Below are 57,671 nucleotides of genomic sequence, written 5' to 3'. Positions count from 1 at the left end.
ATAAGCGGATTGCCACGATACTCTTCTAGCCCCGGATCAATATAATTTGCTGTAACCGCTACATAAGGCGTTTTCAATCTTCGTCTCCATAAATATCATCTGGAATATCAGGGTGAGAGAAATCTTCCTGTCTTTTCATCGGTTGAACATTATTTGGTGGTGTTTTAGGGTCATTATCAGGGTTGCTGCCGACAGCACGTTTCTTGCGCTCTTGAGCTATAGCTTCCTTTTTATTAGTTTTTATAGATTTAATACGAGCACTATTCGACGCAGATTTACTGCCAATTTTGGCATGCTTTTCTGCTGACTCCATGCGCTTTTGAATTTCTTCGTCAGCAGAGAGCTGTTTGTCTTTATTGGCATTGGCAGCCTCACTGTTCGCTAGTTTACTTACTTGCATAGAAAGCTTTGCTTCATAAAACGTCATATCTTTATACGCACGGCTCCGGTCGGTCAACTGCGCGATCCAATACTGAGAAGTCTGCCCCAGTGGGAACACATAAATTTTATTCGTGCTCCTTGGGTCAAATCCTATTTCGACTTTCTGTGGTCTGGTTCGATGCTTGTCTCGAATAAACCATCCTTTTTCGAAAGCCTCTGAACAACTATAAGTCAGAGACTGATACTTTATTCCTTCATTTGAAACCGTTGCGGTATTTCTCGGTAAAGTTAGCACCTTAAACTTTTCCACGTCATATGATTTTAGGGCACCAGACCTATTCGTTATTCCCCATTGCCACAAGTCCTTTGGGGTGTAGGGCAGGTCATCGGGAATTCCTTCATCAGCATCATATTTTTTCATCCCTTTTAAATTATGCTTGTATATAAGTAAGGCAATGATCTCTTCCATTTGTCGCAGAGACAATTTCGCATCTAGGCGATAATCCTTACCCCCTCTTTTTTTAACTGTTTCTGTTGTCACAACGCCGGGGGCATAAGGTTTAAATTCAGCCTGTAAGGTTCTAAATCTCTGTTCAACAATGCCTTTAGCGTCACCTCGGCGAGCTTTTGCGTTTTCTATACGGGTGTTAAACACGTTGATTAAAGAATCTGCTTGGTGGGTAAGAAGGTCTCCTTTATCCGCTAATACTGCCGTCGGAAGACCTAGCGCTGGCCAATCTTCAAACTCGATTGAAATGCCTAAACGCCTACAAACGTCTACTTTATTTTCTAAACAGTTTGCCAATGACATCATGGCTAAAACATAAGATGGTGGTTCAAATGTCAGATAGTAACCTGCCGTTAAACGAGAAAAAACATCGATTACAATGAGAAGCGTGGGGCGACCAATAATTTTTGATGGGTCTTTTTCACTGACCAAATAAAGATCAATGATGGTGGCGTCAAACTCAAACCTATCTCCGGGTCCAAGCACTTGAGCAGTCGCTGTGCTAGTAAGTTGCCTCACGTCCTTTTCGAACGCTATTGCTGTGTTACGCGCTTGTACGGTTTTAATGGCCTTGTATTCCATATTAAACAAGTGTTTTAGCTGCGTAACAGTTGGTGAATCTTGTCGTGTAATAGTGGGATATTGCTTCCTAAATTTAAGTAGCACTAGGTCATGAACTTTTGTCCACGGCATTCTCATGGAATTCAAATAATATTTATTAATTGCCTCCCTAAACAATTGTTTAATCTCATCCGTAATTGGGATGCCTGTGCCAACAGTCGTGATACGCGGTCTGCCTACTTTTTTATTAGCAATGTTTCTTGGTTGCTTTGGCGCTCCCTGCTTATGGAAATCAGGCCTTAGAACATTCTTGTTTTGACCACGCTGTAAAAATTGACGCAGGAGCTTGTAAAAGTGTTTTTTGGAAAACTCAGGATTATTTTGATCGATAACTTTTTCGTAGAGTCGAAGCCATCCATGTTTGAAGAGCCGATAAGGATTATCAGCAACTTTTTGCATAACTGACCAGTTTTCTTCTAACCGTTTTTATGAGCTTCGGTGGGGTGTTTTAGCGATTCATCGATGAATGGATCACTGACGACTTGTGTGTGTTTGCTTTGAATAGCTTCGGTTATTGCGCCTAGGTCAAATTCAATAGGATCAGCAAGTCGTTTGTATATATCAATCCAAATAGCGTGTTCCGGTGTGATGGCTAACACCCTATCAAATTGTCCGTTTCATGCACAACGCTATTAACCAACAGCATATAAATCTCCGCTATCGAACCCGAAGGACACGCTATGGATGTCAGAGCAGATAAGATATTGATAGGGCTTATGGATATCAAACGCCAGCAATCGATAGCTAAAGGCGTTTCGAGCTAATTTTAATGCTTCACCTAACGGTAGGCCATGACGCTTATCATAATCTGAGCATGCTTTAGCGAGCTTAATGTCAGGGAAGCGCTTTATCTCTTCCCAAAGATCATAAACTTGCATTTGAATAGATTCGCCAATGTGAAGGTCTTTTCCTCCCAGTATCCAATCAATATTGGCTTGTTGAACATGAGGTATGTCGAGTTCAGTAATTAACTTCCACTGCATTACTTTGGCCAGACCACTTCGCCTCTCTATTTCGAGCTTAGCAATAACATTTTTATCCATCAGCTCATCATTGTATTTGACCTGAATCGCGATTTGATTGCTCTCTAACCCATCAAAGTCTAATAACAAATCAGTGGTAAATATGTGATATTTATTGCCTTTTTGCGGATGTTTTATGCCCGCTTTGTCGGCTACTTCCAGAATGGTTTCTAGAGCAAACGGATACTGCTCTCGAATGTCATAAATTGACCCATTCCAGTCGTAGAGTGAAAAAGCAAGGTATTCTAGCTTGGAAAGCAAGTGAACTACTCTGCCGGTGCGGTGAGATAAGGCACGATAACTCGTTCCATCACTGGATATTTCTTGAATGTAAATCCACGGCTGATATTCGCTTTTACGGCCCATTCCTCTGCCGCTTGCGAAGCGCTTATCGATTTCTTCTCTTGTCAGCCATTGCAGTTTCGTCATCGCCTACACCCTATGCCATAGAGCATAAACTAATCTACTTTTATTACCTAATTTAATGCTAAATTTTTATTTGTTACCAAATATAATATGCTCTAACAAGCAGCTAACTTTTAAATCTCCTACTTATTCTACCGTTACACTTTTTGCCAAGTTGCGAGGCTGGTCTACGTCGGTGCCCTTAATTAGCGCCACATAATAAGATAATAGCTGCAGAGGTAGAGTATAAATAATAGGCGCAATTACTGCGTGGCAATGGGGTACATCAATCACCCGCATAGACGCATCGCCGGTAAACCGTGCGTCTTTGTCAGCAAACACATACATAATCCCGCCACGAGCACGTACTTCTTCTACGTTCGATTTTAGTTTCTCAAGTAGTTCATTATTAGGCGCTACCACAATAACCGGCATTTCTTCGTCAATGAGGGCCAGCGGACCATGCTTGAGTTCGCCTGAGGCGTAAGCTTCTGCGTGAATGTAAGAGATTTCCTTAAGCTTCAAGGCGCCTTCCATAGCAATAGGGTACTGATCACCGCGCCCCAAAAATAAGCTATGATTCTTATCTGCAAATTCTTCTGCTAAGTCTTCTATACCTTGGGTAATAGTAAGGGTTTCTTCTAGTTTTGCTGGCAAGCTATGCAGCGCTTCGACAATGTCTTTTTTATCTTGCGCAGCCATGTTGTTGTACTCACCAAGTGCAAGCGTAAGCATAAGAAAGGCGGTTAATTGGGTGGTAAATGCTTTGGTAGAAGCAACGCCAATTTCAGCGCCTGCCCGTGTCATAAAAGCAAGGTCTGATTCACGCACTAGTGACGAGCCTGCCACATTACAAATAGCCAAACTGGCCTTGTAACCTTGCGCTTTAGCCAGCCTAAGGGCTGCCAATGTGTCTGCAGTTTCACCCGATTGAGAAATGGTAATAAGCAAACTATTGGGGTGAACCACTGATTTGCGATAGCGAAATTCGGAGGCAATTTCAACATTGCACGATACATTCGCGTACTGTTCTAGCCAATAGCGTGCTGTCATTCCAGCGTGGTAACTGGTGCCACAGGCGACTATCTGTACATGTTTTACCTTAGACAAGATGGCCTCGGCGCCATCGCCAAAAACGTTACTTACTAACGCGTTTTCACCCAGTCTGTCTTTTAGTGTATTGCGCACTACCACAGGTTGTTCATGAATTTCTTTGAGCATGTAATGGCGATACATACCTTTATCGCCAGCATCATGTTCTACATTCGACTCGATGATTTCACGCTCTACCGCTCGCCCGTCTTTATCAAAAATAGATACGCTGCGGCGGGTTATTTCTGCCACATCGCCTTCTTCTAAAAAGATAAAGCGGCGGGTGACAGGCAACAATGCCATTTGGTCTGACGCGATAAAGTTCTCGCCCAACCCAAGCCCAATTACTAAGGGGCTACCTGATCGAGCCACAACCATTTTATGGGGATCTTGGGTGTCCATAACCACAGTGCCATACGCGCCGTGGAAGGTTTTAACCGCCTGTTGCACGGCTGTCAGTAAGCTGGCGCCTTGGTTAATTTTTTGATGTACCGTATGCGCGATTGACTCGGTATCAGTATCGCTAGTAAAGGTATAACCTTGCTCTTTTAGGCTGTCGCGCAAATGCTCGTAGTTTTCAATAATGCCATTGTGAACAACAGCAATACGGTCGGTGGAAAGATGGGGGTGTGCGTTCTCTTCGGTTACTCCGCCGTGGGTGGCCCAACGGGTATGGGCGATACCCGTGCTACCTAACGCTTCCAAATCGGCCACGGCATCAGCAAGTGCTTGTACTTTTCCTGCACGTCGAATTCGTGTAAGGCTGCCATCTTGCTTTAATAACGCCACACCTGCAGAGTCGTACCCTCTGTATTCTAATCGTTTCAACCCTTCTAGCAGAATCTCAATAACGTTACGTTCGGCTATTGCACCTACAATTCCACACATGTTTTACTCTCCACCGAAGGCAGCGACAACTACGCTAACGCCTTGCTGTTCAATTTGAATTTTATCTTGATAACCAATACCACTGTCTGTCACCAAGGTTGATATTTTTTTCCAGCCTAATTCTAAGTTAGGCATTTTATGTTTAAGTTTATTTGACGCTGCCACAACGACCACTTCACTTGCCGCATCTGCCATTGCATTTGTAACACCGGTAAGCTCATTAAACGTAGTGGTGCCCCGGTCCACATCTATTCCAGCTGCTCCGACAATGGCGATGTCGAAACTATACTCGGCTACCATTTTCTCCGCCATTAGCCCTTGGAATGACTGAGAATTAGGATCCCATGTTCCCCCTGTCATTAGCACATTGGGCTTATTCGGCGCTTGGGTAAGAAAATTGCTGGCCTGCAATGAATTCGTCATTACCACAATATGTTGCTTGTCGTGTAAATAGGGCAACAAGGCGGCAGTGGTTGAACCGCAATCGAGTACGACACGACAGCCATCGCCAATACGTTGAGCTGCAGCTTTGCCAATAGCAGCAAGCACAGAACTCGTCTCGGCTTCAAGTTGGGGAGGAAAGTTTTGCATAGGTAAGGGCGCCGCGCCGCCAAACTGCCGGATAAGTTTTCCGGCGTTAGCTAACGCGGTTAAATCTTTGCGAACCGTGACTTGCGACGTATTAAATCGCTCGGCTAACTCATCTACTTGCGTCAAACCGTGGGCACCTACCCATTCAACAATACCTTGACGGCGCTTCTCTACCGAGCGACTTGTTTTCACAGCACTAAATTACCTTCAAAGGGCCAATAGCTGATGAGAGGTCATCAGCACTTTCATATTGAGCAACAGCATTACATCAAAACTTTCGTTTCGAAATACCCAAATAATCATAATGAAACAAAGATAGTTTATATATGAGCATTTCGCAAGTTAATAAGTTGCTGTTTGCTTTTTACCTTCTTTTTAGCTGAAAACAGCCCTTACACGATGGCCCTTTTCGCAGGCAAGTTTTGCTTGTTCGATAATTTCGATTACGGGTACAACCGACGCTGCGTCAGCAGGTAATGTAGCGCCCTCTAAAATGGCACACGCCAATTGATGATAAAAACGAATATATTCGCCTTGCAGGGTTGGGAAGCACTGTGTATTCCCCTCAAGATATAAGGTGCCATGTTGGTCACTTGGGGTTTGTCCCCACTGCGTGCTTGCGAGCGATATGCCCGCTCTTAACTGATCTTCTTGGGGATCTAAATGAAATTTACGATAACTGCCTTTGTCGCCCTGCACATCAAAGCGCAAAGTTGGCCCTGCCTGGAAGGCACTACTACCTAGTTTTACCACCTTGTCTGGGTAGTAAAGCGAGATATCAAAACAATCGTCTGATTGGCCATGTTGGCGCATGGTGGCAATATTCGCGTCTATCGCCTCAGGAAGGCCAAATAGACATAGGCTTTGATCAATAAGGTGAGGCCCTAAATCCCAGCAAATACCACTTCCGGGGCCCTTGTTTTCCCGCCAGCGATCTCGCGGTACTGGGCGAAAGCGATCGAAGCGGCTCTCCACCCTTCGAACATTCCCTAGCGTTCCCTGTTCTATAAGGTTTTTTAACGTTAAAAAATCACCATCAAAACGACGATTTTGGTAAACGCACAGTTTTTTCGACACTAGGTTAGCATAATCAACTAATTTTCTGGCATCAGCACTGGTTAGGGTAAAGGGCTTTTCCACCAGCACGTGGGCGCCGCTTTTAAGCGCAGATTCTGCTTGTTCAGCGTGGAGGTGGTTAGGTGTGGTAATAACCACAAGGTCGAACGATTCTGTATTAAGCGCATCATTTAGCGAAGCATATACCTTAGCCGAAGGAAGTGTTTTAGTAACAACGTTAGGTTGTGAAGACACTACACCTTGCACGTTAAAGCTGGGCAAATAGGTTAAAAAAGGTAAATGAAACGTTTGTGCTGAAAACCCAAAACCTACCAGCAATGTAGATAGCATATGTGCTCCTTAAACTCATAATAAAAAAGGGCAGCCACACAAGGTAACTCCCCTTTGTAATAACAAACCGCTAGCCTGCGGAACAACTAAACGTTAGGTGTTCTTTTTCGTTGGGCGTGGCCAGTTGGCGATATTGCGCTGTTTACCCCGCGCTACTGCTAGCGCACTATCGTCCACATCAGTGGTAATAACCGACCCCGCGCCTACGGTAGCGTTGTCCCCTACCGTTACAGGAGCCACAAGGGAGGTATTAGAACCAACAAATGCATTTTTCCCAATGCGGGTTTTTGACTTATTAACACCGTCATAGTTACAGGTAATAGTACCCGCACCTATGTTCGCATTCGCCCCCACTTCAGCATCGCCTAAATAGGTGAAATGATTCGCTTTTGCCCCTTCGCCTAATACCGCTTTTTTCATTTCTACAAAATTGCCTACTTTAGCCTTCGCATGCATTACAGCGCCCGGGCGCAGGCGGCCGTATGGGCCTACACTGCAGCTTTCGCCTACAATTGCTTCATCTACAATAGAGTTAGGCTCGATTACAGCGTTATCTGCAATTTCGCAGTTTCTTAAAATGCAGTTAGCGCCCACTTTCACGTTATTGCCTAATATAACGTTACCTTCAATAATTACATTCACATCTAGCTGAACGTCTTCACCGGTAGTTAATTGGCCCCGTAAATCGAAGCGTTGAGGGTCGGCAAGGCTAACCCCTTGCATCATTAATGCGTTTGCCTGTCGCAACTGAAAGGCGCGTTCTAGGCGCGCCAACTGTACGCGATTATTAACGCCTTCTACTTCCACGACTTCTTGGGGGTGGGCAGCTGATATACGCTTTCCTTCTTTTGCCGCCATGGCTATAACATCGGTAAGGTAGTATTCACCCTGGGCATTATCGTTACCTAATTCGTTCAACCAGCGCTTAAGGTCGGCGCCTGACATCATCATCATACCCGTGTTAATTTCACGAATACTACGCTGCTGCTCACTTGCATCTTTGTGTTCAACAATGGCGGTAATATTGCCATTTTCTCGCACAATTCGGCCCATACCGGTGGGATCGTCAAGCTCAACGGTTAGCAAGGCTAGATCACACTCTTTTTTTACGGCAATTAACCCTGCAAGGGTTTCTTTTCGTATTAGCGGGGCATCACCCACCAATATCATTACATCTTCGTCATCACTGATATGAGGGGCTGCTTGCTGTACCGCGTGGCCTGTACCTAACTGTTCTTGTTGTAAACACCAGTTGAGATGTTCACCACCAAGGGTCGCTTTTAGCTTATCGCCGCCATGGCCATACACTAAATGTATACGCTGCGCATTAAGGCTTTCTACCGTATTAATGATTCGCTGCACCATTGGCTCGCCTGCCACCTTATGTAACACTTTGGGAAGCGAAGATTTCATGCGGGTGCCTTTGCCTGCCGCCAAAACCACTACTGAAAATGCCATAACTTTCCTTTTTGCAATTTGTCGAAAAACCGTGATTAACCCTAGTGTAACCAAGCTCTGACAATAATTCAGTGCTTCATTTAGTTTCATTGTCCATTAGTTTAATTTGGCTCAAACAAACTAGTAGTTCATTAAACCAGCGGGTATACTCTGCTATTAGTTGTACTGAGTAGGTCGGGCAAAGGAGCATGCGTAGTCAGTGAATACATTTAGAACTCTTCACCGTAGTCTGCTGGTGCTATTTGCAGTGGTTGTCATTGCCATTGTTACCCTTATTCATTTTAGCGTATCTAAAATAGTGGCCGAGCAAAGTCGTGCCCAACAACAGTCTTTATCGCCTGCCATATCCCTTATAGTCGAGCAATTATTAAAGCCACTGCATACCTCAGAAGCATTAGGTCGCTCAACGGAATTGGTCGACCTAATGAGCGGGGATTTCATCGATGAAGATGCCGTGTTTACCTCGCTAGAACGACTAGAAAACGAATTTAATTTATCCTTTTTTATTGCCAGTGAAACGTCAAGAAAGCTCTATAACTCTGACGGCAGCAAACTTGATTTAATTGAAGGTGAAGTAAGCTGGTACTTTAAGTATCGCGACTATCCTGAAGATGCGGTAGCAGACATTGGCAAGTGGGAAGATACGCATTTTTATATCGACATAAAAATTCGTGACGACAACGGCAAGTTTCTCGGTTTTTTTGGTGTCGGTAAAAGCTTAAGCAGTTTCTTGGAGGTATTTGATACCTACAAAAGGGAATACGGCTACGACTTTTTATTCGTGGATGGTATGGGAGATATTATGCTTTCATCCGACCCCTCGCTCATTGCCTCGTATTCAGACTTTACCAATTTGTCAGAATTACCATGGTATGCAAGCTTGCCTCTTAGCGTACAAAGTGAGCAAGCACTTAATAACCGACTGGTTACAATTGATCAAAAAGACTTCTTAATTGCAGAAGTTAAGCTCAATCAATTTGACTGGACTGTCTTCTTACTTAGCCCACTGCAAGACCGCCAAACAGAAATATCCCAAGGGTTTATTTTTAGCGTAGTAACCTTGTTGGTGGTGATTTTTTCTCTCTTCCTACTGATTTATAATTTACTTTATTATTTTCGGAAGGACATGCATCCCGAATTGATCGTGCGCCATACTAACCGTTTGCCCGACAAACCAGAGATTGAGTCTATCTACCAGTCGCTGCTTAGCGAGAAAAAGGCCGTAAGCCTTGTGATGATAAGTATCGACGATTTTTCTGGCATCAGTGACACCTTTGGGCGCAATATCGCTGATGATGCATTAGATAAGATTGTGATGTATTTAGCAGATACCGTGCGCGAACAAGATATTTTGGGTCGCTGGAGCAGTGACGAATTTATTCTTTTGCTACCGAACACTGGCCCCCATGAAGCCTTTGATATAGCGCAGAACTTGCGCCACGGCATAGCCACACTAGCGCCTATGCCGGAAAATACCAAACTGCACATTACAGCATCGTTTGGTATTTCATTTACCGCTTCGACACGTGGTATGAATGAAGTTACCGCCCATGCCGAAGATGCGTTGTATCAGGCCAAACGTGATGGCAGCAATTTAGTGCGTATGCAGTTAATTGAGTAGTACCAGTTAGCTACTAACCGGCCTTGTATAGCGTTTACGCTTCACTGCGCCTATTACACCAGTGGTTAGCGCAACGCCCCCTAGTACCATTACGCCCCCTATAATGGTTTGCAAGGAAAGGTGCTCTTGTAGAAAGAGTACGCCCCATACAATGCCAAAGAGTGGCACCAAATACGCTACTGTAATCGCCCGTGCGGGGCCAACATCTGCAATAAGCTTAAAATACAATATATAGGCTATACCCGTACCGCCAATGGCAAGTGCAACGGCATTTGCCCACGCGTTAGTACTAGGCATAGTTGCAGGTAACGTGGCAATAGCAAAAGGCGCTAGCATAATAGTAGCCATAGCCTGACTCCCGGTGGCGACTACCAGGGGACGCACGCCCTGTAGCCACTTCTTCATCATACTAGCAGCAATGCCATAACAGGTTGTGGCAAGTAACGCGGTAATTATAGGCAGCACACTGACTTCCCCTTCGCCTAGTTTTTGCTGGCTAATTACTGCTACACCTGCAAACCCGACAAGAAGACCAGCAATAGCGCTTTTAGTTAATTTATCGCCTAACCAAAGCCACGCAACTACGGCACCAAACATGGGGGCAGTAGCATTTAAAATAGCATTTACCCCGGCCTCTAAATGTAAGCTACTGTAGTTAAACAGAACGAAGGGCACCGCTGTATTTGCCATACCGACCAACGCAATAGGTAACCAGTATCGGTAAATGTCTTTCACGCCCCCTACTACCATTAAAATAGGTAACAGCACACACGTTGCTAACAGGGTTCTTATAGCCACTAATACGTAAATACCAAATTCGGGGGCCGCCACCCGCATAAAGATAAACGAACCGCCCCAAATGGCCGCCAAAACAAGCAATGCAATAACCTGCCTTATTCCCATAGTACGCCTTGCGCCCCTTCTAAATTAAGTAAGTACTGCTTTTTATCCAATCCCCCGGCGTAGCCGGTAAGGGTTTTATTGCTACCGATAACGCGGTGACAAGGAACAATTATCGCTATCGGGTTTTTACTGTTTGCCATTCCTACCGCTCGCACGGCTTTTGGGTTGTTCAACGCAGTGGCAATGTCTGCATAACTGGCCGTTTCGCCATACTTTATGGATAGCAGGGCTTGCCATACCGCCTTTTGAAACTGTGTACCTTCTGCTGCAAGTGGAAGCGAAAATTCGGTGCGTGTACGTTTGAAGTATTGGCTAAGCTGAGCTTTCGCCTGACACACTATTTCATTCGCATTGGGGGAAAGGCGAGGCGATTGTACAAAGGTTACCGCGCTTACGCCTTCTTTGTTAGCGATAATTTCCAGTAGCCCTTGGGAGGTTGAAAGGTAATCGACAAATTGTACGTTTTCCACACAGGTAGAGACACGTTTCATTGGTTGCTCATTTCCCATAGCTGAAGGGTTAAATAGCTACGCCAGGGCGCCGCTCTCTTAGGGTTAAGCGGGTACTTAGCCGCCATTTTCCTTACGATAAGATCGCCGGCCAAATAAACATCCGGCGCTTTTTTGCCACGCATATTAATGTAATCTAGGGTCCATTGACCAATACCTTTTATTGCCAATATGGCATCATCGTCTAAAGTTTCTGCGCCTTCATTGTTGGCCATAAAAATAGCGAAATTCTTTAGCGTCCGCTTTCTACTCTCAGGCATGCGTAGAAACGACAGATCGCTCTGCGCTACGGTGCGGGCGTTGGGGAAACACACCCTCGTACTATCGGCGTCTGTTTGCTGTTTATGCAGTGTATTAGCCAATAAAGTCGCTTGCCCAATTGCCGCCTTCACACTAACTTGCTGACCCACAATCGCCCGACAACCACTTTCAAACACGTCCCACGTTCCTGGTAGTCTTAGCCCTGCTAACAAAGCATCAGATGGAATACCTGCATTCTGTAAGCTCTGCTCAATAGCATAGGGGTCGGCGTTTAAATCTAGTAAGATTTTAATTTTTTCAAGCGTAGCATAAAGCGAACGTATATCCTGAAGCACTAAGCTTACGTCAAAGCCATGGTCTTTCTCGTTATATGTAGCTGTAAAGCTTCCTTTTTTACCCGCTACTTCTATCACTCTATGGTAACTCTCAGCGGTGACTTTTTCGATACCGTCAATGGCTCGCATGGCAAGAAAATCGCGTACTTGCGGCCAATTATAAGGGCCTATGAACGACAACCTTAGTGCGATAGGCAAGGTGTTAGTACTCGCTGACGTGCGAAGCTGTGACGGTGTTGTTTTACAATACCTTTGTATCGCACGCTGAAGCTGTCTTGCACTGCAATAATCTGCGCTACATGCAACTTCAGTAATACTCATCTGTGTTTGCTGGAGTAGTTTTTTGGCGAATAACACGCGATGAAAGCTTTGATATTCTTTTGCTGAAATACCCATGGATTGCTGCATTAGTTTATTAAGATAACGTTCGCCTATGCCAAGCCTATTGGCTATATTGCCAATAGGCTGCTGCGGAATTTCACTCAATAAAGACAACGCTCGCTTAACCGTGGTTGTTACGCCTTGCCATGCGTACGACTCGGGCGCACTATCAGGGCGACAGCGCAAACAGGGGCGAAACCCATGGTGCAAAGCTTGGGAAGCGTGTTCGTAATACACGACATTTTTTTCTAATGGCAATTTCGCGGGGCAAATAGGACGACAAAAAATTCCGGTTGATGTTACCGCCACAAAAAAGCGCCCATCGAAACGGCGATCACGACTCATTCTTGCCTGAGCATACATCTGTAGTTTCTCTACACGTGAGCTATCCGCTGCTATTTCCATCAAATAATGCACCTAAATCATACGAGAACAGTAACAAAATTAAGTGTATCTTGGTTTTAAACCTAACGTGCGACAAAATCGGAACTGACTATTCATTCAGACAAAGTTGATTAACCCAACATGCAAACGCATAATGTAGAAAAAATAACAAATTCTGCACCCCCATTGGACGTGCCCCAACTGAGCGAAATTCATGCAGCACTCTTTCCGCCAAGGGAATAAACGCCTTTTGAAATATTACCTTAGCCTTCTAATGCTCGTGTTGATGGGTTGCTTTTCGCCTGTAACCTACGCCGAGCAGTGGCTTGACAACTACGCAAGCTACGTTAAAAAGCAAGCAGACAAATATAATGTGCCTGGCTATGCATTTGTTTATTATGAGCAAGGCAAAGAGCCACAGGTGTATGTGTACGGGCGCACGCATAAATCGGGTGAGCGAATTACTAAAGACACGGTATTTCGCTTAGCTTCGGTATCGAAAACGTTTACCGCATTACTGTCAGCCCGTTTGGTAGAGCAGAATCGTCTTCAGTGGGATACCCCTATATCCACGCTGCTTCCAGATATACCTTTTGACAAAAACGGGATGGACGCGCTGCAACTTCAACATATCGTGGGGCAATCCAGCGGCTTTATCCCGAATGCTTACGACAATCTCATTGAAGCAGATTATTCGTTAGAAAGAGTACTTACTTCAATGTCAGAGCTCACCCCGTTGTGTAAGCCTGGCGATTGCTATACCTATCAAAACGCCCTATTTGGGGCACTGGCGTACTATTTTAGTAATAACAACACCTCATATTCGCGGGAGTTACAAACTCAGTTACTCACGCCACTAGGTATGTCTACCGCCAGTGTAGGTAAAGGGGGCCTATTGGCATCCGAATCATGGGCTCACCCGCATATCGCAATAGCACGTAATCGCTGGCGCGAGGGGCGTGTAGAAAGTAATTATTACCGTTTTTCTCCGGCAGCTGGAGTGAACGCCAGTATTGCTGACATGACCATTTATTTGCAGGCTTTATTGGGTGAATTCCCTACTGTTATTTCTGCACAAATGATAAAAGACGTTACTACGCCTAGAGTAAAAACCCAGCGTGAAATAAACCGCCGAGGTTGGCGCGGGCTTCTCGATGATGCTCACTACGGATTAGGCTGGCGAATTTATGACTTTGAGGGAAAGCGTATTAACTACCATGGGGGGTGGGTTAAAGGATACCGCGCAGATGTGTCGTTCGCGCCCGACTATAAAGTAGGTTATGTGATGTTGATGAACGCAGAGTCGAACATGATTAATTCCACCACTGCAGAATTTTGGAAACGTTACTTTAAACAGGCTGAGGCAAAATAGCCCCCGCCTGTTTAAGCCCTCCGTAACGGCTTACCCTATGCGTTACGGTTTGAGATAGGTGTAGCCACTTAAACAGTCTTCATAGAAGTCTGTCCATCGAACCCCTTCACGCGGGTTTATCACTCCGCTGGATACTTTACGATCGATAAAGCGTTTAACATCCGACGCCATAGCACGGGGGTTATACTGCATAATATTTAGCACGTCTTCTACCGAAGAGCCTTTAACCACTTCTTCAATATAAAAGTCTTCAGGGTCATCGTCATAACTAAATATATGCACTTCGTTTAACCGTCCGAACAAGTTATGCATATCGCCCATCACGTCTTGGTATGCCCCTGTTAAAAACAACCCGACATAATAAGACTCGTCTTTACGTAACGGATGCATAGGCAGTACGTCAGTAATTTCTCGCCCTATTGTAAATTGGTCAATTTTGCCATCGCTATCGCACGTAATATCTACAAGTGAACAGTTCACCGACGGCTTTTCGTTTAACCGCGTTAACGGTACCACAGGCAGCAATTGGTCTATAGCCCAGGTGTCGGCGGCCGACTGAAATACTGAGAAGTTACATAAGTATTGCGAAGAAAGGCTGTAATCAAGCTCCTGCAATTCTTCAGGTACATACTCTTCTTGGCGATACCAAACTTGCAATCGCGCCATAATTTCCCAATACAGAGTTTCAATTTTTGCCAGTTCTTCTAGCGTGATCACTCGCAGTTTAAAGGCATCCAACGCTTGCTCTTTATATTGAGAGGCATCGTTATATACCTCATGCATATTCGTTTGACTCTCGAAGGTGTCAGCCAACTCACGCATGTTTTTTAAGAAAAAGTGTTCGCCCTCTTTCTCACTTGTATCGATACTGGCCGAATTAGACTTTATTTCACCGACTATTTCAGTAACCACGCAGCTGTGATGCGCCGTAATTGCACGGCCACTTTCACTAACAAGATTAGGGTGTGGCACACCTTCAAGGTCACACATTTCTTTCATGCCATACACCACGTCTGCCACATATTCTTGCATGCTATAGTTGCGCGACGATTCGTTCGTAGAATTACTGCCATCGTAGTCAATGCCAAGGCCACCACCTACATCGACATAATCTAACGGGAATCCCATCTTATGGAGGTCGGCATAAATGCGCGCTCCTTCAGTCATCGCTTCTTTTACAGCACGAATATCGGTTAGTTGGCTTCCAATATGAAAATGAAGCAGTTTCAAACAATCTGCCATACCTTGCTCTTCAAGGTAGCGCGCTGTTTTGATAATTTCGGTAATAGTAAGCCCAAACTTAGCGCGTTCACCGCCAGAGCTTTCCCACTTGCCGCGCCCTTTAACTGTCATTTTTGCGCGAACGCCGATAATAGGGTCAATGTTAAGTTCTTTCGCCGTTTTTACTAACAGCAGTAATTCACTGTATTTCTCTACCACCACAACAACTTTGCGGCCCAGCTTACGCCCTAATAATGCTAGGCGCATGAATTCGTCGTCTTTATAGCCATTTAAAATGGTTAACGAATCTTCATTGGTGTTCATTGCTAATACAGTGAGCAGCTCTGCTTTCGAACCTGCTTCTAACCCGTAATTAAAGGGTGTGCCTGCATCGACAATTTCTTCCACCACTTCTCGCATCTGGTTCACTTTAACCGGGTACACGCCTTGATACTGCCCGGTATACTGGGCTTCTTCTATAGTGCTTCTAAACGTCTTATTAAGGCTTGCCACCTGCGAACGCAAAATATCATGGAAGCGCACAACCACAGGGAACTGAACGCCTTCTTGGCGGATTTCTTCAATGACTGATTTAAAATCAATACGAATGCTAGGGTCATCGGGCACGGGGGTAGCATGCACATTGCCATTTTCACCTATTTGAAAATAACCGCCGCCCCACTGAGAAACGCCATATACGCGTTCTGCTTCTTCAATGCTCCAATCTGCCAATGTCGTTCACCTTGTTATTTGTGCCGAGACACTGCTCGGCATTAATAGGAAATAGGGGGCGTATTATAGACAACAAAATATACAGTGCGATGTAAAATATCTATTGTCGCGACTAATTTTGTTTATCGATGGTATTGCGTTCTAACCATTCAGCAACCGTTAGTTTATTGTCATGGCCACACACTTGTTCAACCTTTTCTAAAAAGAGGTCGACAGTGCTAATACGGTGCAAAGTGAAATGTTGCTCACCTGAAAATTTATCAGCAATATGCTCAACGTCGGCGCTGCCACTTTGAAGCCATAGTTCGCTCATTTGATTGCGACGGTCTAAATGAATATGGCCTTTTATTCTCTGCGATACCGCAGAAGCCGGTACTACCCACGTACGCATATCTACCAAAAGGTAAAATGAAGAACCTTTTCGGCTATTAAGGGTGTTCGCTAAGCTAGACAGATAGTGAATGTTTGTGGCCATATCCCAATGTCCCCGTAAGGTTACGCAGATACAGTTGTTCAATATTTCTATTCGATAGGGCTGTTGAGACATGTACTTCTTTTCGTTCCACAATTAATGGTGATGAATTAATGGCGGTGATATATGTACATATGGTACGAGTGATAGACACGGAAGTACAACGCATCCCCCGTATTTTTTCGTGGCCTTATCTATTCATAGGTATATATACCTGTTACAAAAAGCCGTGGCATTTGCAATACCGCCATTTAATAAACAAATTTATGGGTAAAAAAGAGCAATAAAAAAGGGCGTGAGACCCTCGGCCCCACGCCCCTAACATATTAAGAAGCAAAATTAATCGTCGCCAAATTCTCTAACGATATTATTAATTGTTTCTTTCGCATCGCCTAATACCATACGCGTATTGTCTTTAAAGAATAGTGGGTTATCCACTCCGGCAAAACCGGCATTGGCCGACCGCTTAAGTACAAACACGGTTTTAGCCCGGTAAGCTTCAATAACAGGCATGCCGTAAATAGGGCTACCCTTCATTTCTTTAGCGGCTGGATTCACTACATCGTTGGCACCAATGACAATAGCCACATCGTAATTTTCCATTCGTGGGTTTACATCATCCATTTCGTATAACTGATCGTAGGGCACATCGGCCTCAGCCAGTAACACGTTCATATGTCCCGGCATACGTCCAGCAACGGCGTGTATAGCGTAGTCTACAGTACAACCATTATCTTCTAATAACGACTGCATTTCGCGCACCGCATGTTGCGCTTGCGCCACTGCCATACCGTAACCAGGGATGACCAATACTGACTGCGCGGCTTCTAACACATAAAACGCATCTTGCGCTGACAGCACTTTAATTTCACCTTCAATTTTTTCCCCTGCTTCAATAGGCTTAGCAAACCCAGAGAGCAACACATTCGCTAACGAACGGTTCATTGCCTTACACATAATATTAGTAAGAATAAGACCCGAAGCACCCACCAAAAGGCCGGTAACGATAAGAATGGTATTGCCCGTTGCAAGCCCAGCGGCGGTTGCAGCTATACCTGAATAGCTGTTTAACAAGGCGATGACGACGGGCATATCAGCACCGCCAATAGATATGGTTGCCCATAAGCCAAAACTTAGCGCCAAGGCAATGATGCAATAGAGCCAAACCGTGTTTTGCGGCTGGGTGGTAAACAAGTACCCCACCACCAGCATGGCGATAATATGCAAAATGCTAAGTTCGCGAAGGCCGGTAAAAATGACCGCTTTTGATGATAATTTACCAGACAACTTCCCCCATGCTACCACCGAGCCTGAGAAGGTTACCCCACCCACTAGCACAGTAAAAAACAGGGTAATGAAGGTAAAAGCGCCTGTAGTCTGAACAACAACAGAATTCATTCCTGCCAGCGTGGCCCAACCTAACAATAAAGAAGCAGCGCCGCCAAAGCCGTTAAATAAGGATACCATTTCTGGCATGGCCGTCATTTCCACGGTTTTTGCTTTCCAAGCACCAAAAGCGCCCCCTATGACAAACCCAAGTAAGATCCACTGGTAACTAATAATTTGCTGGTCGAGTAAGGTTACCACTACCGCAATTAACATACCCACGGCAGAAACGAAGTTGCCCCGCTTCGCACTATCTGGATGACTTAGTAATTTCAAACCTAAAATGAATAGCGCCGCTGCAACAACGTACGCAAGATTAATTATGGTTGCTATATCGTTCACTTGCGCGCCCCTTACTTCTTATCTTTCTTTTTGAACATACTCAACATACGGTCGGTAACTAAGTATCCACCTACTACATTGATGCTCGCTAAGGCTACTGCGGCGGTGCCGAGTATGGTTGTTAATACGCCATTGTCATTGCCCGAGGCAACTAGCGCCCCTACCAACGTAATGCCGGAAATGGCGTTTGAACCTGACATTAACGGAGTATGTAGCGTCGCAGGTACTTTGCGAATAAGCTCAAAACCTAAAAACGCTGCTAACAGAACGATAAATAACAGATAAATAATTTCCACAATTAAGCTCCCTTGTAAGCGTTAGTTAACATCTCGTTGGTCACCTTATTGTCGTGAACGATGACACAGCCTTTTAAAATGTCGTCTTCGAGATCGAGCTTGAAGCGTGTGGTTTCAGAATCTAAAAACTCAGACACCAAGTTGTAAATGTTATTGGCGTACATATCGGTGGCAGCCCTGGCTACGCGCTGACTCCAATGCCCTGAACCAATAACGGTAACACCGTTTACCACAACCGTTTCGCCGGGTACCGAGCCTTCAACATTGCCCCCAGATTGCGCCGCCATATCTACTACCACACTCCCTGGCTTCATTAACGCTAACGTTGACTGACTAATTAGCAAAGGAGGTTTGCGTCCAAACAACTGAGCGGTAGTAATAACAATATCGGAATCGGCAATTGCATCGCGCTGTGCGTCTTGTTGCTTCGCTTTTTGCTCATCGGTTAACTCCTTGGCATAACCATCTTTGGTTTGCCCCGTTTCACCAATATCAATTTTCAAAAATTTCCCACCTAACGATTCAACCTGCTCAGCTACCACAGGACGCGTGTCATACGCCAGTACGTTAGCACCTAAGCGTTTTGCCGTAGCAATAGCCTGCAGCCCGGCTACACCCGCTCCGATAACAAAAACTTTCGCTGGCTTGATAGTACCTGAGGGCGTCATCATCATAGGTAAGATAGACGGTAAATGATTGGCGGCTTGCATCACCATGACGTAACCAGCTAGGCTGGCTTGTGAGCTCAGTGCATCCATTTTCTGTGCGCGGGATGAACGTGGGATCATCTCAACAGAGATAGCAGTGAGCCCTTTATTTGCAATAGACTCAATTAGCGGTTGCTGAAAGAAAGGGTCAAGGTGGCCTACCACAATGGCCCCTTTTTTCATCACCGACAATTGTGCTTCTGTAGGCTTATTAACGGCAACCAACATATCAGCAGTTGATAAAGCATCATTCACGTCATTAATAACAACTGCCCCTGCCTCTTCATACTCTTTATCAAGATAACCTGATAAATTGCCCGCACCCGCCTCAACGGTTACTTCTACACCCTGCTTACACAAACGCTGTGCACTTGCAGGCGTTACCGCACACCGGCTCTCTATGTGAGAGTTCGGATCGGGCGCTTTCGCTTCGTTTAACACAATGATTTTCACACGCTTCTCCTTTGTTCCAGGCAACCTGAGAATGACACTGATCGAAGGCGATCAAGCCATTTTATTCACTTATGCTTACCATTTTTTTGCTAAATCAAAAGTTGTAGATCTATTAATATTTATTATTTTTATGGGTAGTAATAGAATTCACGCCACTAATTAAGGTAGCGATCGCGATTAAACCTACGTTATATGCCTATATATAACTAGTATCTTTTCCTTCCGAGTCATAACTATTGTTTATATGAAATAGAAGGAGGGGGAGTGGTTTTTGTAGAGTAATTGCTGGAAAAAGCGAGAGAATAAAAGGGGTATAGCGTGTATTACAACCGTTTAATAGATGATCGCTTCAGTTACCTTTTACGTTAAATATAGGTCATCCAACCACTGAGAAAGGCCTATGTTTAGCCTGTTTAAGTCTAATCCCAGCAAAAAATTACGCCGCCAATACGACAAATTGCTTGAACGTGCCCTGCATGCTCAGCGCAATGGCGATATTAAGACGTACTCTATGCTAACTGCTGAATCAGATGCGCTTTTAAAGCAAATTGAGACTATCGAAAACAACCAAGGGTAAATAACCAACAAGGGTTTGTTCGCACTTTAGACGCTCAACCTTTACACTAGGATCTCATTTTACGATTGTGCCGCTTTGCGCATGATGTGCTGTTGTGCATTTATAAGGTTTCCTATGGGTTTATCACAAAAGCGTTCGTCTCTATTTCGCCTTACTAGCCTAAGGCGAGTTAATTCCCGGTTTTCGTTTTCTTTTTCTTTAAGTGTGTTGCTTTGCTTATTGTGGTTTATACCTAGTGCCCATGCTATAAAAGCTGGCCAGTATTACTACTTTATATCCCAACAATGTGTGCCTAAAGGCCCCCAGACACCGAAAGAACGAGGCGCAGTTACCCCCGACTTATGGCTTTTTGAGGTAAGTCCCGCTGGGCTTAGCGATTATTTTGTTCATATGAACACAGATGCGCTTAGCAACTATGCTGAGGCGGGTAAAGCCTACCTTAGCGATTTAGAAGAGGAACAGGCGTATACAGCAGGGCAGTCGAGTGACGATAATAAGAAAATACAGCACGATTTCATGCTCCAACGAGAAGCTATCACATTAGATGCGCTCGTAGATGCGCTAAGTGGGTTTTCGCAGCATCAAAAAGAAAAGGGCTATTACTATCGCAAAATTTTATCCTTAGACAAAAGCGATGCCATGTTCAAGGCGGTAACTAAGGTTCAACTTATCGATTTCGGTGTTACGGAAAAATTATTTCTAGCCGATTATTCATCACATTATTATTTGCTGGATGAAAAAGGTAAGCCGTTAGCGACACCCTTCATCTCTGTCGATCACAAAGAAGCGCTATCACAAGATATTCACCCTTACAAAAGCCCGTTTAATCAATATACCCGAAACGGCGTTTGCGGGGAACGCTGGGTGCCGTAAGTAAACACTTACCTACTACGATATAAAGTCTTAATCAAGTGGTAGCCGAAACGGGTCTTAACTGGCCCGTGCACCTTTAACACTTCTTTTTTAAACACCACATCGTCAAATGCTTTTACCATTTGCCCGCGTCGAAACTCGCCCAGATCACCCCCTCTTTTTTTTGAAGGACACGTAGAATGCCGCTTAGCTAAGGTGGCGAAATCTTTGCCTTTGTTTAATTGCGCTAGGATAGACAAGGCTTCTTTTTCAGTTTTCACCAAAATATGAAGCGCAGATGCGGTGGCCATAAAAGTTACCTAAATAGTTAAATACCTGCTTAGTATAGCGCACACCGCATAGGCGGGTTAAGCGATAGAAGCCTATCGCTTAACAAATATGGCCCTATAGGGGTAACGCGCAAGTTTTTGAACGTGGGCCACTACCAAACGTTAAAACGCCATGGCAAACAGCTGCGGCACGCTTTCGTGATAATCCACCGCCATTGCTATCGATAACGCGGTAATATTTAAAATAGAAAAGCCAAATACTTGTCTAGCCCAGCCTTCTAAATTGATATCCCGTCGATACCCTCTAAGTGCCATCATCAGCCACCATAGGCTTGTGGTACAGGCCACCGCCATAAACCCCATACCTGTGTAACCACTAATAGGAAGTAGCATCGCTACCAACGCAAAAACCGCGATATACAAAACAATATGCTGTTTCGCTTTGGCCATGCCTTTAGCCACCGGCAACACTGGAATATTGGAGGCTTCGTAGTCTTTGAAGCGAAAAATAGCAATGGCATAAGAATGCGGCATTTGCCACAAACTAAACATCAACAGCAAGATAGCCGCGGCCGCGTCAAATTGCCCGCTAGCGGCACAATAGCCAACCACTGGCGGCACCGCACCTGATAAGCTGCCTACTAATGTGCCATATACTGAGTTTCGCTTCATATAAAGGCTGTAAGCCCCCACATAAACCACATAACCTAAGGCGGCGAAAAAAGTGGCCGTTGTGTTGGTGTACACTGCTAGCAAAATGAAGCCTATTACGCCTAGTACAACGCCATGGAAAAATGCCGCTTTTAACGACATCTCTCCGGTGACCGTTACCCTGCTCCGGGTACGCTGCATTTTGGTATCGATATCGCTATCAATACAATTATTGATGGCGCATCCTGAGGCCACTACCAACGATAGGCCCAGTAACGTTGCAAACATTATTGACCAATCTATGTTGCCTCGCGCCCCTAGCATAAAACCACCAGTGACCGAAATAAGATTGCCCATAATGATACCGGGCTTAGTTACCGTAAAATAGCGGCGAAATAGAGCGTTCATTTTACTGTTTACCTTATTCATTACCGTAAGTGATGAGGGTACACACTAGTACATCATCATGGCATTTGACTCGTAAATAATCCATACCGACAGCCCTACTACCATTAAAATGATAAGCGCGCTAAATAGGAAGGAAAATGTATTGGCTCTGCCTTCTTCGGTAACAAAGTTTAGGTGCAGAAAATACTTAAGGTGTACCCATATCTGAACCAACCCCAGGGTTACCACGCTGTAAATCGTCGTTACTTTTGAGTATTCACCCCCTATTACCAAAGTAAACGGGATAGCAGTTAGTACGATGGAGAGAACGAAGCCGATGATATAGGATTTTATATCGCCGTGATCGTCGGTATGTGAGTGTTCATTCACATCGCCTGGCGCTATTGTTTTTGAATCATGTAATGCCATTACATTGCCCCCATTAGATAAACCACGGTAAACACACAAATCCATACGATGTCGAGGAAGTGCCAAAACAAGCTAAGGCAACTTAACCGTGTCACCGTTTGATCAGGTAATCCTCGGCGCGAGACTTCTATGAACATAATAGTCATCCAAACTAGGCCGGCGGTAACGTGTAAGCCATGCAACCCCACAAGAGAGAAAAAAGCCGTTAAAAAGGCACTCGTTTGAGGACCATGACCGTGGATGATTAAGTGATGGAACTCGTGCACCTCCATGCCTATGAAGCTTGCGCCGAGCACCCAAGTAACGGCTAACCATGACAAAGCAGCTTTGCGGTTTTGCTTTTGTGCGCCTAGCATGGCTAAACCGAAAGTAATACTACTGACTAATAGCGCTGCGGTTTCAAGGGCGACAAAATTAAGTTCAAAGATATCTTTGCCAGATACCCCCCCAGCCGTGTTCATAAATAACACAGCGTAGGTGGCAAAAAACGAGGCAAATAACAAGCAGTCAGTCATTAGGTACAACCAAAAACCGAATACCGTATTATTTTCGTGATGCTCATGATGTTCATGGGCATCGTCACTTTGCATAGATGCAGCTAAGGTACTCATGAGTTCACTCCTTTTGCATTGGCGGTTAAATGGGCAGTTTCTATTTCACTAATCGCATCTACGGGCACGTAATAATCTACGTCTTTGCTATAGCAGCGCTTAATAAACACGCCAACGCCCGCCACGAAACCTAAAATAGCTAGCCACCAAATGTGCCATATAAGCGCAAACCCCATTATGGTGAATCCCATGCTCATAAACACACCTGCTGAGGTATTTTTAGGCATATGTATAGGGGCATATTTTTGTGGCGTTTGATAAGACTCGCCGCTCTCTTTCATATCGGTCCATGCGTCGATATCTTTGACATGAGGAATATGCGCAAAGTTATAGTACTGAGGTGGTGAAGCAGTGGACCACTCTAACGTATGGCCATTCCATGGGTCTCCGCTACTATCTTTCAGTTGTTGCCTATTTTTAAAGCTAATAAATAGCTGTAATAACTGGAAGAAAATGCCAATGGCAATAACAAATGCCCCCACGGCTGCAATATATAGCCACACATTCCAATCAGGATTATCGGTATGATTTAGGCGGCGCGTCATGCCTAGGAACCCAAGCACATACAGTGGCAAGAAGGCCAATAAGAAACCAATTTGCCAGCACCAAAAGGCGGCTTTACCAGTTTTTTCATCAAGCTTAAAGCCCATTGCTTTTGGAAACCAAAACGCAAAGCCTGCCAAATACCCGAATACTGCGCCACCGATAATGGTGTTATGGAAGTGCGCGATAAGAAATAGGCTATTGTGCAGCACGTAGTCGGCGCCTGGGATAGCCAGAAGCACACCTGTCATACCGCCAATGGTAAAGGTCACCATAAAACCTAAGGTCCACAAAACGGGGACGCTTAATACCAATCGCCCACGATAGATAGTAAATAACCAGTTAAAGAGTTTCACGCCGGTAGGGATGGCGATAACCATGGTCATGATGCCAAAGAACGCATTAACGTTAGCACTTGAACCCATGGTAAAGAAATGGTGCAACCACACGATAAAGCCTAAAATGGCAATCGCTCCCGAGGCATATACCATAGATTTATAGCCAAACAATCGCTTGGCGGTAAACGTAGATATAACCTCTGAAAAAATACCAAAGGCAGGCAATACCAGAATGTATACTTCTGGATGGCCCCATGCCCAAAACAAATTGATATACATCATGGAGTTACCACCTGCTTCTTTAGTGAAGAAGTGAAAATCCATATAGCGGTCTAGGGTTAGCATAGCCAGTACGGCCGTAAGTATAGGGAAAGACGCTGCAATTAAAATATTGGCCCACGTACAGGTCCAGGTAAATATTGGCATTTGCATGAGCTTCATGCCTGGGGCACGCATTTTAAACACCGTGACCAGAAAATTCACTGCCGTTAATAGCGTGCCGAGCCCCGATAGCTGTAGCGCCCATATATAATAGTCTACCCCTACCCCAGGGCTTAGCTCTAACCCCGCTAGTGGCGGGTATGCTACCCAGCCGGTTTTCGCGAATTCACCTAGCCCCAACGACACGTTTATAAGAATAGCGCCGCCAGCGGTAAGCCAAAAACTCAGGTTATTTAAAAAAGGAAAAGCAACATCACGTGCCCCCACTTGCAGTGGCAATATGATGTTCATCAAACCAATCATAAATGGCATCGCCATAAAGATGATCATAATAACGCCATGGGCAGTGAATATTTGGTCGTAATGTTCAGGGGGTAAATAACCTGCAGCGCCATTGGTGGCTACGGCCAATTGGGTACGCATCATGATAGCGTCAGCAAAACCGCGCAGCAGCATCACTAACGCCAGCACGATATACATAACACCTAAACGTTTGTGGTCCACCGAGGTGATCCAATCAAACCATAAGGTGCCCCACTGTTTGTATTTTGTAATAAGACCCGCAATAACAAGCCCTACTACAGCGATTACCGCAAGCGTCACCATGATAATGGGCTCGTGGTAAGGAATAGCATCTATCGACAATTTACCTAGAAAAGACATAGTTATTCATTCACCTCTGCATGGTGACCTGGCTGCTTCATTTCAGACATTCTGTGCGAACCCCGAGCCCCGTGGCTGGGTTTAGCGTAAAAGTCCATAGCACCGTGGTCTTTCATATACTTCATCACAATTTGATTAAACAGGCCGTTACTCACCTTGCCGTAATAGGTAACGGGGTGATCTTCAGTAGGTTCAGCAAGTGTCTGATACGTTTCTGCGGTGAGCACATTGCGCTGTTGTTTAACGTGTTGTACCCAGTCATCAAAGTCGGCTTGGGTACGCGTGGCGATAGCGTCGAATTTCATATCGGAGAACCCAGCGCCGCTGTAATTAGCCGATATACCTTTGAACGTGCCGGGTTCGTCAGCGATAAGGTGAAGTTTCGTTTCCATTCCCGCCATTGAGTAAATTTGGCTGCCCAGCTGAGGGATGAAAAAGGAATTCATGGCATCTTCAGAAGTAATTTTAAACGCTACTGGTTTGTTGGCTGGAAACACCAACTCGTTAACGGTAGCTATCCCCTGCTCAGGATAAATAAACAACCATTTCCAGTTCAGTGACACCACTTCTACCGTAAGGTGCTCCCCCTTATCGTTTAGCGGGGCGTAGGGGTCTAGCGCTTGTGTTGAGCGCCATGTAATAACGCCAAGGGCAATAACGATTAAAATGGGAATTGACCATACTACGGCTTCAATTTTGGTGGAATGTGCCCATTTCGGCGTGTAAATTTCAAAATCGCGACTTGCACGATATTTCCAGGCAAAATAAAGGGTTAGTACAATGACAGGGACAACAACGATAAGCATTAAGATGGTACAAAGAATAATAAGATTCTTTTCATCCATGCCCACTTGCCCTTTAGGATCAAGTACACCACCACTACAACCGGCTAATAAAAGCACAGTCGTGACAAAAGCTAATTTAGCTAGGTTACGAATAGACAAAAACATTTTCCTATAACCCACGAGTTCAAAGGTAACGTTGCCAAAAACAGGCGCATTCGCGCTGGTCGGGCAGCATTAGAAGTTTTAAAAACTGACGGTGCCTATTTGTTGAAAATAAACACTAAAACTGGTTTTTCTTTTGCCTTTTCACTGGGCGTGAAGGCAACAAACCGTTAATGGGCAATAGGGGGGGCGCGGCTACCTAGCTGCTGTATAAAAGGCTGAGGGTATTCGTAGAATACAAATGGAAGTGGGCGATCATCACCTTCATAAGCGGCTCTTGCGGTGGCGCAAGAATGCACTTTAAGGCCAAACAGCACCAATATAATCACGGGCGATATGAATTGAGAAAGGGTTTGCTCGAGTAACGCGAGATAATAAGGTTCGATAACTACGTTATCTTGTATAGCACTAACAAATTCAGACGCTTCGGCCATAGTGCCAGATAGCACTAAAACCACATTCACCAAAAGCACCACGTTAGCCATCCATAACCACGTACCAACACTCGAGGCGTGTTGTTGCACCGATTGCACGAAGCTGTACATCCAGTGGGTATGCGAGGGCGAAGATGTTGCCATAGTTAGGTGAAAATCCTTCATAATGACGTAAAACGATGAACAGTAGCTATCGCTATTAAGCCGAGAAGGGTAATGAGAAACGCAAGTAAGCTCAAGTAGCCGAAAAGTGCTAAAACGCGAACCGGATTGTTAGGCCTATGGAAAACAACTCAAATAATTAACAATTAAATGCATCTTTACCGCTACCGCCGCTGAAAGCTTAATGGGCTAAAAACCCATAAATTCAGGCATCCACAGGCCTATTTAATAATGTATCTAAACAAACCCCGGACAAGAACATTAAATAAATGTTAAATAATAACGTGGATTAAACGCGCTAATACGTGTGAGGAAAAGTAGCTTAAACAGCGGATTTGTGCGATGAAATGCGCACTACACTTTCATGGAGTAAGCGTTTTTCCCCAATGGGCGGTTTAAAAAGGGCGTTGCCACGGCGCATCTTACTAAAAATAGTAGGGCGATAAGGTAGGCAATAGCCACTTATCTTGTTTCTTCGTACACCCTAGTAAACCAACTATAGAGATCTGCGCTATAGTTATTGAAAGTATCAATTCCACTGCGCTTTACCTTAGATTCTTTACCAAAAAAGCAAAATTATAATAACCGCAAGGACAAGCATAATGCGTTTAATATTCACCGTGGCCATACTAGCGCTATTAACAGCCTGTAGCGAAAAATCTTCCCCTCAGTCTGACACCACTGGCGGCGTAGAGAATACCACTACAACGGCATCCTACGACGTTATGTTTGGTGGCACCGACGTAGGCGATTTAACCCTTACAGACTATGGCACTAAAACCCTTATTGAATTCGGCTTTAGCAATAATGGGCGAGGAGCAAGTAGTAATGAAACATTACTTATGGCTGAGTCGGGCGTACCTATAAGCTGGACCATTACGGGCAAAACTACCTTCGGAAATGAAGTAAATGAAAGGTTTGAAATTGTCGATGGTAAAGCAAGCTGGCAATCAGCGGCTGGGAGCGGAGAAGAAAGCGTAAGTACCCCCTCTTTATATATTGCGCAGGATCCTAGCCCCTATGCTTATTACGTTTATGCTAAAACCGTATTGGATGCAGGCGGCGAATCTTATCCCGCGTTACCTGCCGGGCAAGTAACCGTAACCGCTAAACGCCAGTTACAATTAAGCGAGGATAGCAGCAAAAAGATTGACGCTACCCTCTATGCCGTAGGCGGAATTGACCTAAACCCCACCTATGTGTTGATGGACAACAAAAAGGCATTCTTAGGGGTAGTGTCCCCTCGCTTTGCGGTATTGCCAACCAACCTAGCCCATGAAGATAAGCGTTTACGCGAGCTCGCGGCCACCTTAAATAGCGAACGATATGAAAACATCGCAGCTAACGTAACTCACCAATATGATTATCCGGTACGCATTAATAATGTGCGTATTTTCGACCCAACCACTTTAGGCCTAACCCCTCCCCGCTCTGTGGTGGTTAACGACAATACCATCACTGCCATCGAGCCTGTGCAAACGACCACAAGCAGCAATGAAGTTGTTATTAACGGTAACGGCGGAACCTTGGTTGCAGGCTTATACGATATGCATGGGCATATGGGCGACAACCAAGCACTACTGAATGTTATGGCAGGCGTTACCGGTGTACGTGATATGGGAAATGAAGATGATGTGCTAAGCGCACTTATAGACAAAATAGAACGGGGTGTACTTATTGGGCCTACCATTACCAAAAGTGGCTTTATCGAAGGAAAAAGTGAATACAGCGCTGCCACGGGAGAGCTAGCCACTACGAAAGATGAAGCGCTAGCATTAGTTCGAGACTACGCGAAAAAAGGCTACTGGCAAATTAAAATATATAATTCGATGAATGGCGAATGGGTTACAGATATTGTTGCTCAAGCACATAAACTAGGCTTACGTGTGGCAGGTCATGTGCCTGCGTTTTATCGCGCTGATCAAATGATAGAAGCAGGGTATGACGAGCTAACCCATATCAACCAAATAATGCTGGGCTGGGTATTAGCGCCTGAAGAAGATACCCGTACGTTATTTAGAATAACCGGGATGAAACGCTTTACCGATTTGGACCTAACCAGTGACAAGGTAGAACACACTTTAGCGCTAATGGTTGAAAATAATATTGCTCACGACCCTACTGTGGTTATTCACGAATACGCAATGACGGGGCGCAACGGTATTACCAATAAAGCCGTTACCGACTATATCGATCATATGCCTATAAGCGTTCAGAGAAACGCGAAATCAGCCATGCTAAATGTAGCTGATGACGCAGAAGACAGAGCCTATCGAGCGGCCTTTCAAAAAATTATGGCTACCTTGTCATTAATGCACCAGAAGGGAATTTTGCTGGTTCCTGGCACCGATATGGGCGGCGCTTTTTATCTTCATCGCGAACTAGAGCTATTTGAGCAAATAGGTATGACCCCAGCAGAAGTATTAAAACGTGCCTCTTATGATATGTCGCAGTACCTCGGTCATGACGATCGTGGGGTAATTCAGGTGGGTAAAAAAGCCGACTTCTTCTTAGTACCTGGCGATCCTACCTCTGATTTAAAAGCCATAAAGACCATTGCGATGGTGGCCACTCAAGGAAAGTTCTTCTTCCCCACTGAAGTGTATCCCGACTTTGGCATTGCACCATTTACGCCTGTTCCAAGCATCTCTATGCCAGACCTTAATCAACAGTAAAAATGAGACAACCTATAAAGGAGGATAAGTATGCAAAACCAGAAACTGGTATTGATAACCTTACTACTACTAGTACTGACAGGGTGCGCTGATCAAATGACCTTTGCGCAGGCACAAACTGCCGAAAAAGTAGGCTTTTTTCATGGGTTATGGCACGGCCTTATTATTATTTTTTCGTGGCTAGGTTCACTCATTTTTGACGATGTGGCTATTTACGCTATTTACAATAACGGCGGATGGTACGACTTCGGTTTTGTATTAGGTGTAGGCGGTTTCGGCTTTGGCTCTGGGATGTTTAACCGTTCGGAGTAACACCTACAATAGCAATGCAGCCACAAGGCGCTTTTAACGTACAAGGCGAATACCTAGCTTCCTCGTCAGCGACGAATTTGCGAATATTTAGGGTTTTTTCATCGATGCATATACCCGTTAGACCTATGCTCTTTTTTACCTATAGGGTTATCCATTACGCCAGCACTGAAGTAATACACGCGTAACGTTTGGAAGTATCAAATTGGTGTGGTGGAACCGGCTTTTGGAACAAAAAACCTTGCCCATACTGACAATTTAAGGCCTTTAAGTGAGCGTAACAGGGCATTGTTTCAATGCCCTCTGCCACAATCGGCCTATTCATTTCATGCCCCATAGCAATAATGGTTGAGGCTATAGTGTTATCGGCGGGCATAAAGCTTTTATCTATTTTAAGTATGTGGAACGGTAAATCTTTAAGGTAGCTTAAACACGAATAGCCGGTACCAAAATCATCCAGCAACAGTTTGGTGCCCAGCCCCGCCAGGTGATGCAAGGTAGCAACGCTCGCTTGATCTTCGGTAATGGCACTATTTTCCGTAACTTCCAAGTGAATAAAACTCGCCGGCAAAGATAGCTCTGTCAAAATACTCGCCAAACGTCGGGTAAAATGTGGGTCTTTCAATTGATGTGAGGAAACGTTAATGGCCATGGCGTGATGAGGCGCACCTTCGTTATGCCATTTTTTACATTGCATGCACGCTTGTTCTAATACCCAGTAACCTATATCAAGTATTTGGCCAGAGTGCTCAGCTATAGGAATAAACTCGGCCGGCGAAATAGCTTCATTGTCACTGTTTGTCCAACGTAATAAGGCTTCGCTACCTACGGTCATACCATCGGCCAGGCGCACAATAGGCTGATAAACCACACTGAGCTCGTTATTGCTTATAGCATGATGAAGTTGATCTACCAGCTTCAATTTTCTATTTTGCTTGAGCGCAGATAACCTATCAAACGCTTTGTATCGGTTTTTGCCCGCCCGTTTTGCTTGGTACATGGCAGTGTCTGCGTGCTTAAGCAAAAGCGTGGCGTTTAACCCGTTTTGAGGGTAACACGCTACCCCTATACTCGCGGTTATATAAGAATCGTTGCCACTATCTGTAAGCTTCACGGGTTGCTTTATGGCATCAATAATTTTATGCGCAATATAGTCGATAGTTTCAACAGACTCGAAACCATCAGTGACTGCCACAAACTCATCTCCACCAAAGCGCACTACATGGTCGGTAGAACGAACCGCGTCTGCAATCCGCTTCGCCATAATGACCAGTAACTTGTCACCAATAGTATGTCCTAGCGTATCATTAACATCTTTGAACCTATCAAGGTCTACAAACATTACTGCAAACTGTAAATCATTGCGCTCAGCACTTTTAATCGCCGTATCAATGGTATGATCGAGTAAGTTTCTGTTTGGCAACCCAGTAAGTAAGTCTGTATAGGCAAGCTGTTTGTTACGTGCTTCGCTATGGGCCAGCGCCTTCATCGCTTCCTCTCTATTGGTAAGACCCGATGCCACTGCGCGAGAAATAAACAACGCAAACGCCAACACAACAAGAGAAGAAAGAATAATCACCGACAAGGTAACGGTGGAAATAAAGTGCACTGTTTGCGCTACAGGTTTCTCAAATTCACTAGAATTAGCACTAAATTCATTTAGCGCGTTAACCAACTGCTGTTGCAGCATTTCCCTACTAATATTGCCTTGTTCAAAATCGGTCAAATACGCTAAGGATTTGTTCCCTGTCGCCACGTCTCTCTCGCAAATTGAAATAATAGAATCGGTGCCAATCATCTTCATGATAAAAGCATCTGTTTTGGTTACCATCGACAGGCAGTCTTGAGGCTGTTGACGCAGATTAATAAGCGTTTGACGCAAAGCCTGTGTATCAATAGGCTGCGAGTGAGAAATCTCATTGCTAGGGGCATAAATTAGCGTGGTCAATTCTGTTGTATATTTGAAGTGACGCATGTTTAGCTGGTGAAAATAGCTACTGTGAGTAAGCGTAAAAAAACACCAAACCAGTAACAAAGCAAACAGAAAGAAAGTCAGTGTTAATATCGGTAGCGCCTTTCTTATTCCTTTATTGGTAGATAGCATATTTTATAGGGCTCTTTTGCTGCTGCACTTTTTTATCGTAATAAGTAGCTGAAACTAAATATATTGAAATGACTAAAAATAGGACAATAATTGGCTATTACTAAAGCAATTTAGCAGCACAGCCGGTTTAAGCAAGTAAGTAATGTGAATTTAGTACTTATTCATATATTAATTTTGTTTTCGCGTGCGTAAACCCAAGTTTCCTTTCCCTATGGCTCCCCCTAAACTTTCCGTTACCGCTCTGACTGGCTATCTAGGCGCAGGAAAAACCACCGTTCTTAGCCACATCCTCAACAACCGCGATTGAAAGCGCGTAGCGGTTATTGTGAACGATAGTGAGCCTGGCTTATACCGTACAGAGCAGAATATACAAACGTTAGCTGCGGGTGATGCTGCCATTTGAAAAGACGAGTTGTAGCATGGTAATGAGAATGCAGGGATAGTGCATCGCTCTCCCCCTGTGACGACTAATCAACCGCGCATTGTAATGACATTAGATGTAGTTGATTAGATATTGCCACACCGATTAACACGTTCGAATAACCAAAAAAAAGGCGCTGAGTCTAAACCCAACGCCTTTCTTAAAGCTTCTTTTCGTCCTACATCACTGTCTACATTCGCGTATACTTAACTGTATACATTGAACATAAACCCTTGATTTAAAAGGACTGCTAGAGGCAGCAATTGATTACATCATGCCGCCCATTCCACCCATGCCGCCCATATCAGGCATTGCAGGAGCAGCAGCTTCGTCTTTAGGAAGTTCAGCAACCATCGCTTCAGTGGTAATCATAAGTGAAGCAATTGAAGAGGCGAACTGTAGTGCAGAGCGCGTTACTTTAGTTGGGTCAAGAATACCCATGTCTAGCATGTCACCATAGGTGTCGTTGCCTGCATTGTAACCGTAGTTACCGTCGCCGCCTTTAACTGCATTGATAACAACAGACGCTTCAGCACCTGCGTTAGATGCGATTTGACGTAGAGGTGCTTCCATCGCTCGTAGTGCAAGCTTAATACCTACAGTTTGGTCTTCGTTGTCGCCAGTTAGTTCGCTAAGCTTAGATGCGGCGCGAACTAGAGCAACACCACCACCAGGTACTACGCCTTCTTCAACCGCGGCGCGAGTTGCGTGTAGTGCATCTTCAACACGGTCTTTCTTCTCTTTCATTTCAACTTCGGTTGCTGCACCTACTTTAATTACTGCAACACCGCCTGAAAGCTTAGCAAGACGCTCTTGAAGTTTTTCTTTATCGTAGTCAGATGAAGATTCTTCAATTTGACCTTTGATTTGAGCACAACGGCCTTCAATGGCTTCTTCGTCGCCGTTACCGTCAACAACAGTAGTGTTGTCTTTATTGATAACTACGCGCTTAGCAGTACCTAGGTCTTCTAGTTGTACTTTTTCAAGTTCAAGGCCAATCTCTTCAGAGATAACAGTACCACCGGTAAGAATAGCGATGTCTTGAAGCATAGCTTTACGACGATCACCAAAACCAGGTGCTTTAACCGCTGCAACTTTAACAATACCGCGCATGTTGTTAACGACTAGAGTAGCAAGCGCTTCGCCTTCAACATCTTCAGCGATGATCATAAGCGGCTTACCTGCTTTCGCTACGCCTTCAAGGGTAGGAAGTAGTTCACGGATGTTAGAAATTTTCTTATCAACCAATAGGATGAACGGGTTGTCTAGTTCAACAGTGCCGTTTTCTTGGTTGTTGATGAAGTAAGGCGATAGGTAACCACGGTCGAACTGCATACCTTCAACAACGTCTAGTTCGTTTTGAAGTGCTTGACCTTCTTCTACAGTGATAACACCTTCTTTACCTACTTTTTCCATTGCTTGTGCAATGATGTCGCCTACTTCTGCGTCTGTGTTTGCAGAGATAGTACCAACCTGAGCGATAGACTTGCTGTCTGCACAGTCAGTAGAAAGCGCTTTAAGCTCTTCAACTGCAGCAATAACAGCTTTGTCGATACCGCGCTTAAGATCCATTGGGTTCATACCCGCAGCAACGCTCTTAAGACCTTCAGTTACAATAGCTTGCGCTAGTACTGTTGCAGTAGTAGTACCGTCACCCGCTTCATCGTTCGCCTTAGACGCTACTTCTTTAACCATCTGTGCGCCCATGTTTTCAAACTTGTCTTCAAGTTCGATTTCTTTCGCTACAGATACACCATCTTTAGTAATGGTAGGGGCACCAAATGACTTATCTAGTACAACGTTACGGCCTTTTGGACCTAGGGTTACTTTAACTGCGTTTGCTAGGGTGTTAACACCTTTAAGCATTTTTGAACGCGCGTCATCACCAAAACGTACTTCTTTAGCTGCCATGATTCAATTCCTCTCTAATTCGGTTAAACGTTAGTTGTTATTACTCAACAATCGCAAGAATGTCGCTTTCGCTTAGGATTAGAACTTCTTCACCATCCAGCTTTTCTGTTTTAACGCCGTAACCGTCATTGAAAATAACGGTGTCGCCAACTTTAACGTCTAGCGCTTTTACGTCGCCGTTATCAAGAATACGACCGTTACCTACTGCGATGACTTCACCGCGAGTAGATTTTTCTGCTGCAGAACCAGTCAGAACGATGCCGCCTGCAGATTTACTTTCTTGCTCTGCGCGTTTAATGATTACGCGGTCGTGTAAAGGACGAATTGCCATTTTCAAGTCTCCTGAAAATTTCACTATTCAAAGTTAAGTGATTACCGGTATTCAGTTATCTAAATACCGTGTGCCTGGGTTGCCCATTGCTGGGCGTTTAAATGTTATCTGCGTGGATAAATGGGGGAGTGACCTGACAACTTCAAGGGTTTTTACATAAAAAAATGTAAAAAAATTGATTTAATGCTATTTCAACCGTTTATCAGTGTCATTTTGGGTTTTATCAGAGTACTCCCCTTCAATAACATCCTCTTCTTGTGACGGCTTAGTACGCTGTTCAAAAGGATTACTAGCTTGCTCAAAAGGATTGTGCTGCTGATGAAAGCCGCCGGCACTGCCTGCTGTTACTACCCGCATTTTCATATGCTTGCTTACCTGCGCGGCCAACACGTGGCGAGTACCAGGTAAAGCAAACAGAAAACCGAAAATATCAGTGATAAACCCCGGGGTAACCAAAAGCACACCCGCCACTACCAGCATTAAGCCATCTACTAGCTCTTTGCCAGGAAGCTCGTTTCGCTGCATCTTTGCTTGCGCGGTTTGTAAAGTATTTATGCCTTCGCGCTTGACGAAATAAGCACCAATAAACGCCGATAAAATAACTAAGGCAACCGTGTTCCAACCGCCAATAATGTCGCCCACATGAATAAGTAGTGCTATTTCAATAATTGGTAGTATGGCAAATAGTAAAAATAAAACCCGCAAAATGCTTCCTCTTTAATCGTTTCATAAACAGTTATAGGGGCTTTGAGCGTAATAACAAGAATAGGTGCCCTGCTTTCGGTTAATTAGCAACCTAAAGCGACCGATGGTGGATATGTTATGCTTGGTTCGTGAAAGAATAGCCGTAATGTGTGGGTCTTAATAAAATAATAGAGCAATAGGAAAGGCACCCCTTATGTCGATACGTGTTGTACTATGCACCGCGCCTAATGAAGCAGTAGCAAAGAATATAGCTCAAGCGTTAATAGCAGAGAAAAAAGCGGCATGTGTGAACATAGTCGCTAACGTACAGTCTGTTTATGAATGGCAAGGTAGCGTTGAAACTGATAGCGAACATCAACTGATAATTAAAACCACCCATGAACGGTTAAACGAGGCATACGCGTTAATGTGCAAACACCACCCTTATGACGTGCCTGAGTGGGTAGTTTTAGAAGCACACGCTAGCCCCGCATACGGGAGTTGGTTGCTAGATGTGGTTAACAACGCCTAATAATTGACACCGCCAATAGATAAATAAGTAGTAGTTAATATAATGAGAACACCTAATTCTTTAGCCAACGTTTACATTGCATGCATGCTGATGTTGTTTATAGGCATGACGTCGTTAGCGCGCGCACAGGTGCCAAGCGAGCTAGATAATATGTTTGGTGAGGGGCCGGAATTTCTGAAAGTAGACCAAGCCTTCATGTTCGACTTTACCCAAAAAGGCGACCAACTCACCCTCTCCTTTAATATCGCCGATGGCTACTATTTATATAAGAAGCAATTTGCCTATGTCGCGAAGCAGGCCACTATTGGCGAGCCTAGCTACCCTGAAAGCGTCATTATAGAAGACGAATACTATGGTGAGTCTGACGTTTTTTATAATCAGCTGAGTATTCAAATACCGTTGGAGGAAGTGGCGCAAGATGGTGTGGTGAAAGTACGTTACCAAGGCTGCGCCGATGCCGGGTTGTGCTACCCTCCCGCCGTAAAGGTTGTGTACTTAAATGCCCTGAATAACGCGGGTGAAACAAGCGCTGATAACACAATGGCGCAATTACCACAAAGTCAGCAGTACACATTGGCCAACAAGCTTATCAGCCAAGACAGTCTTATCATCACTTTGTTGTTATTTTTTGTGCTTGGCATAGGGTTAGCGTTTACGCCCTGCGTATTCCCTATGTACCCCATCGTTTCTGGCATTGTAATTGGTCAGGGCAAACCGAAAAGTACCTCACACGCCTTTTGGCTTACTTTCGTCTATGTGCAGGGTATGGCCATTACCTATTCACTACTTGGCTTAGTGGTAGCCGTTGCAGGGGGGCAATTTCAAGCGCTGCTTCAGCACCCTGTAGTGCTAGGTATATTTATCACCTTGTTTGTTGTATTGGCCGTTGCGTTATTCGGTGGTTTTGAACTGCAACTTCCTTCGTCATGGCAAGAACGATTAACCCGTTTAAGTAACAACCAAACACCGGGCAGCTTTGTCGGCGTGTTTATTATGGGTGTACTTTCAGGCCTTATCGCATCCCCTTGTACTACTGCACCGCTTACCGGTATTTTGCTGTTTATCGCGCAAACGGGCGACATGGCGGTTGGCTTTATTTCGCTCTATCTGCTTAGCTTGGGCATGGGGATCCCCCTTATCTTATTCGGTATTACCGGGGGTAAATTACTGCCAAAAGCGGGCAATTGGATGAATGTGGTGAAAGTAACCTTTGGATTTATGATGCTAGCGGTTGCAATCGTCTTTATCGAACGCTTATGGAACAGCCCCTTCTCCGACTTTATCTGGGCAGTTTGGGGCTTTGGTTTGTTTGGTTATTACTGGTTTATCAACCGCCATACCGCCGTAACCAAGATGAAGCTGATAAGGGCCATTTTGGTCGCCATGGGCTTTATGGGTAGTGTGTCCGTTGCCTACCACGCCGGTATTAATTCAGGCCTGTGGGGCAAGCAACAAAGCCACCCTGAATTTGTAATGGCGCAAGATTTGGCAGATTTACGGGATAAAGTGGCCCAGGCAAATGCCCAAGGTAAAACCGTCATGGTAGATTTGTATGCTGATTGGTGTGTGGCGTGCAAGGAATTTGAAAAGTACACCTTTCCCGATCCTAAGGTGAAAGCCGCATTAGCAAACACCGTATGGATGCAGATGGACCTTACCGAAAGCACTAAACAGCAACAAGAGGTGTTTGAGACATTTCGCGTGTTGGGCCTGCCCACTATCTTATTTTTTGATACCCAAGGTAAAGAACTCACCGAGGCCCGGGTTACCGGCATGATGCACGCCGATGCTTTCGCCCGTCACGTTGAGCAGGCACTTAACCGCTAAGCATAAAGCAATCATAGTGCAATAAGATGCCTTTAGCCCCCGCGGGCGAGGCATCTTATACTTTGCGTTATGTTGATACAAAGCATAACCACACCCCATGAAAGCGCTCTCTTACGTTTAAACTTTGCTGCGAAAACACCTGATTAGACCAGTATTTTGCTGCGAAATCTTTCACTCCTACTATAATCACAGATCAATTGACTTTATAAGCGTATTAATTGGCTTTTTTTCGTGCAACTGCCACCATATTTTGTTGAAATGGCAAATACAGTGACTTTTTCCCGAAGATAGCGGCAAACTAAATGAACATTTTGTTATTAAACGGCCCTAACCTAAATATGTTAGGTCAACGTGAACCCGAGAAGTATGGCACCCAAACTTTGCAAGACATCGTAGATGACTTGCAGGCGCAAGCAGCCTCAAGTAACGTGCAATTAAGCCATTTTCAGTCCAACGCTGAAAGTGCACTTATCGATCGTATTCACAGCGCAATGGGTAACATTGATGCCATCATTATTAATCCTGCTGCTTTCACGCACACCAGTGTGGCGCTTCGCGACGCATTGTTAAGTGTCAATATTCCGTTTATTGAAGTGCACCTGTCTAACGTTCACGCACGTGAGCCTTTTAGACATCACTCATACTTTTCTGATGTTGCAGCCGGCGTCATAGTAGGAATGGGAGCCATTGGCTACTCATTGGCGCTAACCGCAGCTATCAATTTACCGAAATCGTAAAATTAACGCAGAGACAGAACATGGATATTAGAAAAATCAAAAAACTCATCGAACTTGTTGAAGAGTCTGGTGTTGCCGAACTAGAGATCACAGAAGGCGAAGAGTCTGTACGAATTCACCGTGGTCCTACAGGTGTTCAAGCCCCTGTTAATTATGGTTTTGCTGCGCCCCAAGCCCCCCAGGCAGCGCCAGCGCCTGTTGCTGCAGAACAAGCGGCTGACGCGGCACCCTCTGCCCCTGAAGGCCATGTAGTAAAATCACCTATGGTCGGTACTTTCTACCGTGCTTCATCGCCTACAGCGAAACCTTTTGCTGAAGTAGGCCAACAGGTAAAAGTAGGCGATACCCTGTGTATTGTTGAAGCCATGAAGATGATGAATCAGATTGAAGCTGATAAAGCAGGCGTTGTAAAAGCCATACTGGTTGAAAACCAAGATCCAGTAGAATTCGACCAACCTATGTTCATCATTGAATAAGCGAGTGCTGCATCATGCTAGATAAAGTACTTATTGCTAACCGAGGAGAAATTGCACTGCGTATATTACGCGCGTGTAAAGAACTCGGTATAAAAACCGTCGCTGTACATTCCACTGCAGACAAAAACTTAAAACACGTTTTGCTGGCAGATGAGTCTATTTGCATAGGTAAAGCGTCAGCAACAGAAAGCTATTTGAATATTCCGCGCATTATTGCGGCCGCTGAAGTGACTAACTCAATTGCTATTCACCCGGGTTATGGTTTCCTTGCAGAGAACGCTGCCTTTGCAGAAGCCGTGGAAAAAAGCGGTTTCATTTTTATTGGGCCAAAAGCCGAAACGATTAACCTAATGGGTGACAAAGTTTCTGCCATTAACTCTATGAAAAAAGCGGGCGTGCCCTGTGTACCTGGCTCTGACGGCCCACTTTCTGACGATGCGGAGAAAAACCGCGCTATTGCTAAGCGTATTGGTTACCCCATTATTGTAAAAGCAGCTGGCGGCGGCGGTGGTCGTGGTATGCGTGTTGTTCGCAGCGAAGATGAGCTCGTTAAAGCTATTGAAACTACCCAAGCTGAAGCCGGTGCAGCTTTTGGCAATCCTGTGGTTTACATGGAAAAATTCCTAGAAAACCCCCGTCACGTGGAAATTCAGGTATTAGCCGATGGCCAAGGCAACGCAATTCACTTAGGTGAACGTGATTGTTCAATGCAACGTCGCCACCAAAAAGTGGTAGAAGAAGCGCCCGCACCGGGCATTTCTGATCAAATGCGCGCGAAAATTGGCGACAGATGTCGTCGCGCCTGTATTGAAATTGGTTATCGTGGCGCGGGAACGTTTGAGTTCTTATACGAAAACGGCGAATTCTACTTTATTGAAATGAATACCCGCATTCAGGTAGAACACCCTGTGTCAGAAATGATCACAGGTGTCGACTTAATTAAAGAGCAGTTACGTATTGCGGCCGGTCAACCATTGTCAATTGACCAGTCTCAAATTCAAATTCGTGGCCACGCTATTGAATGTCGTATCAATGCTGAAGATCCGAAAAGCTTTATTCCTAGCCCGGGCCCTATCGATATGTTTCACGCTCCAGGTGGTTTAGGCATTCGCTGGGAGTCACATATTTACTCTGGCTATGTCGTGCCGCCTTATTACGATTCCATGATTGGTAAGTTAATTACTTATGGTGAAAGTCGTGACGAAGCTATCGCTCGCATGCGTCATGCCCTTGATGAACTTGTCGTGGAAGGGATTAAAACCAATATCCCTCTACAGCGCGACATCATGGCAGACGAGAACTTCTTTGCCGGTGGCACTAATATCCACTACCTAGAGAAAAAACTAGGTATTGCTTAACAGCATCCCCCTTAGCGTCGGCCAGGTTTATTTATGGTCGGCGCTTTCTTCCTGCTACAAACCATTCTATTTTTCCGATTAGTACAATCAACTTTTAACGATTTATCTAATAACACTTTCTCTCTATACTCTCCCCATTGTTAGTTTCCCTGCTAACAATTGTGTGTTTTATTGTTTTAGTTGTGTTTACCCTCATTGGAGTCCACCTCCACATTTGCCGGTGCTTTGCGCCGGCTTTTTTTATTCTACTTACTCATTTTGCTACTGCTTTTTTATTCCTTACTAATAAGGCATAAAAAAGGCCCACCAAATGGCGGGCCAAACAGCAAGAACGCGTACGCACTTTAACAGTGCACAATTTTTTACGTGGGCTTTTTCGCTAAGTTCACTGCATAAGATTACGAGTTTTTAATTTTAACCCCTTTAATACTTACTGTGGCTTTATTAGTATTAAAAGAATGCTAACGTATACAGGGAAGGTGATGTTAGTAACCGGTAACTACCATTCACTCGTCGTTAAAACGTAGAGAAGGTTTTGTCAGTGCCACAAAGATATAAAATATTAAAAGACCAACTTCCAGTTTCTCGTCTTACCAATGACGTGCTTCTCGCATTGCGCCTGCTATATGATGATCCTAATGACATCGCCAATATCGACAAAGACGTTCATGATTTAGTTCGACATCCAGAACGCCTGCAAGACAGCTACCGTAAAGAGTGGGAAGCCTATGTGCGCCGTTCGCTTGTGTTAGCACTTAAAGAAACAACACTCACCTCTTCAGCAGAATTTGTGCAGTGTATTATGCGCGAAGTTGAAAACATCCAAAACAACAGTGAGCGCTACTTTCAGCTAAAAGCATGCGTGGAACAAGCAGAGCGAATAGCAACGGCTGAAAATACCCATTTATTTCCAACACCTTGGAGACAACAGTTAATGGCCCTGTTACTTCCCGTTTCTGCTGTTACCAAACCCGACAACACTAAATAAAGCAACGCCCCATAAACACCATGGTGACCATGTTACTTGCTCGCCCCGTTAGGCTTATACTGCGAAGGACAGTAGCCTCTGTCTACCCCAGCAGGCCTTGGGTGAGCATGTTTGGTTTTTCGCCCCGATACCCGAGCGCGCCAATTCTTAAACGTTTTTTGTTTTAAATGCCTTCTCATTAAGCGGATAACGTCTTTTTCTTTAAGCCCATACAACCGCTCAATAGCCTCGAAGGGCGTTCGGTCTTCCCACGCCATTTCTATTATGCGCGACTCATTAGAGCCAATTCGAATCATAACTTACTCCTCGTTTAATCGGGCTTATTTACGCTTAAACGGGATTTTTGTTCATTTACCTTAACGAGGCTTAATCAAATTTTCATCATCTACAGCAAAGACCATTTTAAGTAACTCTGCCGCAGCCTGTGCATCTGACAACGCCCTGTGGTGCCTCTCCATTGAAATACCAAAGTGCTGAGTTAAATTAGCCAGCGAGTATGAAGCCAACCCGGGATAGGCCCGACGCATTTCTCTTACCGTACACATTTTAGGCCGACGATACGCCGTGTCTAAGCGGGCAAACTCTTGCTTAATAAAACCATAATCAAAATTAACATTATGCGCCACAAACACCGCGTCTTCAGTAAATGCCGCCACATCGTTCGCTACTTCGCTAAAGCGCGGGGCATCAATAACCATGTCATCAGAAATGCCCGTTAATCGGGTAATATTACTTGGTATACGCCGCTGTGGGTTAAGCAACGTTTGGTAACGGTCCACCTCTTCACCGGCTATCATTTTTACCATGCCGATTTCAGTAATACGATGGTAGTTATTGTTACCGCCCGTGGTTTCTATATCTACCACTACGTAAGGTTGTGCTGGGTCACGTACCCAGTTTACCGTGGTAACTGCAACTTCAAAGCCCGCCTGCTGTAGGCGCTGTATACTAACAAGCTGATTTCGCCTTAATTGATCGCCAGGCGCCTTTACCTCTTCAAACCGCAACGTTTTATCTAGCACCATGATATCTGGAAACCCATCACGCAGCGACGCAAAGTCTTTACACATCATACGCAGCATTGTAATTATCGCATTTAAGCTACCGTGGGTAATAAGCGCATCGATAGGTGCAAGTAATCCGCTGCTCCACATAAATAGGCTGTTTACTTTGCCATAGTGCGCAGTCGCCATTTTATGTATGTGCTGTTGTAGTTCTTGCTTACTGCTGAACGCCGATAGCGTTTGCTCAATACTTTGTGCAAACTTACTATAAAAGTTGTTTTGTTTAAGTGACAAGGGGCGGCGATCGAACTCTGTTGCCAGCGTATCTTCTTCGTACAACTGCTTCCAAAAGGTCAGCCCAAACAGGCTACGCCATAAACGGTTTTCAGTTCGCCATCCCGCTACTCCGTGACGGGCATAATGCGCCAACACGCCCCGCTCTACTTGCTGGTTTTGACTAACATCAATAGCAAGATTGCGGGCAGCATTACGCAACATATCGGTTACCACACTGGTGCGTTTTTTATTAAACTTTCGAGCATAGAAATCTTCCGCAAAGGCTAACAGCGTATCAGAGGGAGGCGAATCAATAATGTCGACAAGCGCTTGCTTAACCCGCTCAACCTCGCCCGCTTTGTAACTTTCCCTAATCCACTTTTCTTTCGCTTTGTCACTTTGTGCTTCTAATAAAAGGGTTAAGGCTTGCTTTTGCGACACCCCAAGTAATTTAAGCCCCAAAGCATATAGCATTTCATCGCGATAGAAGCAGGCCGACACACCTTCTGTTTTAGGCCTGCAGCTACGTGCCACCTCATTGAGTGTGGCATCGTCATAAAACGGCATAAGTGCTAAGTGATTAGCATAGAACCATGCTGCCTCGGCATCGTCTTTCGATTCAAAGCGCGCTACATCACCCACCGAGTCATTGCGCGTGCGCATCACACCTAAATCGCGCATGGAAAACTGGTTCAACCGACTTTTCGTATTGCCAAAATACAAAAACAGTAAAAAGCGCAGGGCGTCATCGAACAAGCACACTAGATAAACATGGTTGGGAAACGCCTCAGGCCAGCCCTTTTCATTAATGTGGCGGCCCAGTAAGGCCACGAGTTTAGGCTTAGTAAGGGCGCTAAAACCTTGCGTACTGCCATACTCGCCAAGTAATGTGATTAACGCATCTTTGGTTAATACACCGGCAATATCTTGTAAGGCGGCATGGGCTAAATCGCCAAACCAACCTTGTTGAATAAGGGCATCAATTTGCTGTTGCGGTGCAGTAATTTCATCATAGTTGAATTGGGTTCTATCAATAACCGCATATTTACGGTTCGCTGCGCGCACCACGATACATTGCTTATCTTCATCCAAGGCTTTAAAACGGTGAATAAATTGCTTGGCCTTATCGGTCAAAAGCAACGCATTAGCGCCTTCAAAAAACTGCAAAAATTCGAAGAAATGAGACAAGTAATATCGCGGGGGTAGGTCTTTTCGCATGTAATAACAACGGCTAGTTCACTCCGCAACAGTGTATATTTATACAGCTCTACAAATCAACCTTTACCTTCGGCTTTTACGTTTAAACGCGAATCTGTGCACCTCTGTTGCAATGGAACAGCCTAAGATAATGCATAATTATCAATCCGCTTGAGCAACTTACCCGTAGTGAATACAAACCCAACTATATTGAATATGGATTATGAGCTTAACAAAATCGATGGGATTTTCGTGCCCTTATTGTATGGCGCCCAATGACATAGAGGTAGATGAAATAAACGATGTTGATCAGGTTCAAGTAGTAGACTGCCAAGTATGTTGCCAGCCGATAGAGCTTGGGGTGTATCAACAAGGCGATGAACTTACCATAAATGCCGAGCGCGAAAATGACTGATAGCACCACTTGCTTTTCTGCCTCGGATATCGAAGCCATGTCGAAAGGGTTTCGAACCAACTTTATTAACAGCTTGTCTGGCTTTAAGGCAGCGGCGCTGTTAGGTACTACCGATGGCACGACGAACAATCTTGCCATCATGAGTTCTATCGTGCATGTGGGTGCTAACCCGCCACTATTAGGCATGATCATGCGACCACACACGGTACAGCGCGACTCATTGGGGAATATCAAACGTCAGGGGGTATACACGTTAAATCATGTACATACCAGCTGGGTGGATAAAGCGCACCAAACCTCGGCCCGTTATGAATCTAACGAAAGTGAATTTGATAAAGTAAATTTAACCCCATGGTACAGCAACACCTTTAGCGCCCCTTACGTGGCTGAAAGCGCCATTAAACTGGGCTTAAAAGTTGCGCAACATTTTACCCTTTGCAATAAAACTGAAATGGTTATTGGTGAAGTTCAACAGGTTTTTATTAATGAAAAGTATGTAGATGCAGAGGGTTATGCCAATATTGAACACGCTGGAACGGCCTGTATCTCAGGGCTAGATAGCTATCATAGCACCTCGCAAATTGCCCAGTTTAGTTATGCTAAGCCCGATCAGCCTTTGAACAAACGATGAACTTCAGTGCAATGGGTATGTCTTATGTAAATATCCGGTAGATAGCGAGCCGGCTTAATTAAACATGCTTAACCTAGGTCAATGAAGTGTATCCATTTTTGGCTGATAATGATAAAACGCGCTATAGTATACGCAGCATGATGTTTAAAACCTGCCTTTAGGGCAGGTTTTTGCGTTTAAAGCGCGGAGTAAAAAAGAATCATTATCGTTTTTATCTCACTTGGAGTGAAATATGAAATCTGTAGACCGTCGCGACTTTCTTAAGTTGTCAGGTACCACATTAATCGGCCTTACGCTTGGAGGCGTTGCCCTACGTGCCAATGCTCAAGAGCAATTACAAGCAGATGATCCTACGGCCAAAGCGTTAAATTATACACCGGCTTCAACTGTAGAAGGTTCCCAGTGCAATAACTGCATGTACATTCAAGGTTCAGAAGGTAACGATCACCGCCCATGTGCGTTATTCCCCAATAAACTAGTGAATGCAAACGGTTGGTGTAGTGCGTGGGTTAAGCGCCCAGGCTAGATAAAGCAGAGGTGTAATACGCCACCGAAAGATTGCTAATAACTAAGCCTCTGCGAATTCCGCAGAGGCTTTTTGCTGTTTACAGGCCACTTACCACGTCGCTTAGGGCTGGGTTTTCTAAGCGGCTAGGCAATAAGCCCGGCTTCACAAATACACCATGTTTTGCCTCAAACACACTGCCAATACGTAAAACCGTTTCATCTTGCCATTTGCCCCCAATAAAGCTTAAGCCTACAGGTAAATTTTTCACCTCTCCGGCAGGTACGGTCAAGTGCGGGTAGCCTGCAATTGCGGCTAAATAGCCAATGCCAATAAAGCCCACAGGAGAATGATCGCCATACACGCCATCAATTAAAAAGGCCGGGCTATTCGAGGGTGCTACTAGCACATCAACATCATGGGTAGACATTAAATGGTCAATGCCTTTTTTGCCTGCCGTGTCTTTTACAAGCTTGCTCGCACTTAGATATTCCTCGCTCGAGAGGGTCGGCGCAGCTAAGGATTTTTCAAAGATACTTTGGTCAAACAAGGCCATTTCACGTTTATTGCTTTTATTAAAGGCAATCAAATCTGAAAGGTTACGAACGGGAATATCGGCCGGGCTCTTTGACAAATATTCGTTGATTGTGTGGTGAAATTCGCTTAGCAAAACCGTGTACGAGTCTGCCCAGAAGCTATCTGGCTGCTCGAAATCCTTGATATCAATTAACTCGGCACCCGCGGCCTCTAGTGTTGCTAACGACTTTTCATAAACCGACAGTACATGGGGGTTATCCCCTTGACGATAACGCACTACACCAACTTTAACGCCTTTTAAATCGGTAGGTAGCATGCGCGTTTTAAGCCCACTAAGTTGGTGTTCTTTAGAGGCTAACGTAGCATCGTCCGTAGTATCTACGCCGTCCATTACAGAGGCCATTAACCACGCATCATTAACGTTTGTGGTCATAGGGCCTGCGGTATCTTGCGAAGATGAAATAGGAACAATATAACTGCGTGACAATAAGCCCACAGTAGGTTTGAAGCCCACGATACCATTCATTGAAGACGGACAAATAATTGAGCCGTTAGTTTCTGTGCCCACCGCTAGCGAGCTAAGTCGTAACGCCATGGCCGCGCCCGAACCTGATGAAGAACCACACGCAGTGCGAGACAATATATGCGGGTTACGAGTAAGGCCGCCTACCGCACTCCAGCCGCTAATTGAAGCTTCTGAGCGGAAGTTAGCCCACTCTGACAGGTTAGTCTTACCCAAAATAATAGCACCGGCTGCCTTTAAATTCGCCACTATGGGGGCATCGCGTTTGGTCATATTGTTAACCAGTGCCATCGAACCGGCTGTTGTCGCAAGCTCGCTGGTTTCTATATTGTCTTTGAGTAATACCGGAATACCATGCAAAGGACCCTTAATATCACCTGCCGCCCTGAGCTTATCAGCAGCTCGCGCTTCTGCCAATGCCTGAGGGTTAAGCGCAAGAATACTATTAACCTTAGTGTCTAAACGTTCAATTCTTTGTAGATAGCCGCTAACTAGTTGCTCGGAGGTAAGTTCCCCAGCAGCTATCGCTTGTGCTTGTGCATGCGCGGGTTTATCTAACCAGGCATTGGATATGGGTGTGTTTGCAGAAGTGATATCAGAGGTGGGCGCCGGAGTTTTGCAACCCGCTATAACTAACGCCAGTGTGACGATAAAGAGCTTTAGCTTCATCTTGTATTTCCCTGTTTTTGATTTTTATATGTCGTTTTTTATACAGCATGCGACACATATGGTTCACAGGTCAATACTCGGTGACCAGCGCTCACTCTTCTGCGCGCGCACTGCCAAAGGACAATGGAAGTTTATCGAATAAATTTTCGAGCCCGAACTTATCCAGCATCGCCTGATAACGTCCGTCTTGTTTGTATAGATGAAGCGCTTGATTAAACTGCGCCCGCAACGTAGGGTCGGCGATAGCCGCACTGTACGTAGTAACTGGAAATAGTTCATGAAACTGGGTAGCTTTTTGCCGCTCTTTCGGTAATTGATGCTTCAAATAATTAAATATATTACGGTCTAGAATTGCCACATCCACGCTGCCTAACAGCAACATATTGACCTGGCGCTCCTGCTCGGCAAACTCAAGGTAATTCTGCTGGCTACCTAGCGAGGATTTAAAGGTTTCGCCTAAAACATGCTTTGCCGTTTGAAACGCAATAATGCTTTTGCCGGCTAAATCGGGGATTGTACTAATCTCTAACCTTCGTTCCCGCAGTGAAACGGCCACATTTTGATAAACAACGTAGCAATCAGTAAGATATTCAGGAGAAATATCGTGCTCGTTGGTTAACGTTAAACCTATATCAGCACTTCCAGACGCCACCATTCGGGCTGTTCGACCAAAGGGCACATAAATCACTTTTATTTCGTGGCCTAAGTCAGACATTATCGAGCGTACAATTTCGACTTCAAAACCACTGTTTTGTTCTGTCATCACATAAGGCGGCTTATCCCAACCCACAACAAGATCTAACTGCTTGGCAAAGGCGGAAGCAGAGAGCGTTATTAATAAGGTGTAGCAGAGTATAATTAGGCGCATGAAGACCTGTTAAAAGTGGAACCACTAATGAGCATATCGGGTTTCGTTAAAACTGCCATTGGACAAAAGACTAAGCCCCACTATATAGGTTTGCACCAGCTTTACCAATGTGCAATGGGTAATGTGAAGTTATTCGTTGGGTTCATCTTCGTTTTATGCCAGCTAGGCTGTACAATTACCCCAAATTTACTAACTCATCGACACGTATGGCCTGGCTACAACTACGAATAAATACTACTTCTGAACATGCTGATGCTATTGGCGACATGTTAACCGCTAACGGATCGCAGGCTGTTACTTTTGTAGATGCGAAAGATACGCCGATGTACGAACCCAAACCCGGTGAAGTATTACTTTGGCCAGATACTCAAGTAGTAGGCTTGTTTGATGCCTCAGACGATATGAAACGTATAATTGCTCGGCTAAGCCAAGCCCGTGTTCTAGGGAAAAACTTCAACTATAAGTTAGAGCCACTAGAAGACAAAGATTGGGAACGGGAGTGGATGGATAACTTCCATCCTATGCAGTTTGGTGAACGACTATGGATTTGTCCGAGTTGGCGTGATGTTCCCGACCCAACAGCGGTCAACGTGATGTTAGATCCAGGCCTTGCGTTCGGTACCGGCACGCACCCTACCACGGCTTTGTGTTTGCGTTGGTTAGATGGCATAGATATGCATGACAAAGTTGTCGTCGATTTTGGTTGTGGATCAGGTATTTTAGCCCTCGCAGCGCTTAAATTAGGCGCCAAGAAGGTTATAGGTATAGATATTGACCCCCAAGCCCTGCAGGCCACTGAAGAAAACGCTCGCCGCAATGGTGTAGAAGACCGATTACAGGTTTACTTACCCGAAGATCAACCTCGTTTAGAGGCGGATGTAGTAATGGCCAATATTCTTTCCGGCCCGTTGCTTGAACTCCAACAGGTTATTGCCGCCTATTGTGCTCCAGAAGGATTGCTTGTTCTTTCTGGTATTCTTGCTGAACAAGTAGACAAAATAGAGCACGCATATGGGCAACAATTTCACTTAGAATCTAGCGCTATTGACGGTGAATGGGCTAGAGTTTCAGGTAAAAAACGCAATTAATGCGTAAATTTTTTGTTATCGAAAGCCTTTTCGGGCGCGGCCTTTGCGCCCTGATGAACAAAAAACACACAAAAATGTTTCACTAGCTTGCTAATGTGACAGTTTTTTTTCACTGTCAAGACCACTAAGTGAAATTTTGTGTGATTTTTAGCCTTTTCAACTATTGCGAAAACGCGTACACTTAGCGCCCCGTTTTGGCCGGGTGTATAATTTCTGTGCAGTTTTTAATGGCGATGTATGCGAATTGGATCCTACAAGTTAGATAACAATTTGATGTTGGCTCCTATGGCCGGCGTGACTGACCGTCCGTTTCGCCAACTATGCAAGCGTATGGGTGCAGGCCTCGTGGTTTCCGAAATGCTTTCAAGTAATCCGAAAGTGTGGAATACCGCCAAGTCGCAAGCCCGTATGAACCATGAAGGCGAAGAAGGCATTCGCTCTGTACAGATTGCTGGGGCCGATCCTGAGCTTATGGCGCAGGCTGCCCAGTTTAATGTTGAAAACGGCGCTCAAATCGTCGATATCAACATGGGTTGCCCTGCTAAGAAAGTAAATAAGAAGTTGGCAGGTTCGGCATTATTGCAATACCCAGAAACAGTGGAAGCGATCATCAAAGCAGTGGTTAATGCCGTTGATGTACCGGTAACACTGAAAATTCGTACCGGCTGGAACCCAGAAAATCGCAATGGGGTAGATATTGCCCGCATTGCAGAGCAAAACGGCATACAGTCGCTGGCTGTTCATGGTAGAACGCGAGCTTGTATGTACAAAGGAGAGGCGGAGTACAACACCATTCGTTGTATTAAAGAGGCAATTTCGATACCTGTTATTGCCAACGGTGATATAACCTCTCCACAAAAAGCACAAGAGGTGCTGGATTACACGGGTGCAGATGGAATTATGATAGGGCGCGGCGCGCAAGGAAATCCTTGGATCTTTAAGCAAATCCAACATTTCCTTGAAACGGGCGAGAACCTACCTTCTCCATCATTGTCAGAGCAATATGAGGTCTTACATGAGCATGTTGCTAATGTGCAGAACTTTTATGGCGATGTCGCCGGTGTAAGAATTGCCCGAAAGCACGTGGGCTGGTATCTCTCACAATACGATACGGATCGTCAGTTTCGTAAAACGTTCAACGCTATCGAGTGTGCGGATGCACAACTTGAGGCACTAAACGCTTACTTTCAATCGTTGCAGAATTCGGAAACCCGACAGATTTCCCCTGCAGCATAGTGATGACTAACTTAAGAGCAACTCAGTATTATGTTCGATCAAAACGTGACTTCACCTTTTACTACTACAGTAACTACGCCCTCTCAGACGCAGGCTCAAAAGCCACTGCGTGACTCAGTTAAGCAAGCAGTTAATAAGTATCTAAAACAACTAGACAACGCCAACATCGACAACTTGTACGAAATGGTATTAGCAGAGGTAGAAGCACCGCTGCTGGAAGAAGTCATGACTTACACCCGCGGCAACCAAACCCGCGCTGCCATCATGATGGGCATCAACCGTGGCACACTTCGCAAGAAGCTTAAGCAATACGGCATGAACTAAAATCCTAAGGGCATTGCCCGCCAAAGAGCACCACACGGTGCTCTTTTTGTTTCAACACTACAACTTTGAAGCTAATACATTTATGCAAACTCCAAAACCTATTAAACGTGCTCTTTTAAGTGTCTCTGATAAAACCGGTATCCTCGATTTCGCCACGGCGCTGCATAACGCTGGGGTCGAACTTCTGTCGACGGGTGGTACCGCTAAACTGCTAGCCGACGCAGGCTTGCCTGTGATTGAGGTGTCTGAACATACTGGCCACCCAGAAATTATGGCCGGCCGCGTGAAAACCCTTCACCCTAAAATTCATGGCGGTATCCTTGCACGCCGTGGCACCGACGAAGCCGTCATGGCAGAAAACAACATTGCCCCTATCGATTTAGTGGTAGTGAACCTTTATCCCTTTGCTGCCACCGTGGCAAACGAAGACTGCACATTAGAAGATGCCATTGAGAACATTGATATCGGTGGCCCAACAATGGTGCGCGCGGCAGCGAAAAACCATAAAGATGTGACTATTGTGGTTAACGCCTCTGACTATAGTCGTGTGTTAGCAGAAATGAACGATAACAATGGCTCACTCACCTACAGCACCCGTTTCGACCTAGCCATTAAAGCCTTTGAACATACCGCAGAATACGACGGCATGATTGCTAACTACTTCGGCGCACGTTTAGATAGTACTGAATGCGAAGCCGATTGCGACCACCAGCACAGCGAATTCCCGCGCACGTACAACATGCAGCTGACCAAGAAGCAAGATCTTCGTTACGGTGAAAATAGTCACCAAGAAGCGGCATTTTATGTTGAGAACGACATTCAAGAAGCCTCTGTGGCTACAGCAACCCAGCTGCAAGGTAAAGAGCTGTCTTTCAACAACATCGCCGATACCGATGCAGCGCTAGAGTGTGTGAAAGAATTTGAACAACCTGCATGCGTTATCGTTAAACATGCAAACCCTTGTGGTGTGGCGATTGGTGAAGATATCTTTAACGCTTATGATCGCGCGTTTAAAACCGACCCAACGTCAGCGTTTGGCGGCATTATCGCTTTTAACCGTGAACTTGATGCGAAAACAGCGCAAGCCATTGTAGACCGTCAGTTCGTGGAAGTGATTATTGCACCAACAGTCAGCGATGAAGCAAAAAAAGTTGTGACCGCGAAGAAAAATGTACGTCTTCTTGCCTGCGGCGATTGGGCTGGCCAACTTACCGAAGGTTACGACTTTAAACGGGTTAATGGCGGCTTGCTTGTTCAAGAACGCGACTTCGGCATGGTTGAAATGGAAGACCTGGAAGTAGTGACTAAGCGTAAGCCAAGCGATGACGAACTCCGCGATTTGATGTTCTGCTGGAAAGTAGCGAAATACGTGAAGTCTAACGCCATCGTTTACTGCAAAGACGGCATGACAGTAGGTGTAGGTGCAGGCCAAATGAGCCGCGTATACTCTGCGAAAATTGCTGGCATTAAAGCCGCTGATGAAAACCTAGAAGTGGCCGGCTCTGTGATGGCATCTGATGCTTTCTTCCCGTTCCGCGACGGTATTGACGCTGCCGCTGAAGCTGGCATTAAAGCAGTTATTCAGCCAGGCGGCTCAATGCGCGACCAAGAAGTGATTGACGCAGCAGACGAACATGGTATTGCCATGGTGTTTACAGGTATGCGCCACTTCCGCCATTAATCGGTTATGCCGAATAGTTAAATTCGCGAAATAGTGAGGGGATTACCCGTACTAAACATGCCTTACCCCCATTTATGGGGCTTCTTTGCGGCATCCGTGCCGCAGAGAGTTCAGTACGGGTATTCTCTCCCCTCTTGTTTCGCGTATTTAGTGGGCGGATGGGAGCAAATCTCCCCTCTAAACACGCTGTACGCCTATAAATGGGGACGCTACCGTGACATTTTGGCTTCCCCAGTACATAGCGATAATGCCTGAGCTTGCTTGATCTGACCTGTGGTAATTTGTAGTAATAGTATTACAAATAAATGTTATGTTAATCCCCCTACCCTCGTCAGAATAAGGAAACAAGAATGAAAAAGTTAGCCCAACTTGTATTAGCCGCTACATTAAGTATGTCAGCGAGCTATGCGACTGCCGATGCTATTTCACAGGCAGCTATGAGCGACATTCGCTCGGCACAGGCCAAAGCGCGTGATGAATATCGCAACCCCCAACAAACGCTCCGCTTTTTTGGTCTAAAGCCTGATATGACAGTGGTAGAGATCTGGCCAGGTGGTGGATGGTATGCTGATATTATTTCATCGGTGGTGAAAGGTGAGGGTAAATATATTGCTGCACACTTCTTTGTCGATGATACTGCCCCAGGTTACTACCAGCGCTCCCTTGACGGCTTTAAGCAAAAAAACCAGCCAGGCATGAAATACGAAGGCGTTGAAGTAACTGCGTTCCATCCAACAAAAGCCCTTGATATTGCTGCGCCTGGTAGCGCTGATATGGTGTTAACGTTTCGGAATGTGCACAACTGGTACATGCGTGAGGGGAACGAGGGTGTTGATAAAGCCTTCGGAGCCTTTTTTACCGCGCTTAAGCCAGGCGGTGTGCTGGGTGTAGTAGAACATGAACTCCCTGAAAGTGCCGATGATGAAGCTATGAAAAAGAGCGGCTACATGAAACGCGCCTATGTGGTAGCTGCAGCAGAAAAAGCAGGTTTTGAACTTGTAAAGAGCAGTGATGTAAATGCGAATCCTATGGATACCGCTGATCACCCTAAAGGGGTATGGACACTGCCACCGAGTCTTTCACTTGATGAACAAGACCGTGATAAATATCTCGCTATTGGTGAGAGTAATCGTATGACGCTAAAATTCAAAAAGCCTAATTTGTAAAAACCCAAAGCATAAAACGGAATAGTTAATGAATGTACTTGTAATTGGCGGCGGTGGCCGCGAACATGCGCTAGCCTTTATAGCCGCACAGTCTTCAACCGTATCAAAGGTATTTGTTGCGCCCGGTAACGCAGGCACAGCTACTGAGGCAAAACTCGAAAATGTCGCCATAGACGTAAATGACATAGCCGGGTTGGTCTCATTTGCCAAAGGTAATGAGGTTGAACTGACCATTGTTGGCCCTGAAGCGCCGCTAGTTGCAGGCGTAGTTGACGCGTTCACTAACGAAGACCTAATGATATTTGGGCCTACTCAAGCTGCTGCGCAGCTTGAGGGCTCAAAAGCATTCACTAAAGATTTCTTAGCCCGTCATAAAATACCCACAGCAGAATATCAAAATTTCACCGCAATAGAGCCAGCGCTTGCCTATGTGCGAGAAAAGGGTGCGCCTATTGTAGTGAAAGCCGACGGTTTAGCGGCAGGGAAAGGGGTGATTGTTGCAGAAACCGTCGCTGATGCCGAAGAGGCCATTCGCGATATGCTTGCTGGTAATGCCTTTGGTGATGCGGGTAGTCGTGTAGTAGTCGAAGAGTTTCTAGATGGCGAAGAGGCATCGTTTATTGTAATGGTAGACGGTAAAAATGTGCTGCCTTTCGCCACCAGCCAAGATCATAAACGTGCAGCCGATGGCGATAAAGGCCCTAATACTGGTGGTATGGGTGCCTATTCTCCAGCCCCTGTAGTAACCTCTGAAATCCATGACCGTGTGATGAATGAAGTTATTATGCCCACGGTAAATGGTATGGCCGCTGAAGGAAACGATTACGTTGGCTTTTTATATGCGGGCCTAATGATTATGGCTGACGGTACACCTAAGGTTATCGAATATAACTGTCGCTTTGGCGACCCAGAAACTCAGCCCATTATGCTACGTCTTAAATCGGATCTTGTACCTCTTTGCCAAGCCGCCTGCAAAGGCGAGCTAGCAGGAAAAACCATCGATTTCGACGAGCGCGCTGCGGTAGGCGTAGTATTAGCGGCTGGCGGCTATCCAGCTAGTTATAACAAAGGTGATGAGATCACTGGGTTTGAAGCAGCGGCAGAGCTTGAAGGTAAAGTTTTCCACGCAGGTACTGCGTTACATGAAGGCAAAGTTGTTACCGCAGGCGGGCGTGTATTGTGTGCCACTGCGCTTGGCAATACCGTGACCGAGGCGCAGCAAAAAGCCTACGAACTGGTGAACACTATTCAATTTAAAGATGTTTATTATCGCACCGACATTGCTCATCGAGCGATAGCTAGAGAAGCTAGCGCTAAGTAAGCATGGCATAAATGTGAATATACAAGAAAAGCGCTACCTTTTTTGTAGCGCTTTTTTATTGCTTTTAATCGCTTCCTTTTAACCTAAGAACGTCAAACACGGAAGCGTCTTTATAGCCTAGGTTTTTATCACCGTTTACCGGCGTAATAGGGTGAGAGCCCATGAAGTGTTCTCTGTCCGCCCCATCAGCATCGCAATAAGCCAACATAAAACCCAATGCCATATCTTCTTTTAGCGTAATAGGCACATTGTCTTTCCCATGTTGGTAATCATCGGCGAATATACGAATGGCCACCTCCCAATAAATAGCATGGGGGGCATCTTTTTGGCGCTTCCACGCACTGGTAACATGGTCGTTATAAAGCTGCGCTTCAGGCTCGCCTGCTTCATTTGGGCCTATATCTACCACTTGATTGTCTAACGCCACGTGATAAGCAAAAGCATTGTAATTATTGAAATGGTCGCCGCCAGATTTATCAGCATCAATAAATATTTCTAGGCAGTCATCATCCCAGTAGCGCTCTAATGGGTCGGGATAGGTGTCCGAGATATGCTCATCGTGGATCTCAGCTAATAAATAAAGTGCATTGGCATCCCACCCTAACTTATACCTGCCGGTAAAATCATCGGCGGAAGGTGTCTCACCAAGCATTGCTTCGGTCATTTCAATCCATTCCCCCTGTTGCCAAAATGCTTCGTTTGCATAGCCATCTATAGTGGGTGCGCTAGGCACCTTTTTAGCTTCGTCGGCTGACACTGCCAGCGAAAATATTATGGCCCCAAGTGCGGTAATTATTTTCATGTCTATCCTTTTAAAGCGCCTATTTTATTGCGCGTTATCGATTTATTGATAAAGTAACGAGTAGCAGTGATCACCCAAAGGCAGCTAATGTCATTTCAATCTATATGCTACAACATATTGGTATCCTATACCCAAGCACAAAGTCACAGACGTGTTAGCAAGCTGTTTGATACTCTGCTTGTCATACTCATTTTAGTAAATATAGCAGCGATGATGTTGGAAACTGTGCCGGGCATACCTGCTGTTTGGCAATATGAACTGCATATCATTGAAATTACCTCTGTGATTTTATTCACTATTGAGTACGCGCTGCGTGTTTATAGTAGTGCAGAGGCACCCAGCCATCACGATAAACCTTATATGCGGCCGTGGCAAAAGCGCCTAGACTACATTAAAAGCCCCATGGCCATTATCGACCTAATGGCCATTTTGCCCTTTTACCTCAGTATGCTGGTTGCCTTTGATTTACGTATTTTGCGGGTTTTCAGGGTTCTTCGAATTTTAAAGATTGGACGCTATTCCCGTTCGATGCAAACCCTAGTCACTGTGATTAGAAACGAAACGCACAGCCTTTTGGCGGCGATCAGTGTGTTGCTATTATTTACTGTGATTGCCGCAACCTGTATCTATTACATCGAACATGAAACGCAGCCCGATGTATTTAGCAGCATTCCTGCATCTATGTGGTGGGCCGTAGTAACGTTAACCACGCTAGGTTACGGCGACGCTGTGCCGATAACCCCCTTAGGGAAGCTATTTGGGGGGTTAGTTACTATCATGGGTATCTGCTTTTATGCACTTCCGGCGGGTATATTATCATCAAGTTATACCGCGCAAATGCAGCTAAAACGCGACCGCTTTAAAGACACAGTGCGCAAAGTTTTAGATGATGGTGCATTAACCGACCACGACATGCAGCATATTGACCGTGTCCGAGAGCTATTAGCGCTAGATGAAGAAGAAGCACGGTTAATTATGCGCTTACTGCAACATCACCATAAAGGCGCTAAATAAGTAGTAGCGCTATCCCTTACATCGAAGCTTCGAATTGCTCATCGCCTCTTAGCTTTTGAAATAGCCAGCCGATACCCACCAAACTTAGTCCAAGACCAATGAAGGAAAGGGCTCGATACAAGCCTTCTAAATTAGCCATATCGATAACAAAAGCTTTAGTTATCACCACGAACAATACACCAAAACCTATTTTAACACCGGTAATACTGCGACGAAATTGGGCAATGAAAATGGTGGCTGTGGCGATGAATAACCACACCACAGAGTAAGTATAAAGCTCACCTTGCGTTACCCCAAGGTCCATGGTCATATTGCCTTGATGAAATACTTTACGTATTACGCTGGTAATATATAAACAGGTAAACACCCCCGCGACTGTGGCAATACCGCGTAAAACCTTTTCACCATGTAGCATCCTTAAATCGTCTACGCTTATTTGTAAGCGCTTGTGTAGTGGCGCCCAGAAAAAACAACTTAATACCACAGCCGGAACAAACCATTGCAACGCGAGCCAGTTAAGTGCTGGATTTTCTCCTGTATCTTGATGGAAAAAGAAGGGGTTAGAGGCTGAGGAATCCCCACAAATAATATAGCGAAATCAGTAGGATAAAAAAGATGGGAACATTCATGACGTTTGGTGATCAGATCTTTCGCCAAAAAAAGTGAAGGTTAAACGCCATGAATGCCCTGTCTATTGTGAACAATGTTGTATCGCTTGTCAGCTATAAAATGCATAAAACTCGTCGGGATGCGGTAACGGCGTGCGTCAAAAGCCTGCTCAATGGAAGCACTGCAACCGTAACCAGCATAGGTCGAGGAATTAACACTAAAGCTTTTGAAAAACATCGAATTAAACGTGCGGACCGCTTGCTCTCAAACCCGCATTTATTAAGTGAAACACCCCTTATCTATGCATCTATCGGCCAACTATTTTGTGGTAGCACTTCACGCCCTGTTATCTCAATCGATTGGTCAGATTTAGATGACC

At 45.0% G+C, this 57,671-nt stretch carries 55 protein-coding genes and 3 pseudogenes (1 of these 58 running past the window's edge); 25 read left to right on the top strand and 33 right to left on the bottom strand.

The genetic code is table 11. The annotated features are described in order from the left end of the window. The 8 genes from GTH32_RS15120 to glmU form a co-directional block, all read right to left on the bottom strand. Window positions 1–77: the beginning of an ATP-binding protein gene (locus GTH32_RS15120; protein ID WP_163087281.1), read on the bottom strand. It extends 1,531 nt beyond the left edge of the window; 77 of the gene's 1,608 nt are visible here — the first part of the coding sequence; the start codon lies at window positions 75–77; its stop codon lies beyond the left edge, outside the window. Beyond that, entirely contained in the window at window positions 74–1,909 is a 1,836-nt protein-coding gene (locus GTH32_RS15115; protein ID WP_163087279.1) for a Mu transposase C-terminal domain-containing protein, read from the bottom strand. Before GTH32_RS15115 ends, GTH32_RS15120 begins: the two co-directional genes overlap by 4 nt. Before the next feature lie 17 nt (window positions 1,910–1,926). Beyond that, window positions 1,927–2,109, bottom strand: coding sequence for a hypothetical protein (locus GTH32_RS15110; protein ID WP_163087277.1), 183 nt, complete (start codon window positions 2,107–2,109; stop codon window positions 1,927–1,929). Window positions 2,110–2,142: 33 nt separating this feature from the next. Beyond that, window positions 2,143–2,961 (bottom strand): TnsA endonuclease N-terminal domain-containing protein, encoded by an 819-nt coding sequence (locus GTH32_RS15105; protein WP_163087275.1) that lies wholly within the window; start codon window positions 2,959–2,961, stop codon window positions 2,143–2,145. A gap of 123 nt (window positions 2,962–3,084) precedes the next feature. Then, window positions 3,085–4,917, bottom strand: coding sequence for a glutamine--fructose-6-phosphate transaminase (isomerizing) (glmS, locus tag GTH32_RS15100; RefSeq protein WP_163087273.1), 1,833 nt, complete (start codon window positions 4,915–4,917; stop codon window positions 3,085–3,087). A gap of 3 nt (window positions 4,918–4,920) precedes the next feature. After that, the gene (locus GTH32_RS15095; RefSeq protein ID WP_163087271.1) at window positions 4,921–5,700 is read right to left on the bottom strand and encodes a DeoR family transcriptional regulator; all 780 of its coding nucleotides are present in this window, start codon (window positions 5,698–5,700) and stop codon (window positions 4,921–4,923) included. Window positions 5,701–5,883: 183 nt separating this feature from the next. After that, window positions 5,884–6,915: a Gfo/Idh/MocA family oxidoreductase gene (locus GTH32_RS15090; protein ID WP_163087269.1), complete on the bottom strand. Its 1,032-nt coding sequence runs from the start codon at window positions 6,913–6,915 to the stop codon at window positions 5,884–5,886. 93 nt (window positions 6,916–7,008) lie between these two features. Continuing rightward, window positions 7,009–8,373 carry a bifunctional UDP-N-acetylglucosamine diphosphorylase/glucosamine-1-phosphate N-acetyltransferase GlmU gene (gene glmU, locus GTH32_RS15085; RefSeq protein WP_163087267.1) on the bottom strand — a complete coding sequence of 455 codons (1,365 nt, stop codon included), beginning with the start codon at window positions 8,371–8,373 and terminating at the stop codon, window positions 7,009–7,011. A gap of 199 nt (window positions 8,374–8,572) precedes the next feature. Here glmU and GTH32_RS15080 point away from each other — a divergent pair, with 199 nt between their 5' ends. Then, window positions 8,573–9,994, top strand: a complete 1,422-nt coding sequence (locus GTH32_RS15080; protein WP_163087265.1) for a diguanylate cyclase domain-containing protein — start codon at window positions 8,573–8,575, stop codon at window positions 9,992–9,994. A gap of 6 nt (window positions 9,995–10,000) precedes the next feature. Here the strand turns inward: GTH32_RS15080 and GTH32_RS15075 are convergent, their stop codons facing one another. Genes GTH32_RS15075 through GTH32_RS15065 form a run of 3 tightly spaced genes read right to left on the bottom strand, consistent with a single transcriptional unit; the run spans window position 10,001 to window position 12,788 of the window. Beyond that, window positions 10,001–10,897: a DMT family transporter gene (locus GTH32_RS15075; RefSeq protein WP_163087263.1), complete on the bottom strand. Its 897-nt coding sequence runs from the start codon at window positions 10,895–10,897 to the stop codon at window positions 10,001–10,003. Then, window positions 10,888–11,388 (bottom strand): methylated-DNA--[protein]-cysteine S-methyltransferase, encoded by a 501-nt coding sequence (locus GTH32_RS15070; protein ID WP_163087261.1) that lies wholly within the window; start codon window positions 11,386–11,388, stop codon window positions 10,888–10,890. Before GTH32_RS15070 ends, GTH32_RS15075 begins: the two co-directional genes overlap by 10 nt. Continuing rightward, window positions 11,385–12,788 carry a DNA-3-methyladenine glycosylase 2 family protein gene (locus GTH32_RS15065; protein WP_246223280.1) on the bottom strand — a complete coding sequence of 468 codons (1,404 nt, stop codon included), beginning with the start codon at window positions 12,786–12,788 and terminating at the stop codon, window positions 11,385–11,387. Before GTH32_RS15065 ends, GTH32_RS15070 begins: the two co-directional genes overlap by 4 nt. Before the next feature lie 193 nt (window positions 12,789–12,981). Between GTH32_RS15065 and GTH32_RS15060 the strand changes: the two genes are divergently transcribed. After that, window positions 12,982–14,139, top strand: a complete 1,158-nt coding sequence (locus GTH32_RS15060) for a serine hydrolase domain-containing protein (protein WP_163087259.1) — start codon at window positions 12,982–12,984, stop codon at window positions 14,137–14,139. A 42-nt stretch (window positions 14,140–14,181) separates the two neighbouring features. Here GTH32_RS15060 and speA read toward each other — a convergent pair whose 3' ends face one another. The 5 genes from speA to GTH32_RS15035 form a co-directional block, all read right to left on the bottom strand. Further along, window positions 14,182–16,092 carry a biosynthetic arginine decarboxylase gene (gene speA, locus GTH32_RS15055; RefSeq protein ID WP_163087257.1) on the bottom strand — a complete coding sequence of 637 codons (1,911 nt, stop codon included), beginning with the start codon at window positions 16,090–16,092 and terminating at the stop codon, window positions 14,182–14,184. Window positions 16,093–16,204: 112 nt separating this feature from the next. After that, entirely contained in the window at window positions 16,205–16,639 is a 435-nt protein-coding gene (locus tag GTH32_RS15050; protein ID WP_163087255.1) for an arginine decarboxylase, read from the bottom strand. A gap of 264 nt (window positions 16,640–16,903) precedes the next feature. Then, window positions 16,904–18,292, bottom strand: coding sequence for an NAD(P)(+) transhydrogenase (Re/Si-specific) subunit beta (locus tag GTH32_RS15045; RefSeq protein ID WP_163087253.1), 1,389 nt, complete (start codon window positions 18,290–18,292; stop codon window positions 16,904–16,906). Between the two features lie 11 nt (window positions 18,293–18,303). Then, on the bottom strand, window positions 18,304–18,588 hold the full coding sequence (locus tag GTH32_RS15040; RefSeq protein WP_163087251.1) for a proton-translocating transhydrogenase family protein: 285 nt from the start codon (window positions 18,586–18,588) through the stop codon (window positions 18,304–18,306). A gap of 2 nt (window positions 18,589–18,590) precedes the next feature. Beyond that, window positions 18,591–19,748, bottom strand: coding sequence for a Rossmann-fold NAD(P)-binding domain-containing protein (locus GTH32_RS15035; protein WP_163087249.1), 1,158 nt, complete (start codon window positions 19,746–19,748; stop codon window positions 18,591–18,593). Between the two features lie 400 nt (window positions 19,749–20,148). Between GTH32_RS15035 and GTH32_RS15030 the strand changes: the two genes are divergently transcribed. Together GTH32_RS15030 and GTH32_RS15025 are read left to right on the top strand one after the other, a co-directional pair. Next, a complete protein-coding gene (locus GTH32_RS15030) occupies window positions 20,149–20,325 on the top strand; it encodes a DUF6435 family protein (RefSeq protein ID WP_163087247.1) in 177 nt (58 codons plus the stop codon). A 114-nt stretch (window positions 20,326–20,439) separates the two neighbouring features. After that, on the top strand, window positions 20,440–21,198 hold the full coding sequence (locus GTH32_RS15025; protein WP_246223279.1) for a hypothetical protein: 759 nt from the start codon (window positions 20,440–20,442) through the stop codon (window positions 21,196–21,198). Between the two features lie 8 nt (window positions 21,199–21,206). On the opposite strand, the gene ppiC is transcribed toward GTH32_RS15025, so the two are convergent. The 7 genes from ppiC to GTH32_RS14990 all read right to left on the bottom strand — a co-directional run bounded on the left by ppiC (window position 21,207) and on the right by GTH32_RS14990 (window position 27,055). Continuing rightward, window positions 21,207–21,488 (bottom strand): peptidylprolyl isomerase PpiC, encoded by a 282-nt coding sequence (ppiC, locus tag GTH32_RS15020; protein WP_163087245.1) that lies wholly within the window; start codon window positions 21,486–21,488, stop codon window positions 21,207–21,209. A 141-nt stretch (window positions 21,489–21,629) separates the two neighbouring features. Then, window positions 21,630–22,526, bottom strand: a complete 897-nt coding sequence (gene cyoE, locus GTH32_RS15015) for a heme o synthase (protein ID WP_163087243.1) — start codon at window positions 22,524–22,526, stop codon at window positions 21,630–21,632. A gap of 45 nt (window positions 22,527–22,571) precedes the next feature. Further along, the gene (cyoD, locus tag GTH32_RS15010) at window positions 22,572–22,934 is read right to left on the bottom strand and encodes a cytochrome o ubiquinol oxidase subunit IV (RefSeq protein WP_163087241.1); all 363 of its coding nucleotides are present in this window, start codon (window positions 22,932–22,934) and stop codon (window positions 22,572–22,574) included. After that, window positions 22,934–23,545 carry a cytochrome o ubiquinol oxidase subunit III gene (gene cyoC, locus GTH32_RS15005; protein WP_163087239.1) on the bottom strand — a complete coding sequence of 204 codons (612 nt, stop codon included), beginning with the start codon at window positions 23,543–23,545 and terminating at the stop codon, window positions 22,934–22,936. Before cyoC ends, cyoD begins: the two co-directional genes overlap by 1 nt. Beyond that, window positions 23,542–25,530 (bottom strand): cytochrome o ubiquinol oxidase subunit I, encoded by a 1,989-nt coding sequence (gene cyoB, locus GTH32_RS15000; protein ID WP_163087237.1) that lies wholly within the window; start codon window positions 25,528–25,530, stop codon window positions 23,542–23,544. Before cyoB ends, cyoC begins: the two co-directional genes overlap by 4 nt. A gap of 2 nt (window positions 25,531–25,532) precedes the next feature. Continuing rightward, window positions 25,533–26,474, bottom strand: a complete 942-nt coding sequence (gene cyoA, locus GTH32_RS14995) for a ubiquinol oxidase subunit II (protein ID WP_246223278.1) — start codon at window positions 26,472–26,474, stop codon at window positions 25,533–25,535. Between the two features lie 173 nt (window positions 26,475–26,647). Next, a complete protein-coding gene (locus GTH32_RS14990) occupies window positions 26,648–27,055 on the bottom strand; it encodes a hypothetical protein (RefSeq protein WP_163087233.1) in 408 nt (135 codons plus the stop codon). Between the two features lie 620 nt (window positions 27,056–27,675). Between GTH32_RS14990 and GTH32_RS14985 the strand changes: the two genes are divergently transcribed. Continuing rightward, entirely contained in the window at window positions 27,676–29,748 is a 2,073-nt protein-coding gene (locus GTH32_RS14985; protein WP_163087231.1) for an amidohydrolase family protein, read from the top strand. A gap of 30 nt (window positions 29,749–29,778) precedes the next feature. Next, entirely contained in the window at window positions 29,779–30,060 is a 282-nt protein-coding gene (locus tag GTH32_RS14980) for a hypothetical protein (RefSeq protein ID WP_163087229.1), read from the top strand. Window positions 30,061–30,214: 154 nt separating this feature from the next. Here GTH32_RS14980 and GTH32_RS14975 read toward each other — a convergent pair whose 3' ends face one another. Continuing rightward, window positions 30,215–32,161 carry a putative bifunctional diguanylate cyclase/phosphodiesterase gene (locus GTH32_RS14975; protein WP_163087227.1) on the bottom strand — a complete coding sequence of 649 codons (1,947 nt, stop codon included), beginning with the start codon at window positions 32,159–32,161 and terminating at the stop codon, window positions 30,215–30,217. Between the two features lie 211 nt (window positions 32,162–32,372). Between GTH32_RS14975 and GTH32_RS19650 the strand changes: the two are divergent. Together GTH32_RS19650 and GTH32_RS19795 are read left to right on the top strand one after the other, a co-directional pair. After that, window positions 32,373–32,465: pseudogene (locus tag GTH32_RS19650) on the top strand (GTP-binding protein); the annotation flags it as partial. Window positions 32,466–32,594: 129 nt separating this feature from the next. Continuing rightward, window positions 32,595–32,672 (top strand): annotated as a pseudogene (locus GTH32_RS19795) (DUF1826 domain-containing protein); the annotation flags it as partial. Between the two features lie 177 nt (window positions 32,673–32,849). Here the strand turns inward: GTH32_RS19795 and groL are convergent. The 3 genes from groL to GTH32_RS14950 all read right to left on the bottom strand — a co-directional run bounded on the left by groL (window position 32,850) and on the right by GTH32_RS14950 (window position 35,529). Beyond that, on the bottom strand, window positions 32,850–34,493 hold the full coding sequence (gene groL, locus GTH32_RS14960; protein ID WP_163087225.1) for a chaperonin GroEL: 1,644 nt from the start codon (window positions 34,491–34,493) through the stop codon (window positions 32,850–32,852). A gap of 40 nt (window positions 34,494–34,533) precedes the next feature. Further along, window positions 34,534–34,824, bottom strand: a complete 291-nt coding sequence (locus GTH32_RS14955) for a co-chaperone GroES (RefSeq protein ID WP_044058480.1) — start codon at window positions 34,822–34,824, stop codon at window positions 34,534–34,536. Window positions 34,825–35,010: 186 nt separating this feature from the next. Further along, complete coding sequence (locus GTH32_RS14950; RefSeq protein WP_163087224.1) at window positions 35,011–35,529, bottom strand: FxsA family protein; 519 nt, start codon at window positions 35,527–35,529, stop codon at window positions 35,011–35,013. 193 nt (window positions 35,530–35,722) lie between these two features. Here GTH32_RS14950 and cutA point away from each other — a divergent pair, with 193 nt between their 5' ends. From cutA to GTH32_RS14920, 6 genes are all read left to right on the top strand, one after another. Beyond that, entirely contained in the window at window positions 35,723–36,040 is a 318-nt protein-coding gene (gene cutA, locus GTH32_RS14945; protein WP_163087223.1) for a divalent-cation tolerance protein CutA, read from the top strand. Window positions 36,041–36,082: 42 nt separating this feature from the next. Next, entirely contained in the window at window positions 36,083–37,867 is a 1,785-nt protein-coding gene (locus tag GTH32_RS14940; protein WP_163087221.1) for a protein-disulfide reductase DsbD, read from the top strand. 302 nt (window positions 37,868–38,169) lie between these two features. Continuing rightward, window positions 38,170–38,604: a type II 3-dehydroquinate dehydratase gene (gene aroQ, locus GTH32_RS14935; RefSeq protein ID WP_163087219.1), complete on the top strand. Its 435-nt coding sequence runs from the start codon at window positions 38,170–38,172 to the stop codon at window positions 38,602–38,604. A 20-nt stretch (window positions 38,605–38,624) separates the two neighbouring features. After that, the gene (gene accB / locus GTH32_RS14930) at window positions 38,625–39,080 is read left to right on the top strand and encodes an acetyl-CoA carboxylase biotin carboxyl carrier protein (protein ID WP_163087217.1); all 456 of its coding nucleotides are present in this window, start codon (window positions 38,625–38,627) and stop codon (window positions 39,078–39,080) included. 14 nt (window positions 39,081–39,094) lie between these two features. Then, window positions 39,095–40,438: an acetyl-CoA carboxylase biotin carboxylase subunit gene (accC, locus tag GTH32_RS14925; protein ID WP_163087214.1), complete on the top strand. Its 1,344-nt coding sequence runs from the start codon at window positions 39,095–39,097 to the stop codon at window positions 40,436–40,438. A 541-nt stretch (window positions 40,439–40,979) separates the two neighbouring features. Then, on the top strand, window positions 40,980–41,426 hold the full coding sequence (locus tag GTH32_RS14920) for a hypothetical protein (protein ID WP_163087212.1): 447 nt from the start codon (window positions 40,980–40,982) through the stop codon (window positions 41,424–41,426). 32 nt (window positions 41,427–41,458) lie between these two features. Here the strand turns inward: GTH32_RS14920 and GTH32_RS14915 are convergent, their stop codons facing one another. After that, window positions 41,459–41,722, bottom strand: a complete 264-nt coding sequence (locus GTH32_RS14915; RefSeq protein WP_163087209.1) for a TIGR03643 family protein — start codon at window positions 41,720–41,722, stop codon at window positions 41,459–41,461. A gap of 60 nt (window positions 41,723–41,782) precedes the next feature. Continuing rightward, complete coding sequence (locus tag GTH32_RS14910) at window positions 41,783–43,924, bottom strand: exonuclease domain-containing protein (protein WP_163087207.1); 2,142 nt, start codon at window positions 43,922–43,924, stop codon at window positions 41,783–41,785. Window positions 43,925–44,126: 202 nt separating this feature from the next. Here GTH32_RS14910 and GTH32_RS14905 point away from each other — a divergent pair, with 202 nt between their 5' ends. From GTH32_RS14905 to GTH32_RS14895, 3 genes are all read left to right on the top strand, one after another. Next, a complete protein-coding gene (locus GTH32_RS14905) occupies window positions 44,127–44,318 on the top strand; it encodes a zinc ribbon domain-containing protein (RefSeq protein WP_163087205.1) in 192 nt (63 codons plus the stop codon). After that, a complete protein-coding gene (locus GTH32_RS14900; protein ID WP_163087203.1) occupies window positions 44,311–44,949 on the top strand; it encodes a flavin reductase family protein in 639 nt (212 codons plus the stop codon). The genes GTH32_RS14905 and GTH32_RS14900 overlap by 8 nt, the downstream gene beginning before the upstream one ends. 232 nt (window positions 44,950–45,181) lie before the next feature. Next, on the top strand, window positions 45,182–45,475 hold the full coding sequence (locus tag GTH32_RS14895; protein WP_163087201.1) for a high-potential iron-sulfur protein: 294 nt from the start codon (window positions 45,182–45,184) through the stop codon (window positions 45,473–45,475). Window positions 45,476–45,554: 79 nt separating this feature from the next. On the opposite strand, the gene GTH32_RS14890 is transcribed toward GTH32_RS14895, so the two are convergent. Both GTH32_RS14890 and GTH32_RS14885 read right to left on the bottom strand, forming a co-directional pair. Further along, a complete protein-coding gene (locus tag GTH32_RS14890; RefSeq protein WP_163087199.1) occupies window positions 45,555–47,183 on the bottom strand; it encodes an amidase in 1,629 nt (542 codons plus the stop codon). A gap of 91 nt (window positions 47,184–47,274) precedes the next feature. Continuing rightward, window positions 47,275–48,051 (bottom strand): substrate-binding periplasmic protein, encoded by a 777-nt coding sequence (locus tag GTH32_RS14885; RefSeq protein ID WP_163087197.1) that lies wholly within the window; start codon window positions 48,049–48,051, stop codon window positions 47,275–47,277. A gap of 206 nt (window positions 48,052–48,257) precedes the next feature. Between GTH32_RS14885 and prmA the strand changes: the two genes are divergently transcribed. From prmA to purD, 6 genes are all read left to right on the top strand, one after another. After that, window positions 48,258–49,139, top strand: coding sequence for a 50S ribosomal protein L11 methyltransferase (prmA, locus tag GTH32_RS14880; RefSeq protein WP_163087195.1), 882 nt, complete (start codon window positions 48,258–48,260; stop codon window positions 49,137–49,139). 237 nt (window positions 49,140–49,376) lie between these two features. After that, window positions 49,377–50,375 carry a tRNA dihydrouridine synthase DusB gene (dusB, locus tag GTH32_RS14875; RefSeq protein WP_163087193.1) on the top strand — a complete coding sequence of 333 codons (999 nt, stop codon included), beginning with the start codon at window positions 49,377–49,379 and terminating at the stop codon, window positions 50,373–50,375. 30 nt (window positions 50,376–50,405) lie between these two features. Then, a complete protein-coding gene (gene fis / locus GTH32_RS14870; RefSeq protein WP_012520109.1) occupies window positions 50,406–50,699 on the top strand; it encodes a DNA-binding transcriptional regulator Fis in 294 nt (97 codons plus the stop codon). 82 nt (window positions 50,700–50,781) lie between these two features. Next, the gene (gene purH / locus GTH32_RS14865; protein WP_163087191.1) at window positions 50,782–52,380 is read left to right on the top strand and encodes a bifunctional phosphoribosylaminoimidazolecarboxamide formyltransferase/IMP cyclohydrolase; all 1,599 of its coding nucleotides are present in this window, start codon (window positions 50,782–50,784) and stop codon (window positions 52,378–52,380) included. A 350-nt stretch (window positions 52,381–52,730) separates the two neighbouring features. Continuing rightward, the gene (locus tag GTH32_RS14860; RefSeq protein WP_163087189.1) at window positions 52,731–53,546 is read left to right on the top strand and encodes a class I SAM-dependent methyltransferase; all 816 of its coding nucleotides are present in this window, start codon (window positions 52,731–52,733) and stop codon (window positions 53,544–53,546) included. A gap of 28 nt (window positions 53,547–53,574) precedes the next feature. After that, a complete protein-coding gene (purD, locus tag GTH32_RS14855) occupies window positions 53,575–54,867 on the top strand; it encodes a phosphoribosylamine--glycine ligase (protein ID WP_163087187.1) in 1,293 nt (430 codons plus the stop codon). A gap of 64 nt (window positions 54,868–54,931) precedes the next feature. Here the strand turns inward: purD and GTH32_RS14850 are convergent, their stop codons facing one another. Then, entirely contained in the window at window positions 54,932–55,669 is a 738-nt protein-coding gene (locus tag GTH32_RS14850) for a sugar-binding protein (protein ID WP_163087185.1), read from the bottom strand. Window positions 55,670–55,756: 87 nt separating this feature from the next. Here GTH32_RS14850 and GTH32_RS14845 point away from each other — a divergent pair, with 87 nt between their 5' ends. Further along, on the top strand, window positions 55,757–56,683 hold the full coding sequence (locus tag GTH32_RS14845) for an ion transporter (RefSeq protein ID WP_163087183.1): 927 nt from the start codon (window positions 55,757–55,759) through the stop codon (window positions 56,681–56,683). Window positions 56,684–56,699: 16 nt separating this feature from the next. Here GTH32_RS14845 and GTH32_RS14840 read toward each other — a convergent pair whose 3' ends face one another. Continuing rightward, window positions 56,700–57,269, bottom strand: a complete 570-nt coding sequence (locus GTH32_RS14840; RefSeq protein WP_343033446.1) for a DUF2339 domain-containing protein — start codon at window positions 57,267–57,269, stop codon at window positions 56,700–56,702. Between the two features lie 92 nt (window positions 57,270–57,361). Here GTH32_RS14840 and GTH32_RS14835 point away from each other — a divergent pair. Beyond that, window positions 57,362–57,671, top strand: a pseudogene (locus GTH32_RS14835) (IS4 family transposase); the annotation flags it as partial.

Source organism: Alteromonas profundi (genome assembly GCF_010500865.1).
Taxonomy (GTDB): domain Bacteria; phylum Pseudomonadota; class Gammaproteobacteria; order Enterobacterales; family Alteromonadaceae; genus Alteromonas; species Alteromonas profundi.
This window is presented reverse-complemented; position numbering and strand designations above follow the sequence as displayed.

Excerpts from the sequence above, each read along its gene's own strand:
- GTH32_RS15115 (WP_163087279.1), bottom strand. The coding sequence starts at position 1,909 with ATGCAAAAAGTTGCTGATAATCCTTATCGGCTCTTCAAACATGGATGG.
- GTH32_RS15105 (WP_163087275.1), bottom strand. The coding sequence starts at position 2,961 with ATGACGAAACTGCAATGGCTGACAAGAGAAGAAATCGATAAGCGCTTC.
- glmS (WP_163087273.1), bottom strand. The coding sequence starts at position 4,917 with ATGTGTGGAATTGTAGGTGCAATAGCCGAACGTAACGTTATTGAGATT.
- GTH32_RS15090 (WP_163087269.1), bottom strand. The coding sequence starts at position 6,915 with ATGCTATCTACATTGCTGGTAGGTTTTGGGTTTTCAGCACAAACGTTT.
- glmU (WP_163087267.1), bottom strand. The coding sequence starts at position 8,373 with ATGGCATTTTCAGTAGTGGTTTTGGCGGCAGGCAAAGGCACCCGCATG.
- GTH32_RS15075 (WP_163087263.1), bottom strand. The coding sequence starts at position 10,897 with ATGGGAATAAGGCAGGTTATTGCATTGCTTGTTTTGGCGGCCATTTGG.
- GTH32_RS15070 (WP_163087261.1), bottom strand. The coding sequence starts at position 11,388 with ATGAAACGTGTCTCTACCTGTGTGGAAAACGTACAATTTGTCGATTAC.
- GTH32_RS15065 (WP_246223280.1), bottom strand. The coding sequence starts at position 12,788 with ATGGAAATAGCAGCGGATAGCTCACGTGTAGAGAAACTACAGATGTAT.
- GTH32_RS15060 (WP_163087259.1), top strand. The coding sequence starts at position 12,982 with ATGCAGCACTCTTTCCGCCAAGGGAATAAACGCCTTTTGAAATATTAC.
- GTH32_RS15050 (WP_163087255.1), bottom strand. The coding sequence starts at position 16,639 with ATGTCTCAACAGCCCTATCGAATAGAAATATTGAACAACTGTATCTGC.
- GTH32_RS15030 (WP_163087247.1), top strand. The coding sequence starts at position 20,149 with ATGTTTAGCCTGTTTAAGTCTAATCCCAGCAAAAAATTACGCCGCCAA.
- GTH32_RS15025 (WP_246223279.1), top strand. The coding sequence starts at position 20,440 with ATGGGTTTATCACAAAAGCGTTCGTCTCTATTTCGCCTTACTAGCCTA.
- ppiC (WP_163087245.1), bottom strand. The coding sequence starts at position 21,488 with ATGGCCACCGCATCTGCGCTTCATATTTTGGTGAAAACTGAAAAAGAA.
- cyoE (WP_163087243.1), bottom strand. The coding sequence starts at position 22,526 with ATGAACGCTCTATTTCGCCGCTATTTTACGGTAACTAAGCCCGGTATC.
- cyoD (WP_163087241.1), bottom strand. The coding sequence starts at position 22,934 with ATGGCATTACATGATTCAAAAACAATAGCGCCAGGCGATGTGAATGAA.
- cyoC (WP_163087239.1), bottom strand. The coding sequence starts at position 23,545 with ATGAGTACCTTAGCTGCATCTATGCAAAGTGACGATGCCCATGAACAT.
- cyoB (WP_163087237.1), bottom strand. The coding sequence starts at position 25,530 with ATGTCTTTTCTAGGTAAATTGTCGATAGATGCTATTCCTTACCACGAG.
- GTH32_RS14990 (WP_163087233.1), bottom strand. The coding sequence starts at position 27,055 with ATGGCAACATCTTCGCCCTCGCATACCCACTGGATGTACAGCTTCGTG.
- GTH32_RS14985 (WP_163087231.1), top strand. The coding sequence starts at position 27,676 with ATGCGTTTAATATTCACCGTGGCCATACTAGCGCTATTAACAGCCTGT.
- GTH32_RS14980 (WP_163087229.1), top strand. The coding sequence starts at position 29,779 with ATGCAAAACCAGAAACTGGTATTGATAACCTTACTACTACTAGTACTG.
- GTH32_RS14975 (WP_163087227.1), bottom strand. The coding sequence starts at position 32,161 with ATGCTATCTACCAATAAAGGAATAAGAAAGGCGCTACCGATATTAACA.
- groL (WP_163087225.1), bottom strand. The coding sequence starts at position 34,493 with ATGGCAGCTAAAGAAGTACGTTTTGGTGATGACGCGCGTTCAAAAATG.
- GTH32_RS14955 (WP_044058480.1), bottom strand. The coding sequence starts at position 34,824 with ATGGCAATTCGTCCTTTACACGACCGCGTAATCATTAAACGCGCAGAG.
- cutA (WP_163087223.1), top strand. The coding sequence starts at position 35,723 with ATGTCGATACGTGTTGTACTATGCACCGCGCCTAATGAAGCAGTAGCA.
- GTH32_RS14940 (WP_163087221.1), top strand. The coding sequence starts at position 36,083 with ATGAGAACACCTAATTCTTTAGCCAACGTTTACATTGCATGCATGCTG.
- aroQ (WP_163087219.1), top strand. The coding sequence starts at position 38,170 with ATGAACATTTTGTTATTAAACGGCCCTAACCTAAATATGTTAGGTCAA.
- accB (WP_163087217.1), top strand. The coding sequence starts at position 38,625 with ATGGATATTAGAAAAATCAAAAAACTCATCGAACTTGTTGAAGAGTCT.
- accC (WP_163087214.1), top strand. The coding sequence starts at position 39,095 with ATGCTAGATAAAGTACTTATTGCTAACCGAGGAGAAATTGCACTGCGT.
- GTH32_RS14915 (WP_163087209.1), bottom strand. The coding sequence starts at position 41,722 with ATGATTCGAATTGGCTCTAATGAGTCGCGCATAATAGAAATGGCGTGG.
- GTH32_RS14910 (WP_163087207.1), bottom strand. The coding sequence starts at position 43,924 with ATGCGAAAAGACCTACCCCCGCGATATTACTTGTCTCATTTCTTCGAA.
- GTH32_RS14905 (WP_163087205.1), top strand. The coding sequence starts at position 44,127 with ATGAGCTTAACAAAATCGATGGGATTTTCGTGCCCTTATTGTATGGCG.
- GTH32_RS14900 (WP_163087203.1), top strand. The coding sequence starts at position 44,311 with ATGACTGATAGCACCACTTGCTTTTCTGCCTCGGATATCGAAGCCATG.
- GTH32_RS14895 (WP_163087201.1), top strand. The coding sequence starts at position 45,182 with ATGAAATCTGTAGACCGTCGCGACTTTCTTAAGTTGTCAGGTACCACA.
- GTH32_RS14890 (WP_163087199.1), bottom strand. The coding sequence starts at position 47,183 with ATGAAGCTAAAGCTCTTTATCGTCACACTGGCGTTAGTTATAGCGGGT.
- GTH32_RS14885 (WP_163087197.1), bottom strand. The coding sequence starts at position 48,051 with ATGCGCCTAATTATACTCTGCTACACCTTATTAATAACGCTCTCTGCT.
- prmA (WP_163087195.1), top strand. The coding sequence starts at position 48,258 with ATGGCCTGGCTACAACTACGAATAAATACTACTTCTGAACATGCTGAT.
- dusB (WP_163087193.1), top strand. The coding sequence starts at position 49,377 with ATGCGAATTGGATCCTACAAGTTAGATAACAATTTGATGTTGGCTCCT.
- fis (WP_012520109.1), top strand. The coding sequence starts at position 50,406 with ATGTTCGATCAAAACGTGACTTCACCTTTTACTACTACAGTAACTACG.
- purH (WP_163087191.1), top strand. The coding sequence starts at position 50,782 with ATGCAAACTCCAAAACCTATTAAACGTGCTCTTTTAAGTGTCTCTGAT.
- GTH32_RS14860 (WP_163087189.1), top strand. The coding sequence starts at position 52,731 with ATGAAAAAGTTAGCCCAACTTGTATTAGCCGCTACATTAAGTATGTCA.
- purD (WP_163087187.1), top strand. The coding sequence starts at position 53,575 with ATGAATGTACTTGTAATTGGCGGCGGTGGCCGCGAACATGCGCTAGCC.
- GTH32_RS14850 (WP_163087185.1), bottom strand. The coding sequence starts at position 55,669 with ATGAAAATAATTACCGCACTTGGGGCCATAATATTTTCGCTGGCAGTG.
- GTH32_RS14845 (WP_163087183.1), top strand. The coding sequence starts at position 55,757 with ATGTCATTTCAATCTATATGCTACAACATATTGGTATCCTATACCCAA.